This is a genomic window from Marinobacter sp. EN3, assembly GCF_000475315.1.
Taxonomy (GTDB): Bacteria; Pseudomonadota; Gammaproteobacteria; order Pseudomonadales; family Oleiphilaceae; genus Marinobacter; species Marinobacter nauticus.
The window spans coordinates 57,672-113,657 of sequence record NZ_AXCC01000011.1; the positions used below are offsets into that span (position 1 = coordinate 57,672).

54 protein-coding genes (2 of these 54 running past the window's edge) are annotated in these 55,986 nt (G+C 58.5%); 31 read left to right on the forward strand and 23 right to left on the reverse strand.

Translation table 11 applies throughout. From position 1 onward, the window contains the following. Positions 1 to 612: the 3' portion of a cytochrome b/b6 domain-containing protein gene (locus Q675_RS23665; RefSeq protein ID WP_022993361.1), read on the forward strand. Its footprint begins 72 nt before the window's first position; the window shows 612 of its 684 coding nt (coding positions 73-684); its start codon lies beyond the left edge, outside the window; its stop codon occupies positions 610 to 612. Between the two features lie 10 nt (positions 613 to 622). Here the strand turns inward: Q675_RS23665 and Q675_RS23670 are convergent, their stop codons facing one another. Further along, complete coding sequence (locus tag Q675_RS23670) at positions 623 to 1,084, reverse strand: c-type cytochrome (protein ID WP_022993360.1); 462 nt, start codon at positions 1,082 to 1,084, stop codon at positions 623 to 625. A gap of 134 nt (positions 1,085 to 1,218) precedes the next feature. On the opposite strand from Q675_RS23670, the gene Q675_RS23675 reads away from it, so the two are divergent. Next, the gene (locus Q675_RS23675) at positions 1,219 to 1,644 is read left to right on the forward strand and encodes a hotdog fold thioesterase (protein ID WP_014420257.1); all 426 of its coding nucleotides are present in this window, start codon (positions 1,219 to 1,221) and stop codon (positions 1,642 to 1,644) included. Positions 1,645 to 1,927: 283 nt separating this feature from the next. Beyond that, positions 1,928 to 2,656 carry a substrate-binding periplasmic protein gene (locus Q675_RS23680; RefSeq protein ID WP_223268748.1) on the forward strand — a complete coding sequence of 243 codons (729 nt, stop codon included), beginning with the start codon at positions 1,928 to 1,930 and terminating at the stop codon, positions 2,654 to 2,656. Between the two features lie 16 nt (positions 2,657 to 2,672). Here Q675_RS23680 and Q675_RS23685 read toward each other — a convergent pair whose 3' ends face one another. Beyond that, positions 2,673 to 3,629 carry a GGDEF domain-containing protein gene (locus tag Q675_RS23685; RefSeq protein ID WP_022993358.1) on the reverse strand — a complete coding sequence of 319 codons (957 nt, stop codon included), beginning with the start codon at positions 3,627 to 3,629 and terminating at the stop codon, positions 2,673 to 2,675. Between the two features lie 139 nt (positions 3,630 to 3,768). Here Q675_RS23685 and Q675_RS23690 point away from each other — a divergent pair, with 139 nt between their 5' ends. Beyond that, positions 3,769 to 4,239 carry a YchJ family protein gene (locus Q675_RS23690; protein ID WP_223268749.1) on the forward strand — a complete coding sequence of 157 codons (471 nt, stop codon included), beginning with the start codon at positions 3,769 to 3,771 and terminating at the stop codon, positions 4,237 to 4,239. Positions 4,240 to 4,244: 5 nt separating this feature from the next. Here the strand turns inward: Q675_RS23690 and Q675_RS23695 are convergent, their stop codons facing one another. Then, positions 4,245 to 4,625, reverse strand: a complete 381-nt coding sequence (locus Q675_RS23695; protein ID WP_014420261.1) for a rhodanese-like domain-containing protein — start codon at positions 4,623 to 4,625, stop codon at positions 4,245 to 4,247. Between the two features lie 144 nt (positions 4,626 to 4,769). Here Q675_RS23695 and rarD point away from each other — a divergent pair, with 144 nt between their 5' ends. Then, positions 4,770 to 5,666 (forward strand): EamA family transporter RarD, encoded by an 897-nt coding sequence (gene rarD / locus Q675_RS23700; protein ID WP_011783887.1) that lies wholly within the window; start codon positions 4,770 to 4,772, stop codon positions 5,664 to 5,666. Beyond that, positions 5,663 to 5,905 carry a DUF3565 domain-containing protein gene (locus tag Q675_RS0119060; RefSeq protein WP_031211085.1) on the forward strand — a complete coding sequence of 81 codons (243 nt, stop codon included), beginning with the start codon at positions 5,663 to 5,665 and terminating at the stop codon, positions 5,903 to 5,905. Before rarD ends, Q675_RS0119060 begins: the two co-directional genes overlap by 4 nt. Here the strand turns inward: Q675_RS0119060 and Q675_RS23705 are convergent. Continuing rightward, positions 5,884 to 6,765, reverse strand: coding sequence for a LysR family transcriptional regulator (locus Q675_RS23705; protein ID WP_022993354.1), 882 nt, complete (start codon positions 6,763 to 6,765; stop codon positions 5,884 to 5,886). The two genes, Q675_RS0119060 and Q675_RS23705, sit on opposite strands and share 22 nt — an antisense overlap. Positions 6,766 to 6,857: 92 nt before the next feature. Here Q675_RS23705 and Q675_RS23710 point away from each other — a divergent pair, with 92 nt between their 5' ends. Then, positions 6,858 to 7,691, forward strand: coding sequence for a cation diffusion facilitator family transporter (locus Q675_RS23710; RefSeq protein WP_022993353.1), 834 nt, complete (start codon positions 6,858 to 6,860; stop codon positions 7,689 to 7,691). Here the strand turns inward: Q675_RS23710 and Q675_RS23715 are convergent. Next, complete coding sequence (locus Q675_RS23715) at positions 7,614 to 8,951, reverse strand: CHAD domain-containing protein (protein WP_022993352.1); 1,338 nt, start codon at positions 8,949 to 8,951, stop codon at positions 7,614 to 7,616. The genes Q675_RS23710 and Q675_RS23715 overlap by 78 nt on opposite strands. A gap of 232 nt (positions 8,952 to 9,183) precedes the next feature. Between Q675_RS23715 and Q675_RS23720 the strand changes: the two genes are divergently transcribed. From Q675_RS23720 to Q675_RS23770, 11 genes are all read left to right on the forward strand, one after another. Continuing rightward, positions 9,184 to 10,860 (forward strand): methyl-accepting chemotaxis protein, encoded by a 1,677-nt coding sequence (locus tag Q675_RS23720; RefSeq protein ID WP_022993351.1) that lies wholly within the window; start codon positions 9,184 to 9,186, stop codon positions 10,858 to 10,860. A gap of 112 nt (positions 10,861 to 10,972) precedes the next feature. After that, on the forward strand, positions 10,973 to 12,043 hold the full coding sequence (locus tag Q675_RS23725) for a TRAP transporter substrate-binding protein (protein WP_189383320.1): 1,071 nt from the start codon (positions 10,973 to 10,975) through the stop codon (positions 12,041 to 12,043). A gap of 131 nt (positions 12,044 to 12,174) precedes the next feature. Then, positions 12,175 to 13,296 carry a spermidine/putrescine ABC transporter ATP-binding protein PotA gene (gene potA, locus Q675_RS23730; RefSeq protein ID WP_011783894.1) on the forward strand — a complete coding sequence of 374 codons (1,122 nt, stop codon included), beginning with the start codon at positions 12,175 to 12,177 and terminating at the stop codon, positions 13,294 to 13,296. Continuing rightward, entirely contained in the window at positions 13,289 to 14,146 is an 858-nt protein-coding gene (gene potB, locus Q675_RS23735; protein WP_011783895.1) for a spermidine/putrescine ABC transporter permease PotB, read from the forward strand. Before potA ends, potB begins: the two co-directional genes overlap by 8 nt. Further along, positions 14,143 to 14,913, forward strand: coding sequence for a spermidine/putrescine ABC transporter permease PotC (gene potC / locus Q675_RS23740; RefSeq protein WP_011783896.1), 771 nt, complete (start codon positions 14,143 to 14,145; stop codon positions 14,911 to 14,913). The genes potB and potC overlap by 4 nt, the downstream gene beginning before the upstream one ends. Continuing rightward, the gene (locus tag Q675_RS23745) at positions 14,910 to 15,950 is read left to right on the forward strand and encodes an extracellular solute-binding protein (RefSeq protein ID WP_011783897.1); all 1,041 of its coding nucleotides are present in this window, start codon (positions 14,910 to 14,912) and stop codon (positions 15,948 to 15,950) included. The genes potC and Q675_RS23745 overlap by 4 nt, the downstream gene beginning before the upstream one ends. Positions 15,951 to 16,101: 151 nt before the next feature. Further along, the gene (locus Q675_RS23750; protein ID WP_023010712.1) at positions 16,102 to 17,175 is read left to right on the forward strand and encodes an extracellular solute-binding protein; all 1,074 of its coding nucleotides are present in this window, start codon (positions 16,102 to 16,104) and stop codon (positions 17,173 to 17,175) included. A gap of 5 nt (positions 17,176 to 17,180) precedes the next feature. Beyond that, complete coding sequence (locus Q675_RS23755; RefSeq protein ID WP_011783899.1) at positions 17,181 to 18,275, forward strand: ABC transporter ATP-binding protein; 1,095 nt, start codon at positions 17,181 to 17,183, stop codon at positions 18,273 to 18,275. Beyond that, the gene (locus tag Q675_RS23760) at positions 18,272 to 19,132 is read left to right on the forward strand and encodes an ABC transporter permease (RefSeq protein ID WP_011783900.1); all 861 of its coding nucleotides are present in this window, start codon (positions 18,272 to 18,274) and stop codon (positions 19,130 to 19,132) included. The genes Q675_RS23755 and Q675_RS23760 overlap by 4 nt, the downstream gene beginning before the upstream one ends. Before the next feature lie 4 nt (positions 19,133 to 19,136). After that, positions 19,137 to 19,985: an ABC transporter permease gene (locus tag Q675_RS23765; RefSeq protein ID WP_011783901.1), complete on the forward strand. Its 849-nt coding sequence runs from the start codon at positions 19,137 to 19,139 to the stop codon at positions 19,983 to 19,985. A gap of 101 nt (positions 19,986 to 20,086) precedes the next feature. Continuing rightward, the gene (locus Q675_RS23770) at positions 20,087 to 22,288 is read left to right on the forward strand and encodes a sensor domain-containing diguanylate cyclase (protein ID WP_227499503.1); all 2,202 of its coding nucleotides are present in this window, start codon (positions 20,087 to 20,089) and stop codon (positions 22,286 to 22,288) included. Positions 22,289 to 22,290: 2 nt separating this feature from the next. On the opposite strand, the gene Q675_RS23775 is transcribed toward Q675_RS23770, so the two are convergent. From Q675_RS23775 to Q675_RS23815, 9 genes are all read right to left on the reverse strand, one after another. Next, the gene (locus Q675_RS23775) at positions 22,291 to 23,703 is read right to left on the reverse strand and encodes an alanine/glycine:cation symporter family protein (protein WP_011783903.1); all 1,413 of its coding nucleotides are present in this window, start codon (positions 23,701 to 23,703) and stop codon (positions 22,291 to 22,293) included. Positions 23,704 to 23,852: 149 nt separating this feature from the next. Then, the gene (locus Q675_RS23780) at positions 23,853 to 24,296 is read right to left on the reverse strand and encodes a universal stress protein (protein WP_011783904.1); all 444 of its coding nucleotides are present in this window, start codon (positions 24,294 to 24,296) and stop codon (positions 23,853 to 23,855) included. A gap of 30 nt (positions 24,297 to 24,326) precedes the next feature. Then, entirely contained in the window at positions 24,327 to 25,613 is a 1,287-nt protein-coding gene (locus Q675_RS23785) for a TRAP transporter large permease (protein ID WP_011783905.1), read from the reverse strand. A 36-nt stretch (positions 25,614 to 25,649) separates the two neighbouring features. After that, entirely contained in the window at positions 25,650 to 26,243 is a 594-nt protein-coding gene (locus Q675_RS23790) for a TRAP transporter small permease (protein WP_011783906.1), read from the reverse strand. A 106-nt stretch (positions 26,244 to 26,349) separates the two neighbouring features. After that, positions 26,350 to 27,378: a TRAP transporter substrate-binding protein DctP gene (gene dctP / locus Q675_RS23795; RefSeq protein ID WP_011783907.1), complete on the reverse strand. Its 1,029-nt coding sequence runs from the start codon at positions 27,376 to 27,378 to the stop codon at positions 26,350 to 26,352. 141 nt (positions 27,379 to 27,519) lie between these two features. Next, entirely contained in the window at positions 27,520 to 28,059 is a 540-nt protein-coding gene (locus Q675_RS23800) for a YqiA/YcfP family alpha/beta fold hydrolase (RefSeq protein WP_011783908.1), read from the reverse strand. A gap of 13 nt (positions 28,060 to 28,072) precedes the next feature. Beyond that, the gene (locus Q675_RS23805) at positions 28,073 to 29,092 is read right to left on the reverse strand and encodes an LLM class flavin-dependent oxidoreductase (protein WP_022993348.1); all 1,020 of its coding nucleotides are present in this window, start codon (positions 29,090 to 29,092) and stop codon (positions 28,073 to 28,075) included. 131 nt (positions 29,093 to 29,223) lie between these two features. Then, complete coding sequence (nadN, locus tag Q675_RS23810) at positions 29,224 to 31,047, reverse strand: NAD nucleotidase (protein WP_022993347.1); 1,824 nt, start codon at positions 31,045 to 31,047, stop codon at positions 29,224 to 29,226. Positions 31,048 to 31,069: 22 nt separating this feature from the next. After that, positions 31,070 to 33,544, reverse strand: coding sequence for an ExeM/NucH family extracellular endonuclease (locus Q675_RS23815; protein ID WP_264673081.1), 2,475 nt, complete (start codon positions 33,542 to 33,544; stop codon positions 31,070 to 31,072). A 185-nt stretch (positions 33,545 to 33,729) separates the two neighbouring features. Here Q675_RS23815 and Q675_RS23820 point away from each other — a divergent pair, with 185 nt between their 5' ends. From Q675_RS23820 to Q675_RS23830, 3 genes are all read left to right on the forward strand, one after another. Further along, positions 33,730 to 34,278, forward strand: coding sequence for a glutathione peroxidase (locus Q675_RS23820; protein ID WP_023010715.1), 549 nt, complete (start codon positions 33,730 to 33,732; stop codon positions 34,276 to 34,278). A gap of 93 nt (positions 34,279 to 34,371) precedes the next feature. Next, the gene (locus Q675_RS23825; protein ID WP_023010716.1) at positions 34,372 to 35,553 is read left to right on the forward strand and encodes a mechanosensitive ion channel family protein; all 1,182 of its coding nucleotides are present in this window, start codon (positions 34,372 to 34,374) and stop codon (positions 35,551 to 35,553) included. Then, a complete protein-coding gene (locus Q675_RS23830) occupies positions 35,546 to 36,304 on the forward strand; it encodes a putative 4-mercaptohistidine N1-methyltransferase (RefSeq protein WP_022993343.1) in 759 nt (252 codons plus the stop codon). Before Q675_RS23825 ends, Q675_RS23830 begins: the two co-directional genes overlap by 8 nt. A 115-nt stretch (positions 36,305 to 36,419) precedes the next feature. Here Q675_RS23830 and Q675_RS23835 read toward each other — a convergent pair whose 3' ends face one another. Further along, a complete protein-coding gene (locus Q675_RS23835; protein WP_022993342.1) occupies positions 36,420 to 37,205 on the reverse strand; it encodes an FCD domain-containing protein in 786 nt (261 codons plus the stop codon). 220 nt (positions 37,206 to 37,425) lie between these two features. Here Q675_RS23835 and Q675_RS23840 point away from each other — a divergent pair, with 220 nt between their 5' ends. The 4 genes from Q675_RS23840 (at position 37,426) to Q675_RS23855 (ending at position 42,118) form a co-directional block, all read left to right on the forward strand. After that, positions 37,426 to 39,117 carry an L-lactate permease gene (locus Q675_RS23840; RefSeq protein ID WP_022993341.1) on the forward strand — a complete coding sequence of 564 codons (1,692 nt, stop codon included), beginning with the start codon at positions 37,426 to 37,428 and terminating at the stop codon, positions 39,115 to 39,117. 63 nt (positions 39,118 to 39,180) lie between these two features. Then, on the forward strand, positions 39,181 to 40,008 hold the full coding sequence (locus Q675_RS23845; protein ID WP_023010717.1) for a (Fe-S)-binding protein: 828 nt from the start codon (positions 39,181 to 39,183) through the stop codon (positions 40,006 to 40,008). Then, the gene (locus tag Q675_RS23850; RefSeq protein WP_023010718.1) at positions 40,005 to 41,447 is read left to right on the forward strand and encodes a LutB/LldF family L-lactate oxidation iron-sulfur protein; all 1,443 of its coding nucleotides are present in this window, start codon (positions 40,005 to 40,007) and stop codon (positions 41,445 to 41,447) included. The genes Q675_RS23845 and Q675_RS23850 overlap by 4 nt, the downstream gene beginning before the upstream one ends. After that, complete coding sequence (locus tag Q675_RS23855) at positions 41,447 to 42,118, forward strand: LutC/YkgG family protein (RefSeq protein ID WP_023010719.1); 672 nt, start codon at positions 41,447 to 41,449, stop codon at positions 42,116 to 42,118. The genes Q675_RS23850 and Q675_RS23855 overlap by 1 nt, the downstream gene beginning before the upstream one ends. On the opposite strand, the gene Q675_RS23860 is transcribed toward Q675_RS23855, so the two are convergent. The 6 genes from Q675_RS23860 to Q675_RS23885 form a co-directional block, all read right to left on the reverse strand. After that, positions 42,119 to 43,516: an NAD(P)(+) transhydrogenase (Re/Si-specific) subunit beta gene (locus tag Q675_RS23860; RefSeq protein WP_023010720.1), complete on the reverse strand. Its 1,398-nt coding sequence runs from the start codon at positions 43,514 to 43,516 to the stop codon at positions 42,119 to 42,121. It abuts the gene before it with no gap. Between the two features lie 2 nt (positions 43,517 to 43,518). After that, on the reverse strand, positions 43,519 to 43,806 hold the full coding sequence (locus Q675_RS23865; RefSeq protein WP_011783921.1) for an NAD(P) transhydrogenase subunit alpha: 288 nt from the start codon (positions 43,804 to 43,806) through the stop codon (positions 43,519 to 43,521). Beyond that, a complete protein-coding gene (locus Q675_RS23870; RefSeq protein ID WP_023010721.1) occupies positions 43,806 to 44,963 on the reverse strand; it encodes a Re/Si-specific NAD(P)(+) transhydrogenase subunit alpha in 1,158 nt (385 codons plus the stop codon). The genes Q675_RS23865 and Q675_RS23870 overlap by 1 nt, the downstream gene beginning before the upstream one ends. After that, positions 44,960 to 46,477 carry a malate dehydrogenase (quinone) gene (gene mqo / locus Q675_RS23875; RefSeq protein WP_023010722.1) on the reverse strand — a complete coding sequence of 506 codons (1,518 nt, stop codon included), beginning with the start codon at positions 46,475 to 46,477 and terminating at the stop codon, positions 44,960 to 44,962. Before mqo ends, Q675_RS23870 begins: the two co-directional genes overlap by 4 nt. A 106-nt stretch (positions 46,478 to 46,583) precedes the next feature. Further along, the gene (nfsA, locus tag Q675_RS23880) at positions 46,584 to 47,321 is read right to left on the reverse strand and encodes an oxygen-insensitive NADPH nitroreductase (protein WP_022993334.1); all 738 of its coding nucleotides are present in this window, start codon (positions 47,319 to 47,321) and stop codon (positions 46,584 to 46,586) included. A 162-nt stretch (positions 47,322 to 47,483) separates the two neighbouring features. Beyond that, positions 47,484 to 48,533, reverse strand: a complete 1,050-nt coding sequence (locus Q675_RS23885) for a cytochrome-c peroxidase (RefSeq protein ID WP_023010723.1) — start codon at positions 48,531 to 48,533, stop codon at positions 47,484 to 47,486. A 252-nt stretch (positions 48,534 to 48,785) separates the two neighbouring features. Between Q675_RS23885 and Q675_RS23890 the strand changes: the two genes are divergently transcribed. Then, the gene (locus tag Q675_RS23890; RefSeq protein WP_023010724.1) at positions 48,786 to 49,331 is read left to right on the forward strand and encodes a rhodanese-like domain-containing protein; all 546 of its coding nucleotides are present in this window, start codon (positions 48,786 to 48,788) and stop codon (positions 49,329 to 49,331) included. Between the two features lie 45 nt (positions 49,332 to 49,376). Here Q675_RS23890 and Q675_RS23895 read toward each other — a convergent pair whose 3' ends face one another. Both Q675_RS23895 and Q675_RS23900 read right to left on the reverse strand, forming a co-directional pair. After that, positions 49,377 to 50,342 carry an SLAC1 anion channel family protein gene (locus tag Q675_RS23895; protein ID WP_011783927.1) on the reverse strand — a complete coding sequence of 322 codons (966 nt, stop codon included), beginning with the start codon at positions 50,340 to 50,342 and terminating at the stop codon, positions 49,377 to 49,379. A gap of 84 nt (positions 50,343 to 50,426) precedes the next feature. Further along, a complete protein-coding gene (locus Q675_RS23900) occupies positions 50,427 to 50,888 on the reverse strand; it encodes a DsrE family protein (RefSeq protein WP_011783928.1) in 462 nt (153 codons plus the stop codon). A gap of 197 nt (positions 50,889 to 51,085) precedes the next feature. On the opposite strand from Q675_RS23900, the gene Q675_RS23905 reads away from it, so the two are divergent. The 5 genes from Q675_RS23905 to Q675_RS23925 all read left to right on the forward strand — a co-directional run. Beyond that, positions 51,086 to 52,705 (forward strand): tetrathionate reductase family octaheme c-type cytochrome, encoded by a 1,620-nt coding sequence (locus tag Q675_RS23905; RefSeq protein WP_031211093.1) that lies wholly within the window; start codon positions 51,086 to 51,088, stop codon positions 52,703 to 52,705. Then, positions 52,702 to 53,301, forward strand: a complete 600-nt coding sequence (locus tag Q675_RS23910) for a cytochrome b/b6 domain-containing protein (protein ID WP_011783930.1) — start codon at positions 52,702 to 52,704, stop codon at positions 53,299 to 53,301. Before Q675_RS23905 ends, Q675_RS23910 begins: the two co-directional genes overlap by 4 nt. Positions 53,302 to 53,536: 235 nt before the next feature. After that, positions 53,537 to 54,802, forward strand: coding sequence for an FAD/NAD(P)-binding oxidoreductase (locus Q675_RS23915; protein WP_023010726.1), 1,266 nt, complete (start codon positions 53,537 to 53,539; stop codon positions 54,800 to 54,802). Between the two features lie 222 nt (positions 54,803 to 55,024). Then, on the forward strand, positions 55,025 to 55,891 hold the full coding sequence (locus tag Q675_RS23920) for an MBL fold metallo-hydrolase (protein ID WP_011783932.1): 867 nt from the start codon (positions 55,025 to 55,027) through the stop codon (positions 55,889 to 55,891). 14 nt (positions 55,892 to 55,905) lie between these two features. After that, on the forward strand, positions 55,906 to 55,986 hold the start of the coding sequence (locus tag Q675_RS23925; protein ID WP_022993326.1) for a TIGR01244 family sulfur transferase. Its footprint extends 372 nt past the window's final position; the window shows 81 of its 453 coding nt (coding positions 1-81); the start codon lies at positions 55,906 to 55,908; the stop codon falls past the right edge of the window.

Consider the following 55,986-nt stretch of genomic DNA (forward strand, 5'->3'; position numbering starts at 1 on the left):
GCAGTGGCGACGGTCAAACTGGGCGCTGGCTGGATGGCCTGGCATGAGCGTTTTGGACTGGCGGTTGTAGGCTTGCTGGCGTTCCGGGTGGTCTGGGGGCTGGTGGGCTCCACATACGCGCGCTTTAGTCAGTTTATATCGGGGCCAGGGGCGATGATCCGTTATCTTAGGGGTCAGTGGCAGGGCGCAGGCCACAATCCCCTTGGTGCCTGGTCGGTGCTGTTGTTACTGGGACTGTTCGGTTTTCAGGCGGTTACCGGTTTATTTGCCAATGATGAAATTGCCTTTAACGGCCCACTCTATCGGCTGGTGTCGTCGGGCTGGAGCGATACCCTGAGCAGCTGGCACCGTCTCATGGAATGGGGGCTGTACGCCGTGGTTGCCCTTCATGTCCTGGCGGTGCTGTTTTACACCCACGTGCGTAAGGATAATCTGATAAAGCCGATGGTGACTGGCCGAAAGCAGGTTAAGAGCTCAGAGCTGAAAGACGCCAGCGGCGGTGGCTGGCTGGCAATGATCATTGCACTGGCGATTGCCGTTGCTGTGGTCTGGGCGGCGAGTGGCGGACTGATTCCGCCACCGCCGCCACCGCCCCAGAATCTGGGTTGGTAAGCCCCTTGGCCTACTTGGCGCGGAAGTTGTCGTGGCAAGCCTTGCAGGTTTCACCGACTTTGGCGAACTGGCGTGCAATCGCGGCCTGGTCGCCGGCTGAAGCCAGTTCCTGCAGTGCGTTGGCTTCACGGACGAAGCTGACCGCAATTTCCTGAACCTTCATCGGCTCCTCAAAGAAGTTGGGCTTGAGGCGGGTGTTCTCGGCCCGGTCATTGGCGCTGTCACGGCTGTAAAGCACGCTCATGCCGGAGTTGGCCACGGCTGCAATGGCTTTGGCGGCTGCGGCAACCTGGTTCTGGTCAAACGCTACGGAGCCATCCACGGTCTGGGCCTTGATTTTGCCCATGTTCCAGGACGCAAACTGGTAGGCGGCCTGGCGGGTTTCGATCTGGTCTTCCACGCTCATCTGGGCCACGGTCGGGGTTGAGATCGCGGCCGCAAGCACCGCAACGGAAACAAAACGTTTATTCATTCCAGGTCCCTCTCTTGGTGTGATTGGTGATAATGCAAAAATGCTCTATAAAGGCGTGGTTATAAGCATGCTACCTGTATAGACTCATTCCTGACAGCTATAAGAAACGAAAGTTCAATCTGAGGAGTTGCACGATGTCGATCTGGACGGTTACCCCTAATCTTGAGCAAATGACAGAGGCCAGCAAAAACACCGCGGTCAGTCATATGGGCATTGAATACCTCGAAATCGGTGACGATTATGTGAAAGGCCGGATGCCGGTGGATGAGCGCACCGTCCAGCCATTCGGGATCCTGCATGGTGGTTCCTCCGTTGTGTTGGCGGAAACGCTGGGCAGCATGGCTGCCAACTGTTGCCTGAAAGATAAAAATACGGTCGCTGTGGGGCTGGATATTAATGCCAATCATATTCGGCCTGTTACCGGGGGATGGGTCTATGGCACGGCGAAGGCCATACACATCGGCAGTGCAACGCAAGTATGGGAAATCCGCCTGGAAAACGATCAAGGCAAGGTGACCTGCATTTCCAGGTTGACCATGGCGGTAACCCGCCGCTCGTAAGAAAACAGGGAGCGATGGCTCCCTGATTCCGACCTTGCGCGTCGATTTGCGAAATAAGCTCGCCATCCTTGATTAATATCAAAAGAAAATCGTTTGCCGGGACTGTCGCCCTGCTATACTTAAAATAGTTGAGGATGTTAACTAAATGCCATGAGGTTATTCCTCACGGGAAGGTTTCACTGTGCTGAAAATTCGTTGTAACAGGGTGTCTTCGAAAGCGCACAAGTCCTGGTATGCGTTGCTCTTTTTGCTATGCGCATCCTTTGGTCTGCGAGCTGCCCCTTTGTCTGAGTGCTCAACGCTGAGAGTGAGTGGTAATCCGGAGTATCCGCCTCTCCTATGGCCGAGCGTGGCGTCGCCGGATCTTTTAGATGGCGCGGTTCCTCAGTTCCTGCGGGAATTGGCTGAGCCCCTGGGTATCAAGGTCAGTGTCCGCAACATTGGGTCCTGGGCGCGGGTGCAGCGGTTGGCAGAGTTGGGGGAGATCGATCTGGTGGCCGGGGCCTTTATCACGGCAGAAAGATTGGGCTACCTGGATTATATTCTGCCGCCCATGATGCACCTCGATACCAATGTCTGGGTGCCGCGGCGAAGGATGTTTGAGTATCGGCACTGGCCGGACCTGGAGGGGAAACAAGGCAGCACCCTGATCGACAACAGTTTCGGTGAGCGGTTCGACAGCTTTGCCGCCGATCACCTGGATATCCTCGGCGTCCGCTCCATTCACCAGTCCTACCTGATGGCCGATATCGGTCGTATCGATTATGTACTGTACGAGTTGTTGCAGGGGCGGGCGAAGCTGGCCCGGTATGGCATGTCGAATGACTTTGTGGCGCTGGAGCCCCCTGTGAGTAGAGAAGGCCTGTTCTTCGCGTTTCCGAAACTTTCCCGCTGCAATAGCAAAGCCTTGCGAGAGGCTTTTGCAGCCAGGTTGCTGGAGTTGACGGAGCAGGGCAGGCTGGAAGAGTTGATTGAAGAGTATCTCATCCGGTATACCGAGGAGGGCCGTTAGCGAGGCCTTCTTGGGTTTAGGTGGCCAGTGTCACTCTGCTTCTTCCTTTGGCCTTGGACTGGTACATGGCCTCGTCTGCGCGACACATCAGATCTTCCAGTCTGCGGTCGCCGTTTCCCAGGCTACTGATTCCGATACTTGCCGACGGCGAGATTCTGCTTTTCTCGTACGACACCACCAGATTACAAAGCAAGGCCAGCAAGCGGCTCGCCAACACGTGTGCCATCGTCATGTCGGTGTCCGGTAGCAGAATGGCGAATTCCTCTCCGCCCATTCTGGCCACAATATCGCAATCCCGAATCCGGGCTTTCAGTAGCCCGCTGACCTGCTTCAACACTTCATCGCCCGCCTGGTGACCGTAGGTATCGTTGATGATCTTGAAGTGATCCAGATCCATCATGACCAGAGTCAGTGGTGTCTGATGCCTGGCAGACTGGTTCAGCAGTTGCTCTCCGAACTCGAAGAACGCGCGTCGGTTATGCAGCCCGGTAAGTTCATCCTCCAGCGCTGCTGCCCTGGCTTTTTCGTGGGCTGCCCGCAGCTCCAGCTCCATCTGTTTACGTTCGGTAATATCAGTGGCAATCTCCAACCTTACCAGGCGGCCATCGGTCCAGCGGATCGCCTGGTCACGGCACTGGTACCATCGTTGGTCCAGTTGATTCTGGAACTCCCAGACATGGGGTTTGTTGGGCTCGCCCTGATCATTGATCAGCAGGTGATTGGTGCAGAAGCTGCATGGGCCGTCACCGTTCTGAAGCACCTGCCAGCATTTTCGGTTGCCAACGTCACCCCAGATCTGCCGGCCGTAAGCGTTCATGTACAGCAGATCGTGTGTTGTAAAATCGGAGACGTACACCAGGGCATCCAGATTATCGAGTACGGCCTGAAGACCTTCCGGGGGTGTTTCCTCGGTGGCTGGCGGTGTCTGATCCCGGTGAACGGGCAGATTCAGTGACGGAATGCCGGATTTCATGGGGTGTGCGCTGTCTGTTTTTTATTCAGTTTAATTTCCAGTATGGCTTTTGTCATACGACGCTGTCTGCAAAAGCGTGTAAGGTTTGCGGACATTACCTACGTTGGCCGGACAGCCGGGCCAACGAAATTCTGGCTTCATGAGGGTTTGGAAAGGGATGAAGGTGTCCGGGGAAAACTGCCCCTGCGGTAGCGGGAAAGCCTACCTGCTGTGTTGTCAGCCCTGCCATGCAGGCGCGCCTGCCACCACACCGGAGGCGTTGATGCGTTCCCGGTTCAGTGCCTTTGTGGTGAAGGATGCCGATTATCTGCTCGAGACCTGGCATCCGGAGACCCGGCCGGCGGAACTGGACCTTTCCGGCTCACCGGAATGGGTTTCGCTGCAGATACTCTCCTCCAGTGCCGGTGTCGACACGGGCCGGGTTCACTTCCGGGCGGTCTATCGTGCCGGTGGTGGTTGGGGTTATCTGGAAGAGCGATCAGACTTCAGCAAAGAGAATGGCCGCTGGTTCTACCGGGAGGGCGAAACCCGCGAGGGAATGCTGAAGCCCGGTCGAAACGACCCCTGCCCCTGTGGCAGTGGTCGCAAGTTCAAGGCCTGTTGTCTTTAAACGTTCTATTCGAATTTCGGCAGATCCGGCTGAGCGACCTCTTTACCCGCTTCCAGCCAGGCGTCAAAGCCGCCTTCAATGGATTGTACGTTCATATAGCCCATCTCTTTCAGCGCTTTGGCGCTGAGTGCTGCACGGCCGGAGGTTTTGCAGTAGAGCACAATTTTCATCTGCCGGTTCTCCAGCGCGGGGTCGTTGGTGAACTTGAATTCGAGCATGCCCCGGGAAATATTCACGGCGCCCGGAATATGGCTGGAGCGGTATTCATCGGCGTCCCGCACATCCAGCAGCAAATCGGCATTTTTAATGGCCGCCTCGGCGTTGGCCAGCGGCACCTCCTGAATCTCTTTTTTGGCTTCGGCAACAAGGTCGTGGGCAGTCTTCATGGCAGTTCCCTTTGAGCGTGGGTGTGTCTTTTCAGGTTACGGCATTTACCACGGGCGAGTCACCTATAGGTTGTCTGTGACTAAGGCATGAGCCTTTGCCCAGCGGGTTTGTGCTAGATTGACGGGCCTGACAATGAGGAAGCTATGAAACCGCTGAATGACACCACCAAAGGCGTGGTTTACGGGTTAGGCGCCTACACCCTTTGGGGAAGCTTTCCCCTGTATTTTGCCCTGTTCAAGGGGATCCCTTCCTGGGAGGTGCTGATCCATCGGGTGATCTGGTCCTGCCTGTTTCTGGCCGTGGTCATCTCGATACTCAAGCGCTGGCCGCCGGTGGTGGCGGCACTGCGACAGCCGCGCCGGCTGGGGTATGTGCTGGGTTGTGCCGTGTTTATTGCCCTGAACTGGGGTATCTATATTTATGCCGTGGAAACACGCCATGTGTTGCAGGCCAGTCTGGGCTATTTCCTGACGCCGTTGGTAAATGTGGCCATGGGGCTGCTGATCCTGGGTGAGCGTATTTCCCGGCTGCAGGCCGCGGCGGTGGGGCTGGCGGCGGTTGCGATTCTCTATCAGCTGTTGCTGCTGGGCGAGTTGCCGTGGATTACGCTGGTACTGGCGTTCAGCTTCGGCACCTATGGCCTGATGCGCAAGAAAGTCGAACTTGATGGCCTTTCCGGTCTGTTTGTTGAAACGCTGTTATTGCTGCCGTTGGGCTTGCTGACCCTGGCCTGGCTGTCGTCGCAGGGGCTGTCGCACTTTTCGGACAGCACCTACAGCGCATTGTTACTGGCCTCCAGTGGCGCGGTGACCGCCATCCCGCTGCTGGCTTTTGCCGGGGCTGCGCGCCGTTTGAAGCTGTCTACCGTGGGCTTTCTTATGTACATCAACCCCACGATCCAGTTTCTGATCGCGCTGTATATCTTCCATGAGCCGCTTAGCACCGCCAAACTGGTGAGCTTTGTGATGATCTGGGTGGCGTTGGCAATATACTCGTGGTCGGCCTGGGTGGGCCGATCGAACAGAGAGGCTTCGGCATGAAACAACCCATCAGCGGCTATCACAAAGACGGGGAAAACCACTGGGTAGCGCAGCTGGCGTGTGGCCATAACCAGCACGTGCGCCATGATCCGCCCTGGGTTGTCACGGTGGAAGGCCGGCAATCCATGTTGGGGGTTAAGCTGGATTGCCGGAAATGTGATGACCATGCGCCTGCGGATGTCCGTCCGGAGAGTCCGGAAGGACCTCAGTCTCCCGGTCAGGCCAGGGTTTCCAGATAGGCTTCCAGTTCGTTGGCGAGCCAGCCCACCACGGCGCCTCCTTGCGCCTGCTCTGACTCCAGCGCACTGAACACTTTCCACCAGCGGGCGCTGCGGTGGTGGATGGTTTTCAGCTGTTCCTTGCGCAATGCCTCAGCAATCAGGGGTAAGGGTAAATCCGCCCAGCCAGCGCCATCGATCACCGCATCCCGCATCAGTTCGTATTGGGTAAAGGCGAGGTAGTTGGCGGTTTCCGGGGATTCGGCCACCAGTTGGGCGTCGAGCATGTAGGCCAGGGTGATTTCCGTGTGGCTGACCAGGTCGTCCTGAGTGACCCGTTTCAGCTGACTCAGGGGGTGATCCGGCGCTGCCACGGTGAGCATGCGCACATCAGCCAGTTCCCGAAACCATTGATAACCTTCGTTCAGCAATTCCGGCATCAGGCCATAGGCCACATCCACGGACTGGTTGCGAACCAGCGGCGCCAGTTCCCGGGGCGAGGCAAGGTAAACCGACAGGCTGGTCTGGGGGAAGCGTTGTTTCAGCCGGCGCAGAATGTCCCGCCAGATATCTTCCGGAATGGCATCGTCCCGGGCAATGCGCAGGACCGATTCGGCACCACTCAGGTGGTGCTGGCAGCGAGCCCTGATCTGGCTGGCAACCTGGTCGAATCGCCGGCAGTCGGTCAGGATGGACTGGCCGATGGCCGTCAGGTGCAGTTGATTGCCGCTGCGTTCAAACAGCTCCACCCCCAGTTCATCCTCCAGGGACGCCAGCACGGTACTGACGGTGGTGCGGCTGCGGTTCAGTTCCCGGGCCGCCGCGGCCACGCTGCCGTTGCGCACAACCGAGAGGAAGGTCTTGATCTGTGACGTTTTCATGGTTTGCTCTTTGCGACGGATTTTCCGTCGCTCAGCGACTCACACCTGTTGAATGATGCCGCTAATATGGCAGCAATTCTCAGGAGGTCAAAATGTTTACTTCTCTGGCGCGGGAAAACCTGGCGCTGACATTATCAGCGGTGGGCGCGGGCCTGTTTGCGCTCGCCGGTATTACCTGGGGTCTTTGGGTCGATTCCCTGGTTATTATCTTCGATGGTGCCTATTCCCTGATCAGCCTCGGGTTGTCGCTCCTGTCACTCTATGCCGCCCGCCTGGTTCGCCGGCCGGCCAATGACGATTACCCATTCGGGATGGGGGCCGTGGAGCCGCTAGTGATCGCCGTGAAAGGTCTGGTGATTGCAGTGGTGTGTATCTTGTCGCTGGTATCGGCGGTGGTGTCGCTGCTTCAGGGCGGCCGTGCCGTGGCGGCGGACATGGCAATGATCTTTGGTGCGGTGAACGTGGTGGGGTGTCTGGCGGTCTGGGCGTATCTACGGTGGTCAAGTCTGCGCAATGGTTCGGGGCTGGTGCAGGCGGAACAGCGCCAGTGGCTGATGGACAGTGCCCTAAGCGCTGCCGTAATGATTGGTTTTGGCGCGGCCTGGCTGCTGGAACGCAGTCATTGGGCGGAGCTGGCCGTGTATGCCGACCCGGTAATGATGCTGGTGATTTCGGTCTACTTTATGACGGTGCCGGTGAAGATGGTTCTGGAGTCAGTTCGGGAGCTGTTGCTGGCGGCACCGAAAGACGATGCACTGGACGACATCCATGAGACCCTGGAAGACCTGGGCCTGAATCCGGAACAGGTCCGGGTGGCCAAGCTCGGCCCGAACCTTCTTCTTGAGGCCTCAGACGTTCAGTCCACCCATAGCCAGTATTTGCCTGCGGGTATTGGCTTTCTCTTGCTCAAGTTTGCCAGTCAGTGACACCCCGTCGCACTCCGGATGGTCGGCGAGGAATCGTCGGGTCAGCTCGATCTGGACATGCAGATCCTGGAAACGGCCGTACAGATCCTGTCGCTGGCGTAGCTCTTTCCGGAATGGCTTGCTGTACCGGGCATCCAGTTCCAGAAGATAGCGGATACGCTTGAGGTTCTTGCGCAGCTGGTGCAGGGCTTCATCCGGAGCGGTGTGCAGCAGTTCTGCGGTTTTTCGGTTGAACTGCTTCAGGCGGCGGTTTGTCGCGGCCTGGATGTCTTTTTTCCGCAGGTTTGCAGCCAGCTTATGAAAAGATTTGGACTCAATATAGTCTTGCCAGCGCGACAGGCTTTGCTGGTAGCGTTTCTGGCCAAGGCGTTTGGCCAGTTTGCGCTGTGCTTTAGATGCCCTGAGCCGCGCCCAGTCGGTCAGCGTGGTGCAGAGTTGTGGGTTGTCGTGGCACAGCTCGGGGATATCCTGAAGAAATACGTGCAGATCCCGCAGGGCGCTGGTGGCCCGGGCATGTCGCTTCAGTTCTCGGATATGCTCCTGTAGTTGGCGATCGCCGGTAATCTCGGCCAGGGGTTCGGCAATGGCCCGACTGCGGCGAAGGGCAATGCGGTATTGGTGCAGGAATTCGTCATCCAGCCCCAGCATCACCCCAGGGGTCAGAAGTTCCAACTGGTTGTTCAGCTGCTGTAAAACCTCCGGGAGCGTGTTCTGGTCCAGATCAGTGGCGTCGGGACTGGCTTTTCGGTTCTTGCGCCGGAATTCGTTGTAACTGAAATCACGAGGCGTCAGGAAGGTTTCCAGTGCACCCTTGTTTTTGTCCACTTTCTTCCAGTGCCTTACCGGCAGCCGGATCTCCAGGATACTGGCGGTTGGCAATTCGAACGGAGCCTGGGGTACCAGAAAGGCGGCCAGTTCGAGTAATGCCGGGTTGTGGCCGATGAGGGTGATGCGGTTCTGAGCGTTATCCAGATTCTGCAGCCAGCGTAATAGACGCCGGAAGTCGAAGGTGTAAAGCTCGTTTTCGGTGCGGACATGGGCCGGCTGGTCGTTGACGCTGAGTGCACCTGCCAGCGTTTGCTGGGCTCGCACAGCGGGGCTTGCATAAATGGCACCGGACAGCGCGCCCAGGCATTTCATTGCCCGCGCGAGCGGCGCAAGCTGGCTTTGGCCTCTGTCATTCAGTGGGCGTTCCTGGTCGCAGAGGCTGTCGTCGTTCCAGCTCGATTTGGCGTGGCGGATAAGAAAAAGCCGTTTCATGCATGCTTGCTCATGAGCTGAATGTTCAGACCTTAGTCTGACACAGCCTCAAGTCGTTTACATGACGGCCGATACGTATTTAGACGTATGACACTGATATGACGGGCTTGTTTACATAAAAACCTGTTCCTGACCTGCGTTTGGTATACAGCTTTTAACAAACTGCAACGGAGTGCGGGTTGCGTTTGTGCATAATCAAAGGATTACAAGAAATGACCCCGGAGCGAAGACCATGACCTTCATGAGCAACCTGACCATCAGAACACGGCTTCTGATTGGTGTATTGGTGCCTGTACTGATTACGGCTGGAACAGTTGCATGGATTACGGCGAACCAGATCCGGGCCAATGGAGAGGCAGAGTTGCAACGCCTCGAGCAGGAACTGTTGGAAGCGCGCAAGGAAGGTTTGAAAAATCTGGTTGAAACCGCGAAATCCGTGGTGCTTGAGGCCAAGTCCACTCCCGGTTTTTCGGAGCAGGAGGCGCAGGAAGAGGCGCGAGAGCGGTTGCGGTCAATCAAGTTCGGTCAGAACAACTATGTCTTCGCCTACGATCGCAGTCTGTTCAATCTCGCCTATGCACCGGACCCCTCCAAGGAAGGCCCGACTACCAATCCGAACACCCAAAAGCTGGTTCGCGGGTTGTTTGACGCGACAGGTGACGATGGCTTCATGCCTTATGAGTGGACCAACCCTGCTACCGGCCAGGTGGAACCGAAAGTCTCCTACTCCACTATCATTCCGGGCTGGGACTGGATGATAGGTTCCGGCGTGTATGTAACCGATGTTCAGAGAGCGGTGGCCGCTGCCCGGCAAGAAATCGATGCAACCATGACGTCTGCTATGGGCTTCATTTTACTGCTGACCATTGTGGTGGTGGTGATTTCGTTGGTAATCGGGTTGGTCATTGGCCGCACCGTGACTGCGCCGCTGAACAAGGTCAGCGACATGATGCGGGAGATTGCCGACGGTGAGGGCGACCTGCGCCAGCGCCTGCCGGAAGATGGTAAAGATGAGCTGGCCGTTCTGGGCCGCCGCTTCAACCACTTCGTCATCAAGATTCAGGACACCATCCGTGAGGTCGGCTCTACCACCGACCAGGTGGCTTCGGCGGCTGAAGAACTCAGCCGGGTGGCGAATGAAACCCGCCAGTCGGTTCAGGAGCAGGGTTCGGAAACCGACCAGATTGCTTCGGCCATCAACGAAATGGCGGCAACGATTCAGCAAATCTCCGGCAATGCCAATGAGGTGGAAGGCGCAGCTTCCGATGCGGACCGCATGGCCAAAGAGGGTGGCGAGACCATTAATAGCGCTCAGGGGGCGGTCAATCAGCTGTCCCAGGAAATGGAAGACACCGCTCGCAGCATCAATGCCCTGGCCGAGAAGTCGAACGATATTCAGCAGGTGCTGGATGTGATTCACGCGGTTACTGAGCAGACCAACCTGCTGGCCCTGAACGCTGCCATTGAGGCAGCCCGGGCCGGCGAGCACGGTCGCGGTTTCTCGGTGGTTGCCGACGAAGTGCGCCAGCTGGCCAAGCGGTCAGCGGAATCGGCTGATCAGATCCGGGAAATGATTGATGGCTTTGTGGCGGAGTCCAAGGCTTCGGTGGAACGTATGAACAACTCCCGCAAGAGCTCGGAGGCGACGGTTGAACGCATCAATCATGCCACCAGTGCACTGAACACCATCGTGACGTCAGTGACCCAGATCCACGATCAGGTGACTCAGATTGCGACCGCCGCTGAACAGCAGAGCCAGGTGGCGGAAGAGATCAACCAGAACGTGGTGCGGATTGTCGACGCGGCCCAGCGCAGCGACACCGGCGTGACCCAGACCAATGAGGCCAGCCACGAACTGGCCCGGTTGGGAGAGAATCTGCGCGAGCTGGTTGGCCAGTTCAAGGTCTGATTACCCTCATAAGAAAGCCGGCCCGCCACATTGGCGCGGTCGGCTTTCGTCGTTATGATGGATCATTCAGGCATATTTGAATCAAAAACTGATAACAATGGAAGCCAACACTATGTCCCTGCGTAAAACCCTGCTGGCGGCGGTCAGCACTCTTGGCCTGCTGGCCAGCCCTTTCGCGGTCTCTGAAGAAACCTTTACCCTGCGTCTCGCGGAAACCTGGGGGCCAAATTCCGGCCTGCTGGGGGATGCGCCCCGAAACATGGCGGCCATGGCTGAGGAAATGTCCGGCGGTCGGCTGAAGATCCGGATTGATTCCTCCAACAAGCACAAGGCCCCTTTCGGTATTTTCGATCTGGTCCGTAACGGCCAGTACGACATGGGCCACACCGCCTCTTATTACTACAAGGGCACCATTCCCAACGCCATGTACTTCACCACCATACCCTTCGGCATGATTGCGCCGGAGATGTATGCCTGGTTCTACCACGACGACGGCATGGAGTTGATGCAGAAGGTATATGAACCCTTCGGGCTGCTGTCCTTCCCGGGTGGCAACACGGCCAATCAGATGGGTGGCTGGTTCCGGAAAGAGATCAAGTCTCTGGAGGACCTGAAAGGCCTGAAAATGCGCACCCCCGGCTTTGCCGGCGAGGTTATGTCGGAAGTGGGCGTGGCGGTCACCAACCTGCCGCCGGGCGAGCTGTATACCGCGCTTGAGCGCAACACCATCGATGCCGTTGAATGGGTTGGCCCGGCGCTGGATCTGCAGATGGGCTTTCACCAGATTGCCAAGTATTACTACTCCGGCTGGCAGGAGCCCAATGCCGAAGTGCAGTTCCTGATCAACAAGAAAACCTGGGACAAGCTGCCGGCTGATCTGCAGGCTATCCTGCGGGTCTCCATGCGTACTGCAGCGTATGACATGTATATCCAGAGCACCCACGAAAGCGGTGTGGCCTGGGAGAAGATGAAGCAGGAATACCCGGATGTGACTCACAAGGTGTTTCCACCGGAGGTTATTACCGCCCTTCGAGAAACCACCAATCGCCTGTTGGATGAATTTGCCGAGAAAGACGAACTGGCGAACGAAATCATCACCTCACAGCGTGAATACCTCAAGCAGGTGCGCCCCTGGACTAACATTTCGGACAAGGCGTATCTGAACAGTGTCGCGGAGCAGTAAAACCGCTGCGTGACAATCGGGCCTGACAGGGCTGGAAAACAGGAGGGGCGTGGTCAGGGAATATCCGCACGCCCCTTTTTGTTTGCGTCTGTTTCTGGAAAAATACGCCGCTCAAACTTTGGGCAGGGCCGATGAAACAGACACTGCTATCTCTGAGCAATCTCACCAAACAGTTCGACGGCAAAAAAGTGCTGGATTCACTGGATCTGGACATTTTTGACGGCGAGTTCATTACCCTCCTGGGGCCCTCCGGTTGCGGCAAGACCACCTTGTTGCGGATGATGGCGGGTTTCGAGCATCCGGATGACGGCACCATCGCGCTGGGCGATCAGGACCTGACTCACACCCCGCCGGAGCACCGCCCGCTGAACACGGTATTCCAGAACTACGCGCTGTTTCCTCATATGTCGGTCTTCGACAACGTGGCCTATGGCCTGAAAATGGAAAAGCGGCCGAAGCAGGAAATCCGGGAGCGGGTCGAGGATGCCCTGGCCATGGTCCAGCTCGAGGACTTCGCCCGGCGCAAGCCGCATCAGTTGTCCGGCGGCCAGCAGCAACGGGTGGCCATTGCCCGTGCAGTGGTCAAGCGCCCGAAGGTGCTGTTGCTGGATGAGCCGTTGTCCGCCCTGGATTACAAACTGCGGCGCACCATGCAGGTGGAACTGAAACGCCTGCAGCGGGAGCTGGGTATCACCTTTGTGTTTGTCACCCATGATCAGGAAGAAGCCCTGTCCATGTCCGACCGGGTGGTGGTGTTGAAAGACGGCCTGATCCAGCAACTGGGGACGCCGCGGGAAGTCTACGAGCGCCCGGCTAACCTGTTTACCGCCCGCTTTGTCGGTGAAACCAATTTCTTCCCGGGCCGGGTGGACAAAGCCAACGGCGACGACACTATCACCGTGGATGTGTTCGGCCTGAAGCGTACCTTCCGCAAGCCGGATTTCCCGGTCTCCGGTGGCCAGTCCCTGCATGTGCTGTTGCGCCCCGAGGATATCCGTGTACTGGCGCCGGACGATGAGGATGGTGTGGCTGGCAAGATCGTTGAACGTAACTACAAGGGCAGTACCCTGGATTCGGTGATTCATCTTGAGGATGGCACCGAGGTGCTGGCGTCGGAATTCTTCGACGAAGACGACCCTACCTTCGACTATCGCCTTGGCGAGCCGGTCAAAGTGAGCTGGGTTGATGGCTGGGAATGGCTGTTACCCACTGAGCCGGAAGCTCTGCCAGAGGAAGAAGGCACCGATGCGTAGCCTGACACAGCAGCCGTTCCGTGCGGCGGTGCTGGTGCTGGTCTGGGGCTGGTTGCTGTTTCTGGTGCTGACCCCCAACCTGTTGGTGGTCGGTGCCAGTGTAATGACCCGGGACCCGGGCTCCTTTATTTCGCTGCCGCTGACCCTGGATGCCTATCGGCAACTGCTCGATCCGCTGTACCTGGAAGTGTTCCTGCACTCCCTGTACATGGCGGCCATGACGACGCTGGTGTGTCTGTTGATCGGCTACCCGTTTGCGTGGGCGTTGTCCAAGGTCGGCAAACGCAATCAGGTGCTGCTGATCTTCCTGCTTATCGTGCCGTTCTGGACCAATTCCCTGGTTCGAACCTACGCCCTGAAGTTGATCCTGGCCACCAACGGCCTGCTCAACAATGGTTTGATGTCGCTTGGTGTGATCGATGAGCCCATGCAACTGCTGTATACCGAGGGGGCGGTGATTATCGGGCTGGTGTATCTGTTGTTGCCGTTCATGATCCTGCCGCTCTACTCCGTGTTTGAAGACCTGCGGGAAGACTACCTGAGGGCGTCGCACGATCTGGGCGCGGGGCGCCTGTCCACGTTTATCCATGTGATCGTGCCGCTGACCCTGCCGGGGGTGCTGGCGGGCATCATGCTGGTGCTGTTGCCGGCCATGGGGTTGTTTTTTGTGCCTGATATTCTGGGCGGTTCCCGCAACCTGCTGGTGGGTAACGTCATCAAGAACCAGTTTCTGGATGCCCGCAACTGGCCCTTTGGTGCCGCTGCCAGCATCCTGCTGACCCTGGCCATGGCGTTCCTGATGTTCGCCCACCGCCTGAGTAAACGGCGGATCGGGGAGGACGGTGTATGAATCGCTGGCTGCCCCGCACCTACCTGACGCTGGTGTATCTGCTGCTGTACGTGCCTATCGTGGTACTCGTGGTGTTCTCCTTCAACGATTCCCGCACCGGTTACGAATGGGGTGGCCTGAGCCTGCGCTGGTACGAAGCCCTGTTGAACAACCGGGCCATGGTGCAGGCCATGTGGAATTCCCTCTGGCTGGCGCTCTCCGCGGCCACTGTGTCGACGTTGATCGGCGCGCTCACCGCACTGGCACTGCACCGATACCGGTTCCGGGGCAAGAAAGTACTCAATGGCATGCTGTTTGTGGTGATGATGTCGCCGGAAATTGTCCTGGCGATTTCGCTGCTGGCGCTGTTTCTGCTGGTGGGGCTGCAGCTGGGTTATGTATCCCTGTTGCTGGCCCACGTTACCTTCTGCCTGCCGTTTGTGGTCATCACCGTGATGGCCCGGCTCAGCGGGTTTGACGAACGCCTGCCGGAGGCGGCCCGGGATCTGGGCGCCAACGATTTCACCATGACCCGCACGGTACTGATTCCGGTGATCATGCCGGCCCTGCTGGCGGGCTGGCTGCTGGGGTTTACACTGTCACTGGACGACGTGGTGGTCAGTACGTTTGTCAGTGGCCCGAGTTATGAAATTCTGCCATTGCGCATCTATTCGATGGTGCGGGTGGGCCTGAAGCCCGAAGTGAATGCCCTTGGCACCCTGCTACTGGTATTCTCACTGGTCATGTTGATCTTGTCTCAATGGATACTGTTAAGGAGCAAACGATGAAGAAACTGGCACTGGCCGGCCTGCTGGCGGTGGGCCTGACTGGCTGCAGTGGTTCTGAGGAGCCCAAGGTTCTGAACCTGTACAACTGGTCTGAGTACATGCCCCAGGAAGTTCTGGATCGCTTTACTGAGGAAACCGGTATCCAGGTGGTCTACACCACCTACGACAGCAACGAAGCCATGTATGCCCGGCTGAAACTGCTGGATGAGAGCGCCGCCTACGACCTGGCCGTGCCCTCCACCTACTACGTGAGCAAGATGCGGCAGGAAGACCTGCTAATGCCCATCGATCGCAGCAAGATTGAAGGTTTCGACAACCTGGATCCGGAACTGGTGAACCTGGATATCGATCCGGAAAACCAGTACAGCGTGCCCTACCTGTGGGGCACCACCGGCCTGGCCGTGGATACCGCGGATGTGGAAGGCGAGGTTACCGCCTGGGCCGATCTGTGGGATGAGCGTTTCGAAGGCCGGGTCATGCTGACCAACGACATGCGTGAAGTCTTCCATGTGGGCCTGCGGGTACTGGGTTATTCCGGTAACAGTACTGACCCTCAGGAAATCGAGGAAGCCTACGAGAAGCTGACCGAGCTGATGCCGTCGGTGCGTACCTTTAACTCGGATGCCCCTCGCATGCCGTACCTGGAAGGTGAAACCGACGTGGGTATGATCTGGAACGGCGAAGCCGTCATGGGCCGCGATACTCTGGATTCCCTGGAATACGTGTATCCGGAAGAAGGCATCATCGCCTGGCTGGACAGCTTCGTGATTCCCAAGAACGCCAAGAACCCGGAAGCCGCTCACCAGTTCATCAGCTTTGTGCTGCAGCCGGAAATCTCGGCCCTGATCAGCGAAGAGATCGGCTACGCCACGCCCAACCTGGCGGCCCGGGATCTGCTGGATGACGCCGTTGCGAACGACCGGGCCAGCTACCCCAACGCCACCGACATGATCAATGCCGAGTTCCAGACCGACATTGGCGACGAGGCGCTGCAGGTGTATGCCAAATACTGGGAAATGTTGAAGTCCGGTCAGTAACCGGAAGAGCATCATGAACCTGAAAAACGGAGGCTTCGGCCTCCGTTTTTTATTGTCCAGGTTTCACAAAACTGAAATACATGGTCTATAACTTCCTGATAACAAAACCTTAGCGAGTTCGCATAACACCGTTTCAGGGGAATGAACGACCATGGCACTGCGCAAGACACGGATATCAGCACTGGCCACCCTGCTGGCCGCAACCACAGCTTCCGGCAACCTGCTGGCGGAAGAACTTCGCCTGATTACCTGGGGTGGCTACGCCCCGGATGAGGTGGTCGCCCAGTTCGAGGAAGAAACCGGAATTGATGTAAAGATCACCTTGTCCAACAACGAGGACATGATCTCCAAGCTTCGGGCCACCGGTGGCGCCGGTTTTGATCTGGCCCAGCCGAGCCAGGATCGCATCGTGGGTGTACAGCGCCAGTTCAACATCTACAAGCCCATTGATTACAGCCGCATCAATACCGGCCAGTTGCAGGCGTCGATGGTGAAGGCGACTCAGGAGTCGACGGCTCTGGATGGTCAATCTTACGGTGTGCCCTCGGTCTGGGGTACCAGTGGCCTGATTGTGCACAGTTCCGTCGCGGACACCGTTACCGATTACACCGACCTGTGTGACCCGGCAGTGGCTGGCAAAGTGAGTTACCGCCTGAAGCGGCCGACGCTGATCGGCTTTGCCTTCGCCATGGGCATGGATCCATTTGCGGCCTATGAAGACCGGGACGAGTACCAGTCCATCCTGGCGAAAGTGGAAGACAAACTGATCGACTGCAAAGACAACGTGAAAACCTACTGGACCGGTGGCGACCAACTGCTGTCGCTGCTTCGTACCGGAGAAGTGACCGCTGCCATGGCCTGGGATGCCGGCGGCTGGAAGCTGAATGCGGAGAACCCGGACATCCGCTTTGTGGCGCCGGAATCCGGAGCCCTGGGCTGGATTGATACCTTTGCTATCCCGCGCCGCAGCGAGAACGAAGAGGCCGCCTACAAGTGGATCAACTTTGTGATGCAGCCGGAAATTGCGGCCAAAATCACCAATGCCTCCGGCAACTTCACGGCCTCCAAAGGGGCCGATGAGTTTGTGAACGCTGAGCTGCGGGACGCCTATCGCCTGAGCTTCGATGAAGAAGCCATCAACAACATCAAATGGTATCCGCCGGTACCACCGGGGCTGGAAGCCATGGAAGGGCAGGTGCTGGATCGCGTCCAGGCGGCGAACTGATCCTTATGGCAACAGAGTCTGACCTGTCCTGCAGCGGACTGGTCCGCCGCTTTGGTAATAACGCGGCGGTGGACCATGTGTCGCTGGATGTTCCTGCGGGCACCTTTTTTTCCATTCTGGGGCCGTCGGGGTGTGGCAAGACCACCCTGCTGCGGCTGCTGGCAGGCTTCGACAAGCCGGATGAAGGAGATATCTTCATTCGCGGCCAGCGCATGAATGAGGTGCCGCCTAACAAGCGCCCGGTGAACATGGTGTTCCAGCACCTGGCGCTGTTCCCCACCATGTCCGTCGGTGACAACATTGGCTATGGCCTGAAACGCAAGAAGGTGCCCGCGGCCGAGCGCCGCAAGCGGATTGCACGGGTGCTGGAACAGGTGGGGCTGCCGGAACTGGAGAATCGCAATCCCCAGGAATTGTCGGGTGGCCAGCGCCAGCGCGTGGCCCTGGCCCGCTGCCTGGTGCTCGAACCCACCTTGTTGTTGCTGGATGAGCCTCTCGGTGCCCTGGATCTGAAACTTCGGGAGCAGATGAAGGTCGAGCTCAAACACCTGCAAAAGCAATTTGGCACCACCTTTGTGTACATCACCCATGACCAGTCCGAAGCCATGGTGATGTCGGATCAGGTGGCGGTGATGAAAAATGGCCGCTTCGAGCAGGTGGCGCCGCCGGAGGAGCTTTACCGGCATCCGGCAACGCCGTTTGTCGCGGGGTTTGTCGGCGACAACAATCGCCTGGCGGGGACGGTGGTGTCCGTGGCCGATGATGTGGCGGCTGTTCGTCTGAGCGATGGTGCGGTGGTACGCGGTCGGTCTGCATCGGCGGGCCTGGCACCTGGTGCCCAGGCAGAATTGTACATTCGGCCGGAATCATTGTCGTTTTCGCAAACGGCTGCGGTCGCGGGTTCCTCCTCACTGCAGACCCGAGTCCGGACCACGCTGTTTGATGGCGCCAACAGCCGGGTTGAAGTCGAAAGCAATGGCCAGGCACTATTTGCACGACTCCCCCAGGACGGCTCGGCGCCGGCGCTGACGCAGGACGGCCACCTTGAGCTGTCGTGGGATCCGGACCTGGCCCGGGTATTTGGAGCTGCGCACCAGTGAATAGCTCGGTTAGCCGTTTCTCGCTGTGGCTGTTATTGGCGCCTTTCCTGCTCTGGATAGTGCTATTGGTGCTGGTGCCCCATCTACAGATGTTGCGGGTGTCGTTCCAGGTACGGGAAAGCTGGGATACCCTGGCCTGGGGGCTGGAGCAGTACCAGAATTTCTTCAGTGAATCCTACTACTGGCGTACCTTCGTGCGTACCGGGCTCATGTCCCTGTTCACCACCTTCCTCACCCTGCTGATTGCCTTTCCCATTGCCTGGTACATTGCCCGCCTGGCCCGTGGGAGGAGCAAGGGTATTCTGTTCCTGGCTTGCCTGATCCCGTTCTGGGCCAGCGAGTTGGTGCGTACCTACGGCTGGATGATCCTGTTGCGGGAGAGCGGCCTGTTCAGTTCCTGGCTGCAGGCGCTGGGCTGGGTGGATGGCCCGGTGGAGATGCTCTACAACGATGTCGCGGTGATCATCGGCCTGGTCTACAACGGCCTGCTGTTTATGGTGGTGCCGCTGGTGACCACGCTCGACGGCATGGACGAGAACCTGGTCGAGGCCGGCTACGATCTGGGTGGCGGCCACGGTACCGTGCTGCGGGAGGTAGTGATTCCCTGGGCCATGCCGGGCATTGTCTCCGGCTGTATTGTGGTGTTCATGCTCACCCTGGGCAGTTACCTCACGCCGATTCTGATGGGGGGCAAAGACAGTGCCTGGTTTACTCAGCAGATTTTCACCCAGTTCATCACCCGGTTTAACTGGGAGCAGGGGGCGGCTTTGGGGGTCTTGCTACTGGTATTGTCGTCGCTGCTGGTCTGGCTGGGCCTGAAGCTGACCGGGCAATCCCTGCGCAAGGTTATGGGGTGATGTCATGATCCGTTCTGTACCTCGGTCCCGGTTGTTTGATGCCCTTTACCTGAGCTATCTGTTGGCCTTTTTCCTGTATCTTGCGTTGCCTTTGCTGGTGACGGCCGTGTTCGCATTCAACGACTCGCCGTTCCCGTCATTACCGTGGCAGGGTTTTACCCTGGACTGGTATCTGGCCGACGGCACCGACGGGCGTACCGGGCTGTTTCACGACGACGGATTGCTCAGTGCACTCTGGGTCAGTACCAAAATTGCGTTCTGGGTGACGCTGGTCAGTGTGGGGCTTGGCTGCGTGAATGCAGTATTGTTCGAGCGGGTGGAGTTTCGCGGCAAGGAGCTGCTGTATCTGTTGATGCTGCTGCCGCTGGTGATTCCGGGCGTGATTCTCGGGGTATCCATTCTGGTGTTCTACAGTGGCATGGCCAACGATGTCTCCCGCTTGTGGGGTATCGAGCTGGACCTGTTCCGGCCGGGGCTGACACTGGTGGTGATGGGGCAGGTTACCTTCATTACCACTCTGGCTACTCTGGTGATTGCCGCACGGCTGCGCAAATTCGACCGACAGCTGGAAGAGGCTGCCCTGAATCTGGGTGCCACGCCGCTTGTGGCCTGGTTCACGGTTACTCTGCCGTGGCTGCTTCCCTCCATCCTCGGGGCCGCGGCGATGGCGTTTTTGATGTCCTTCGAGAACTTCAATACCACGGTCATGCTCACCGGTAGTGATACCCCGCTCACCGTGGCCCTGTTCAATCGTCTGCGGGAAGGCTCAACGCCGGTGTTGAACGCGGTGGCGCTGTTTCTGATGCTGGTGTCTGCGTTGCTTGCGCTGTTTACCCTCCGACAAAAAAGTTGAGAAAGTTCTGTATCTGGCGTTTACGGATTATACTGGAACGATCACTCCTGAAAGCGGGTTCTGCTTTGCACGCGTCCACTTGTCGCATCAGATTTCTGCTGGTGATCATCGCCCTCGGGGTCTTTCTGTCCCAGCCGGGATTGGCTGCGATGCAGCCGGTGGACGAGGGATGGCAGTATCGCTGGGGAGATTCCCCGTTTCAGTCAGATGGCACGCCATTGTGGATCCTGGAAGACTCCCCGGAACACTGGCATGACATTGGTTTTCCTTCGAACCCTCCTGGCCGCGACGGTCGTGAGCATGCCTGGTTCAGAGTGCAATTGCCTGAAGGTAGCTGGTACCAGCCCGTCCTTTATATCTACAGCGTCGACATCATTGTACAGGCCTGGTTTCGGGGTGAATTGCTCTATCAATATGGCACCTTTGACCAGGAGGGAAGGGGCCGTTTTGAGGGATGGCCCTGGCATGAAATACGGCTACCCGAGGATTATCAGGGAGAGACGCTCTATTTCCGGATATTCTCGAATTACACCGACATAGGGTTATGGGGGGAGGTCGGGATTACCGATCATGCCGATCTGACGGTATACCTCCTCGGGGGAGCTGCTGAGGAACTGGTAGTCTCGGCATTGTCGGCTCTGATAGCTTTTCTGGCTCTGGTGTTCGCCGTAATCCAAAGGGGCCAGCGCAGTTTCGCCAGCATTGCTCTGTTTTCATTCCTGACCTCGGTGATGCTGTTGGCTGAGAGCCAGGCGAGCTTGTTGATTGCTTACAAACCTTTGTTGTGGGACTACCTCGCGGCCGGCTCTTACTACCTGATTCCTATGGCGTTGGCCTTGTTGTTGCGGCAATGGCTAGGCGCTGCACGTCCGGTGCTGATCAGCTGGCTGGTGTGGATTCATCTTGGATTGGCGGTGAGCGCCCTGGCCCTGGCGTTGGTCGGCGCGGTCGACCTTTCTTCGACCTTCCCGGTGTTTGATGTGTTGCTTCTGGTCTCGCTGGTGGTGATGGCTGGCGCTGTGTTGCCACGCTTTCGTGTGCTGTTCGGGGAGCAGCAGGTGCTGGTGGTGGCTTGTGGTGGGCTGGCGGTGCTGCTGATTGTTGATATGGCCGTTGCTCACGGGTTCCTGCCCTGGGGCCGGGTGCCGGTGAGCTGGGGAGCGCTGGGTTTCTCGCTGGCGGTGGTCAGTATTTCGGTCTGGCACTACGGCAAGACCCAGAAAGAGCTCCAGCAACTGAACGTCCGGCTGGAACAGAAGGTTCGGGAGCGCACCGCCCGCGCTGAGTCGCTGGCAGAAAGAGAAGTCGCCAGGGCCCGCTTGTTGGCACTGGAAAGCAAGAAAAGCCAGAAACTGGCGGATGTGATTGCGGCTCTGCAGGATTGCGCCGGCATTGAGGAAGCGTTCGAGCCCCTGTTAAGAGCCATGCCGGAGCTCTACCTGCCCATGACCGGTTGTTTCTATCGAAGAGGCATCGATGGGCAGTACGACCGAGTGGTTCACTGGGGCGGTACCCCGGAGGATGTGTTCCCGGCGTCACTGGGGGCGAACCTGTCCGTCCTGACCGAAACCGTACTCCCGGTACGCAGTTACGATTTACCGGCTCAGATGTGCTTTTTCCTGCGGATAGAGTCTGCCCGCTCCGGCAATCGGCCTGAAGGGGTGTTGATGCTGGAGCGCCCGGACCTGCCGCCAGTGGTGAAAGACTATGGCATCGCAAGGGTGATTTCCTGGGTATACCAGTCGGTTGAGAAAATTGGCATTACCCTGTCTGGGCTGGCCTTGAGGGCTGAATTGCAACGATTCTCCTATGAGGACAGCCTGACCGGACTGAAAAATCGTCGCTACTTTGATGAGCTCTTTCGCCATGAGCGGGAAGTCTCGGCTCGTTCTGATCGGCCGCTATGCCTGCTGATTTTCGATATTGATCACTTCAAACTTTTCAACGACTGTCATGGCCACGAGGCCGGTGATCAGGCGCTGAGAATGGTCGGTGACGTGCTCGCTACCTGTTTTCGCGGCAGTGATACCGTTTGCCGTTATGGTGGTGAGGAGTTTTCGGTGCTGATGCCCGGGGCGTCCCTTGATGAGGCCCGGCAAAGGGCCGAGCAACTGCGGGCGGCCATCTCAGCCGAGCCAGTGGAACATCGGGGTGAAAACCTGGGGAGCCTGACCATTTCAGCAGGCATTGCTTGCTGGCGGGAGAATTGTCCGGAGTTCGACGAGCTGTTCCGGGCCGCCGACCAGGCTCTGTACCAGGCCAAGGAAACGGGCCGCAACCGAGTAGTTGCGGCCTCGCTCTGACATCAATGCCAGATATTGCTGTCGATTTTTTCGTGCAGCTCAGGATAGTCCTTGGACTTGAAGTGCGGCACCAGGCCTTCCTTGCGCTGAGCCAGGTAATCTTTGGTCAGCTTCACAACCGTGCCGGACAACAGAACGATAGCAATCAGGTTGATGGTGGCCATCAGCCCCATGGATGCGTCCGCCGCATTGAATACCGTGACCACCGCTTCGTAGCCACCCCAGATCACCATGCCCAGCGCAGCGAGCCGCAACAGGGTCAAGCCCAGAGTGTTGCCGCCGCGCAGGTAGATCAAAGCGTTCTCGGCGTAGGTGTAATTGGCGACAATGGAGGTGAAGGCGAAGAACAGAATCGCGATGGCGATAAAGTAGCCCCCGAACTCACCCAGGTGTACTTCCATGGCCTGTTGGGTCAACTGGGTGCCGGTCACGCCGGAACCCGGCTCCAGAACGCCAGCCAACAGGATCATCACGGCCGTCGCCGTACAGACAATGATGGTATCGATAAAGACACCGAATGCCTGAACCAGACCCTGTGAAGAGGGATGATGCGGAGCCGGGGTTGCGGTCGCGGCAATGTTGGGTGCCGAGCCCATACCGGCTTCGTTGGAGAACAGGCCGCGTTTGATGCCATTCAGCATGGCAGCGGTAATGGAGCCTGCCGCGCCGCCGGCGGCCTCTTCCAGGCCAAAGGCACTTTTTACGATCAGCGCCAGAATGCCCGGGACTTCGGTAATGTTCATGGCCATCACGCCCAGCGCCAGGAGTACGTAGGCGCCGGCCATGAACGGCACGACAAACTCAGCGAAGCGAACGATCTTGCGCAGACCGCCAAAGATGACAATGCCGGCAAAAGCCGCGATGACGACGCCGACACCCAGCTTGGGCACACCAAAGGCGCCCTGCATGGCATCGGCAATGGAGTTGGCCTGTACGGCGTTGAAAACCAGGCCGAAGGAGATAATCAGGCAGACCGCGAAAATGGCCGCAGCCCAGGGCGCTTTCAGGCCTTTGGCAATGTACACCGCCGGGCCTCCCCGGTACTGGCCCTTGCCGTCGCGAACCTTGTACAGCTGGGCCAGAGTGCTTTCAGCGTAACCGGTGGCCATACCGACGAGGGCTACCATCCACATCCAGAAAATGGCACCGGCACCGCCCAGGTACAGGGCAACCGCAACCCCGGCAAGGTTACCGGTACCCACCCGGGAAGCCAGGCTGGTGCACAGGGCCTGGAACGGAGAAATCCCGTGTACGTCGCTTTCCCGGGAACCACGGATGGCGCGGACCATTTCGCCGAAATTGACGAACTGAAGGAAGCCCAGACGGATGGTAAAGAAGACACCTACGGCAAGCAGGCCATAGACGAGGACATAGCCCCAGAGGATCGAGTTGAGAAAATCAACAATTGCAGTCATGGCTAGACGCCTTGTGATTTGTGAATGAGAAGTAATCCGAGGCGAGGCAGTCTAGCACGGTGAAAAATCAAGCAGACTGCGGAAATCCGTGATTGCCGGACAGCAAGGAATATGCTGTCCGGCGGCACTGCGTGGAGGGGTTCGCCGGTTCAGACCACCAGCACCGGGCACTTGGCCTGGGAGGCAACCCGGTGCGAGACGCTGCCCAGAAAGGTGCCGTCCTTGTCGCTGTTGGTGCCCTTGGTGCCCACTACAATCAGGTCGGCTTCCTTGTCCTGGGCAAATTTCACAATCACCTTCGAGGGCCGGCCGGCCTTGACGAAACCGCGTACCTTGGTGGCGCCATGCTCCTTGGCCAGCTCCTTGGCGTGATTCACTACGCCTTTGGCATACTCAGACAGCACCTTGTCCGGGATGTCCATGTCGTCGGGCCGTCCGATAGACAACGACGCCTCAAACAGGCTGTGATGCTTGTAAACACAGAGGATGTAGATCTCGGCGTCCGGGATCAGTTTCTGCAGTTCAATGGCTTTATCCAGAGCCTTGAGTGAGGTTTTGGAACCATCCACAGCGGCCAGAATCCGTTTAAACATGTTGTTCTCCTTTCATCAGTGGCTGTGGATCTAGTCCCTGAACGCGATGTCACGCAGGAACAGGGCAATATCCGGGAAGGCGATGATCAGGCCGGCAGCCGCCACCAGCATGAAAATGAACGGAGGCGTACCCCGGATAACTTCCATGTAGGGCCGTTTGAAGATGGCAATGGCGGTGAAAATGTCGCAGCCAAAGGGTGGCGTGGCAGAACCGATGGCCACCTGCAGGGTAATCAGCACACCGACAAGCACCGGATCCAGCCCGGTGGCCTGAATGGCCGGCGCAAAGATCGGTGTCAGCACCAGGATAACCACGATGGGATCGACGAACATACAGGCGATGAAGAAAGCCACACAGATGGCAATCAGCACGCCCACAGGCCCGGCCTCGTTGACGCCCACCGCTTCCAGGATGGCCTGGGGAATCTGGGCAAAGGAAATGATCCAGGAGAAGCCATTACCCACGGCCACCAGAATGAACACCACAGCCGTGATCAGCCCGGTGGATTTGGCAATCTTGTAAATGTCGTTCAGTTTCAGTGACCGGAAGACCACAAACTCCAGCAGGAAGGCGTAGAGCACGCAGACTGCTGCTGCTTCTGTGGGGCTGAAAATGCCGCCGTAGATACCGCCGACAATGATCACCGGGAACATCAGGGGCCAGGAGGCATCCCTGACTGACATCGCCCGTTCTTTCCAGCTGGCCTTGGCTTCCGTCGGAACATCGTTCTTGTAGGCGTAGATCAGGCAGTAGATCGAGAACATGAACAAAATCAGGATGCCCGGGCCGATACCCGCAATGAACAGCTCGGCAATGGAGGTTTCCGAGATGACCCCGTAGATGATCATGCCGATGCTGGGAGGGATCAGGAAGGCGATATCACTGGCGTTGATAATCAGAGCCAGCGTGAACGGATCGGAGTAGCCAGCTTTGAGCATTTTCGGGCGCAGCGGTGAGCCTACGGCAACCACGGTGGCCTGGGTTGAGCCAGACACCGCCCCGAACAGGGTGCACGAGGTGGCGGTACTGATGGCGAGGCCACCTTTGATGTGGCCGATAAAGGCCATGACCATATTGATCAGGCGGTCCGCAGACTGGCCCCGGGTCATGATATCGGCCGCCAGAATGAACATGGGTACCGCAATCAACGACGCTGGCCGGATGCCACCCATCATCTGCTGGATGAATGTGCCCATCTGCCCGAAGCCATCGAACATCATAACGAAGCCGATGACGGCAGCAGTGGTTAGCGGAATCATCATCGGGAAGCCCAGAAGCAGCAGCCCGATCATGACGATCATCATAATAGTTGCCATGGTGTGTCTTTCCTTAACCTATGGGTTCACGCTGCTTCAGACTTCGGTTTCAGTATCGGCGTAGCCATCCACCACACCCGTCGACAGGTACACGTCTTTGGTGGTGAAGTTCTTGATGGCGGTCAGCAGGTACTGGATGCCGGTAATGGCGAAACCGACAGGGGCCCAGATGTAAATCCACCAGATCTCAAAACCAAGCGCTGGCAAAATCCGACCTCGGCTGTACAGGGTCTGGATATACTCGAAGGAGTGATAGCACAGGAAAAACATGACCACGGAGGTAAACAGGGCGATGATGATCATCAGTACCTTGCGGCCCTTGGTCGGGAAGGCATCGTACATGGCGGACATGCGGATGTGGCGGCCGTGCCGGGCGGCGTAGCCAATGCCCGCAAAGGTAATCAGAATGATCAGAATCCGGTTGATTTCACCGGAGAAAAACAGGCCCTCGCTGAACACGAAACGGGCAATAACATTGGCGCAGGTGTTTACCGCCATCAGAATCACGCCAGCGGCGAGCATGACGGCTTCAATTTTTGAAATCCAGACGTCAATCGTGCCCAGAAAGCCGGGCAAGCCGGACTCATAGTGACCGGTATCGTCTTCGATCTCCGGGGAATTCTCGGACATGGATTCTGCTCCAGAACATGTCGCTCCCGGCGGGAAGAATCCCCGGCGGGGCGGGGTTAAAGCTGGGTTGCCACCCGCCGGAGCGGGGGCAACCGTTTGGCGAGGTTCAGTCGCTCTGAACTTCTTTCAGATCTTCCTTGAACTGCTCCAGCAGCTCTTTACCACGCTCACCGGTCATTTCGATGAACTTCTCTTCCACCTGTGGTGCGCGGGCCTTGAAGGCTTCGATCTGTTCGTCAGTCAGACGGGTCACGGTAACTTCGTCGCTGTTGGACTGGATCTTTTCCAGGGCCTCGTCCGCCAGACCATCAATGTGCACGATGATTTCCTCGAAGGCGTAATCGGCGGCATCCTGAACCAGCTTCTTGTCCTCATCAGACAGGCCTTCGTAGAAGTTCTGGTTCGCCATCATGGCGGTGGTGAACCAGCCGTGGCCGGTGAATACCAGGTTCGGGGAAACCTCATACAGACCACCTGACTCAATCCAGAAAATCGGGTTCTCCTGACCCTGGATCATGTTGGTCTGCAACGCACCGTATACTTCACCCCATGGCAGCGGGGTTGGGGTAGCACCAAACGCAGAGTAGGTCTCGGACAGAAGCGGGTTGGTCATTACCCGGATCTTCTTGTTGTTGAAGTCTTCCGGAGAGGTCACCGGCTCATCAACGGTCACTACCATTTCCCCTTCCGGGTACATCTTCAGCAGCTCAAGACCTTTTTCAGAATACAGCTCCGGGAAGTCCTCATTGATGGCCTCACTCTCGCGGAAGAACTCGATCACGGTATCCATTTCGGTGGGCATGAGGTACGGGATAAAGAAGATCTGCGCTTCCGGGATCAGAGAGCCGGTAAAGCCAGGAGACTGGTTTACAAAGTTCAGGATACCGGCCTGGGTTTGTTCCATGATGTCGTCAGACTCACCCAGCTCACCGAAACGGTAAATCTGCAGGGTGTGGTCGGAATTCTCTTCAATGTATTCCTTGAACTTGTACGCGAATACGTCCTGAACGTCGCCTTCGTATTCTTCATGGGCGTAGCGCCAATTGGCGGCATTCACGGCATTTGCCGCGGTCAGGCCGGCAAATGCCAGCGCTGAAATACCAGCCAGTTTCCTGAATTTACTTGTGCTGCTCATCGGGTTGTCTCCGCTCGTTATTTTACGTTAATCCATTGTTACATTATTAAAGACTGGCAAATCAAAGCGGTTTTCGCAAGGAAACGGGGGAAATAAGCTGCACGCAAATAGCCGATTAAGCCAAATTGCAAGTGCATGAATTCAGGATGGATTCGGGTTTTCAACACACAGGAACAGGAACCTTCTGAACTCCTCTGCCACCCGCTGGACACTGTTTTCGAGCCGATGTCCGTCGGGTAGGACCAGGGCTTCAATCTGCTGCCTCCGGGCCAGCTCCAGAACCGGCATTACCGGTACCACATCGTCGTTCCAGCCGTGGATAATGCGAGCGTGGCGGGCGCCGATCACCGGGTTGGACTCCGGATAATCCGGTAGCGCCAGTGCCGGTGCCAGCATAAAACAGCCCCTGACCGGAGCCTGTTCGCTGGTCCGGGCGCAGACCCAGCCGCCCATGCTCGAGCCTGCCAGGATGGTCTGTTCGGGCCTTGCACCGGCAGCTGCCATGGCGTGGCGCATCTGCTCCAGGCGTTCGGCAGGGTCTTTAGTGCTGCGATGATCCACCGCCTCGGCATAAACGCCTGAAAACGTTTCAGCCACCGTTTTCAGGGCCTGGATCTTGGTACTGCCGGGGCCACTTTCCAGACCGTGGGAGAGAAAAACATGGAATGCCGGTTGAGCCATGATCAGGTTCTGCCTAGTTGATGGTTGCGTCGGAGTCGGTTTGCGGGGAACGGGTTTCGGCCAGGATATCCAGGGCCTGCCGGCGTTTGTCCGGGTCGTGGATATCAATGGTGAACATCAGTTCGTCCACCTGAATGTCGGTCAGCAGGTCGTCGAGTTGCCGGCGCAGGTCTTCACTGTTACCCATGATCTGCAGTTTCAGGAAGTCCCGCACGCCGGCCTCCTCGGCCGGATTCCAGAGTCCGTCCATGGATTCGACCGGCGGTCGCATCCACAGCGGCTGTCCGCGGAACAGGGCCAGAATGCGCTGGTAGCTGGTGGTGGCCAGATGCCGCGCTTCGTCCTTTGAGGTCGCGGGGATAGCGGGAATCGCCAGCATGGCGTAGGGCTGTCGCAGCTGCTCTGAGGGCTCGAAGTTCTCTCGATAGACCTTCAGGGCTTCCCGGTAGAGCCGCGGTGCGAAGTGGCCGGCGAAGGCATAAGGGAGGCCCCGCATCGCCGCCAGTTGTGCGCTGTACAGGCTTGAGCCCAGCAGCCAGATAGGAACATTGGTGCCAGCACCGGGAATGGCTTTCACCGGCTGACCCGGTTGCAGCGGCCCCAGCAGGTTCTGCAGACGGGCTACGTCTTCCGGGAATTGCTCGGCGCCCAGGCCATCCCGTCGCAGTGCCCGGGCAGTGACCGGATCGGTACCCGGCGCGCGGCCAAGGCCGAGATCGATTCGGCCCGGATAGAGACATTCCAGGGTACCGAATTGCTCGGCAATCACCAGCGGTGGATGGTTCGGCAACATGACACCGCCGGAGCCCACCCGGATCCTCCCGGTTTTACCAGCGATGTGCCCCACCAATACCGAGGTGGCGGAACTGGAAATCCCTTCCATGTTGTGGTGCTCGGCCAGCCAGAAACGTTTGAAGCCAAGAGACTCCGCATGCTGGGCGTAGCGCACGCTGTTAGCCAGTGTGGTCGCCACGGAGTCGCCCTCGCGCACGGAGGCCAGTTCGAGCAGGGAGTAATCGGGTGTTCTGGACATGGGGTTCCCGTACCTGTGAAGAAACAACGGTATTCAGCGTTTCACAATGACGCCAGCGGACGGTTTCTTCAAGGGTTATGACGGGAGGGGCAGGAGCATCCGCTGGTGCCGGATGCTCCTGCCACCGCTCATTACGGCGCGGGCGTGTACATCTGAGTGGAGTACTCGCCTTGGGCAGGTTTGCTGAGGGTGACCTCTTCCTTGACGTAATCGACGAAGGATTGAGCATAGTCCAGGAAGGTATCCCTGGCACGGCCATCCTCGCTGACGGTTCCGAAGGTGAGGTACCCGTCACGGCCAGCCGCGGTGAAGCTGTTGGTGACGACGTTGAGGGTTTCGGCGTCGGTCAGAGCGCGCCAGGTGGTTTCACCCCGCGGGCGAACTTCGATGTCGTAGAGGCGTTCGCCAGCAGGCCTGGCCATGTCGACGGTCCAGCGCAGACCGGCCGCATAAGGATAGGCACCCGTGGAACCGCCTTCAACATGGGCATAGTCTACGGCTTCGTTCAGCACCTGTCGGATTTCCTCACCAGTCATGGTCAGATCGGTGAGGGTATTGGCAAACGGCAGCAGGTTGTAGGCATCACCAATGGTGATATCGCCGGCCAGAATGTCAGTGCGAACGCCGCCGGCGTTCTGGATCGACACATCCGCATTCTTGCTCTGGAACAGGAAGGCCTGAGCCACCAGGTTCGGAATGTCACCACCCCGGTTCGGGTCTTCATTGGCGCAGGTGTTATCACCGTAAGGCCGGCCGGGGATACGCGCCAGGCACAGGTCTTCGGATGCGGTACCGATGACCTGATTGCGGAAGCTGTCCAGCTGGTTGGTGTACGTGGCCAGGGTTTGAGCGCCGGTTGGGTCGTCCACGACAAGGCTGAGCTGAGGGTCCTCCTCGATGGCTGCCTGAATGGCTGCCAGTTCCTCGCCTTCCGGTTGGTAGCCATCCTCGGTACCGTCATCACGAATGATGGGGGTACCCAGCAGCAGGTGCGGGGTGCCGGAGCAGGATGAAACCGTGCCATTTTCGTCCCAGGTCACGCTCAGTTCACCCAACACACGTGAGTACTGCCAGGCCTGGGCCACGCACACTTTGTCACCGTCGGCATTGGTCACTTCGGTGGGGTAGGGGCCGGAGGCACTCAGGCCGTAGGCGTCAAAGTCACCCAGCAGGGTGTGGGAATCTCCGCCGATAATGACATCCACTCCGGACAGGCGCTCGGCCAGTGCCAGATCGTTGGCATACTGGTAGTGGGTCAGCAGGATGATCTTGTCGATGCCTTGGTCGTTCAACTCATCAATCATGGCCTGGGCGGTTTCGGTTTCGTCCAGAAACTCAGTGCTTGCCAGCGGGCTTGAGCTGTTGCGGGTTTTGGTGGCGATGTCGATGCCGATGATGGCCACCTGCTGGCCATCAATGTTCTTGATGGTGTATGGCTGGATGTAATCGTCCTGGGCCACCGGGGCCAATGGGGTGCCGATGGCCGGTTTGACGTTGGCCGCGAGAACCGCCGTGTTACAGCTGCCTGCCGCCAGGTAGTCGAGGAACTTCACCAGCCCTTCGTCACCGCGATCAAACTCGTGATTGCCCAGGGCAAAGGCATCAAAACACACCAGGTTCATCAGCTCGGCATCGGCCTCACCCTCGAAGGAGGTGAAGTACAGGGTGCCGGTCATGGCATCTCCGGCATGCAGTTTCAGCACGTTGTCCAGTTCGGCGGTTCGTTCGTTGATCTTGGCGATCACCCGGGGGAAGCCGCCAGCGCTGAATTCGGTTTCTTCACCGGCAACGTCCAGCGATTGTGAGCCCGCCTCAAGGTGGGAGTGGTGGTCGTTGATATGCAGAATGTTAACGGTAAGGCGCTCGGTTTCCGGTGCGGGCGCGTCGTCGTTATCACTGTTACAGCCGGTCAGGGCAATCAGCGGGATTGCCAGCCAGAGTCCTTGTCGAATCATTACTCTATCTCCGTTGTGGGGGTTAGCGGCTGGTCAGCACGCGAATCAGGGCGATCAGGTCGCGATGGCTAATGCGCCCGTCACCGTCAATGTCGTAAGCCGGAGCCGTGGCTTTGCCGAACAGTATCGCCAGCACCAGGCGCGACAGGTCCCGGCCGTTAACGCGGCCATCGCCGTTCAGGTCGGCGCGGTTTACCGGGGTTCTGGTATCGAGATTCAGGGCAACGATCACAGGGTCATGGTCAGAGGCCCGGTAAGCGTCCGGTGCGTAGAAGCTGGCCTGCTGCTCCGGGGTCTTGAACTCGGTGTTGTAGTCCAGGGCTCTGGGCTCGTCGGCATTGATCGGCCAGACGGTGGTGTCGGCAATTTTGCCGGCCAGGGCGGTATTGGCCAGAGCGTGGTCCAGATAGCCGGCCTGGCCATAGAACACGTAGGAATACGCCTGCTCGCCAACGTAGGTCGCCAGCAGATCGGTATAGCCGGCACTGGCCAGGGCGCGAATGGGGTCTTCTTTCGCGTAGGCGTTGAGGTCGCCGATGATTAACACATCCGGTTCGCCGGTTCCGGTGGCATCGTCTGCCAGCCAGGATGCCAGCGCCTGGGCGGCCTGGGTCCGTACTGGATTCCAGCAGCCCTGACCATCGTTCTGGTCAGCGTTGCTGCCTTCGGCACTGCCGCAGCCTTTGGACTTGAAGTGGTTGACGGCAATGGTGACGCCATCGTCTGAATCCTTCAGCCGAAAGGTTTGTGCCAGGGGCTGGCGGTTCAACTGGTCAAAAGGAGCCGCGCTCAGAGTGGCGGCGGTGCCAACGATCTCGACACGGTCGGAGCGGTACAGCAGGCCAACGGCAATGTCATCATTGCCCAGTTGTGCCAGGCCGGGATCGACCCACTGCCATTCGGAACCCAGGGCCCTGGCAAGTTCGGCAATGGCACTGGTCTGGCCGTAGCCGTCATTCTCGATTTCCATCAGGCCGATGATGTCGGCATCAAGGGCGACCAGGGCACTGACCAGCTTCTCGGTCTGGCGGGCCAGTTCTTCCGGGTTGTCTGCGCCCCGCGCCGTCGGGAATCCGCCGCCCATGCCGTCACCGTTGAAGAAGTTCAGCACGTTGAAAGAAGCCACCACCAGGTTACCGCGATCCTCAAGGCCGGGCTCGGTTACACGTGCATTTGCCTGGCTGAAGGACGGGCTCGCGGTCGGCTGCAGACGCCATTCCGAAAAACGGTAGTCGAGAACGCCGGCAAGATCCTGAACGGTGTCGCCAGCGCGCACGGTCTGGCTGGCGCTCAGTTGCGGTGTCGGGTAGGGCACGATGGCCGGGTTCTGGCGGTTACTGGCGTCGTCCAGGATAATCCGGTCCAGCGCATTCAGATCAGCCACCAGTGCGGCATCCGCTCCGGGCTCAGCGATACTGGTGGGGATAAAGTGGCGACCGCTCCCGAGGGTCAGGCTGCCGTAACGGCCCAGGTCGTAGTTGTCGTTCACCATAAGAGGCGCGCTGAATTTTACTCGCATGGCTTCAAAGGCTTCCGGAGCTGTTGCATCGGCCCAGGGCAGTGAAATATTCGTCGGTGGTGGAAGCTCCGAGGTGCCACAGTTTTCGGTACCGCCCAGATTGGTCAATTCGGTCAGGCCGTCGTATTCGGTCACTTCACCGGCAAGCCGCAGGCGCTGGCCGGGCTCGGCGTTCAGAGTTGGCGCATAGACAAACAGGCCTTCGGAGGTGGCGAGGTTGTCGTCGCGGTCTGAGGCTTCTTCCTCCACAAAGATGCCGCCAAGGCCATCGTTGGTGTTGAAGGTGGCTGTAACCACGGCCTCGATCACCACGTGCTGGCCGGCAACCGGGCTGATATCGCCTTCGCCCTGAATGTCCGAAATGCGGGTGGCGGGAGCGCCACAGGTCAGATCCGGCGCAGTCGGTGGCTGGTCCGGGTTATCGTCATCGTTGCCGGCGACGCCGAGATCGTCGAAGCTGTTCAGGGGAAAGCCGTCAAAGACCGTGGCCGGGTCGTAATCATCGTAGGCATCGGTATCGGCCAGGGTGCCTGCACGGCGGCGCAGAGTGCGATCCTGAGTGCGGGTATCCCCGGAGCCCCAGTAGCTGCCGGGGTCTGTGCCGACCTGGCCGATACTGTCAGCAACCGTGCCGCCATTCAGGAGCAGGACAGCGTCATCACCGTTGAACAGCCCGGCTCCGGTGGTTTGATCCGCCACAGCGAGAATGGCCGGGTCAGCAGCGCTATGCGCGAAAACGAAGTTGCTGCCCGGAGCAATCGAACCCTCCAGGTTGAAGGTTTGCCCGGGGGTGGCGCTGCCGTTGAAGAAAACCTGCAGCTCCCAGGGGGCAAGATCCACCACCGCGTTGCCGGTGTTGAGCAGTTCAATGGCTTTGTTGTTGCTGGAGCCTTCGACATACTCGCTGATGACCAGCGATGCCTGTGTTGTCGATGCCAGAAGGCCGCCGATGGCGGCTGCCAGCAGCGTCGGTTTCATCGTCATGGTACTGTCCTTGTTTCGGTTATGTTGTGTGTTTTGACACCACAATCTGACCGTGCTGTGTGACGATGACATGAGAGTTTTGTGAAGGATGCTTTGCCGGTTTGTGTCAATGTGGACAACGCGCCTGAGCAGTTTGGTAATCCAGTGCGTATACAGGGGATGTGTCGACAGGAGGGCCGATGATGCGTTGGACAGTCTTGAAGTGTGTGAGTGTGCTTTTACTGTTAGGGTTGACGGTGCCTGCCGTTGCCCGGGATTGCCCGGATTTCCTGGACCACGAGCAGCGCAAGCTGCACTCCCGGGATTCGGTGAATCTGTGCGAAGTGGCTGCTGGCAAGCCGATGCTGGTGGTGAACACAGCCAGCCGTTGTGGTTATACCGGTCAGTTTGAAGGCCTGGAGGCCTTGCACCAGCGGTACAAGGATCGGGGGCTGACGGTCGTGGGATTTGCCAGTGATGACTTCCGGCAAGAGGCGGATTCCGAAGAAGAAGCCGCGAAGGTCTGTTTTGTGAACTTTGGTGTGAGTTTTACCATGATCGCGCCGAGCGCAGTGACCGGTGAGCAGGCCAATCCGGTGTTTCAGGAAATCAATCGCCAGAGCCAGCCGCCACGCTGGAACTTCACCAAGTATGTGATCGATCGTGAGGGTAAGGTGGCAGCCCGTTTCCCGAGCCAGGTGCGTCCCGAAGATGCCCGGTTGATTCAGGCCCTGGAATCGGTTCTGTAATCCCCGGCCGGTTTGCGGATAGCAGTCTATTCTGAAGGCAAAGGTTGTTCACCGCTCCGGGTGTAGTATGCAGTGTTTGGAAAAGGATGCCCTATGGCAGAAGCCCTGTTTGAATCCGTACGAAGCCAGATAGCACAGAATCTCTCGGCTACCCTGGACGCTCTCGCGGGCGGACAGACCGATTGGGTGGCCCTGGCCGGGCATGTTCTCAGTCAACTGCTGATTTCGGTGATCTACCTCGGCATTCTGTTGCTGGTCTATGCCATTCTGATCAGCCTGATACGCCTTGTCGTCGGCAGCCGACGCAGCTCGAAGCCCTGGTTTAGTCAGTTGCGCACTGGCATCCGTTATCTGTTCGGGCTGGGCGGATTGCTGGTGATTATGGCGCAATTCGAGGCCTCGCCGGAGCTGTTGAAGGGCATGGCCAGGGCGGGCCTGATGGCGTTGGGCTTTTTTGTGGGCTGGCTGGCGATTGGTCGTCTGCTGCGGGAGACGATGAATCGCTACCGTCTGGAACCCTCTATCCGCCAATTGGTCGAGAATCTGTTCTCGGTGCTCACCGTTACCTTCGCGGCCGTTACGGTGCTGTCCCAGTTCGGTTTCGATGTGGTCTCCATCGTCGCGGGTCTGGGGATCGTAGGGATTGCCGTCGGGTTTGCGGCCCAGTCCACGCTGTCGAACTTTATTGCGGGTATTACGTTGCTGATTGAGCGCCCCTTCCGGATTGGCGATTGGGTCACCATCAACGGCCAGGATGGTAAGGTGGTGAAGATCGCCCTGCGGACCACCTGGCTGCGTACCCGGGACAATATCTTTACCATGATCCCGAACGATAACGTGGCGTCCTCGGAGATCATCAATTACAGCGCCGAAGGGGCGACGCGCCTGAACATTCCAGTTGGCATTGCCTACAAGGAGTCTGCCAAGGCAGCCCGGGACGTGATTATGCCGGTTCTGCTGGCGCACTCTGAAGTCTTGCAGGGGCCGGGTATGGAGCCGCGAGTGGTGGTCAAGACTCTGGGCAACTCTTCAGTCGATCTGGAGGTCAAGATCTGGATTACGCCGGACAATCTGGAGGTTCAGCCCAGAATTATGGCTGATGTGCTTGAGAAGATTAAGGAAGCCCTGGACGACGCGGGCATTGAAATACCTTTCCCGCACCTGCAACTGTTCATAGATGATGCCAAAGGGCTTGCCCCGTTGGTGCAACCGTTTTACCCAAGGCCGACGGAACAAGGGAAAGGCCTGTCGTCGCCAGGAGACAATCATGAATGAGCCGTCCGGCTACTACGAGAGCAACACCACCCTGGCCCAGTATCTGGAGTTTCACTTCGGTGAAAGCTGGCATGGTGAAGCCAATTTTCCGAAAGAACTGGCCGATGCCGCGCTTGGAGCGCTGGATGGCCGCGCCAGCTGCCGGGCGTTGGATATCGGTTGTGCGGTAGGACGTACCTCGCTGGAGCTGGCCCGCCAGTTTGATCATGTCGATGGGGTCGATTATTCGGAAACCTTTATCGGCAAATGCCGTGAGGTGGTGCGGGAGGGGGTTGCGCGGTATGCGCGGCCCGAAGAGGGCGAGCTGGTCAGCTACCAGGAGCGGTCACTGGCAGCCCTGGGTCTGACCGAGGCTGCCCGCCGCGTGGCGTTCCATCAGGGCGATGCCTGCAAGCTCGGCGCTGATTACCGGGACTACGATCTGGTGCTGGCCGGCAACCTGATTGACCGTCTCTACAACCCATCCCTGTTTCTGGAACAGATCCATGAGCGTATCAATGCGCTGGGGCTGCTGGTGATTGCTTCACCCTATACCTGGCTGGAGGAGTACACACCCAGGCAGGACTGGCTCGGTGGTTTCCTGAAAGACGGTGAGCCATTCACCACCCTGGATGGTCTCAAGGCGGCGTTGTCCCCCCGTTTCCGCTTGCTGGCAGAGCCCCGGAGCCTGCCCTTCGTGATCCGGGAGACCCGCAACAAGTTTCAGCACAGTTTTTCGGAGCTCACAATCTGGGAGAAGTTGCCGGATTAGCGTGCCCTGTCACACAAGCGTCATCTCTTCCGGTTAGTGTGAAGGCTCATCAGGACGACATGCATTGTGTTGATGCATCGTGTGATTGCTTATGCCGGGGCTTGCCCCGGCTTTTTTATGGAGCCCGGTGTTCGCCGCTCCCTTCCCTTCTCAACGCCCGTTCACGCCGTCGCGCGGTTTCGCTGCGTTCCGATATGGTTTGCTGCACAAACTGTATGTGCTCCCCTGCGATGGCCCTGGCGTCTTCTTCCCGGCCTTCAACGATGGCGTTATACAGCTTCTGGTGCTGGTCCATCAGGCCCTGGCGGGTCTGAACTTCGCGGGAGTACATGCCACCGATGTTGGTGACAATGTTGTTCTTGAGCATGCTGAACAGGTTGCGCATGGTGTGCAGCAGCACCACGTTGTGGCTGGCTTCAGCAATAGCCATGTGGAAGCGGGCATCGGCAGCCCCTTCTTCTTCCAGATTGTGGGCAGTGGAATTCTGGTAGCAGGCGTGGAGCTCTTCCCAGGCTTTGCCCAGCCGTGTCAGATCCACTTCCGTGGCGCGCAGGGCCGCGTAATAGGCACAGTCGCCCTCCAGTGTGCGACGGAACTCGAGCAAATCCCGGTGTGCTTCCGGGTGCTTTTCCAGCAGCGGGATGAGTGGGTCGCTGAAGCTGCTTCCCAGATTCTCCGCCACATAATTGCCGCCGCCCTGGCGGCTTTTCAGCAGGCCTTTGGCCGCCAGGCGTTGCACCGCCTCTCTGAGGGACGGGCGGGATACGCCGAATTGCTCCGCCAGCACCCGTTCCGGCGGCAGGCGCTGCCCCGGTTCCAGGGTTCCTTCCAGAATCATGGTCTCCAGTTGCTCGACAATGGTGTCGGCCAGCCGCCTGGGAGCAATCTGATTGATGGGCATGGTGTCTCGCTTGTATGTCTAAAAATTGGTCTTACCAATAAATCTTACCCCTGTCCATGCTTGTTTTTACAACAAAACTTCAACGCAATACGACCAATGTATGAGTGGGCGGTTTTGACACCATAAGGCCAGCTCAAATAACGTACTCGGCACAGGTTTGTAAATTGGTAATACCAATTATCCAAGAATAGAATCCAACAACAAGACCCTGGAGAACATGATGTCGTCCGGATTGCTCGCCCTGTTGGCGTTTACGCCCATTCTTCTTGCCGGAGTGCTGCTGATTGGCATGCGTTGGCCCGCCCGCCGTGCCATGCCCGTGGTATTTCTGGTTACCGCGCTGATTGGCTATAGCGCCTGGGATATGACCCTGAACCGTATCCTCGCCTCAACCTTGCAAGGGCTGGTAATCACCATCGGCCTGCTGTGGATTATCTTTGGCGCGATATTGCTGCTGAACACGCTGAAGCACTCCGGAGCCATCACCACGATTCGGGCCGGCTTTACCAACATCACCCCGGATCGCCGCATTCAGGCCATCATCATTGTCTGGCTGTTCGGCAGCTTTATCGAAGGTGCCTCTGGCTTTGGTACACCGGCCGCCATCGCCGCGCCCCTGCTGGTTGCGGTCGGTTTTCCGGCCATGGCTGCCGTCATGCTGGGCATGATGGTACAGAGCACGCCGGTATCCTTTGGTGCTGTAGGTACACCGATTGTGGTGGGAGTGACAACGGGTCTGGATCGGGCCAGCATTACCGAGCGACTGGAAGCCCTGGGCTCCAACTGGGATACCTACCTGCAGCTGATCACCTCGGAAGTGGCCATCACCCACGGCATTGTCGGTGTCGTTATGCCGGTACTGATGGTGACGATGATGACCCGCTTCTTCGGCAAGAACAAAAGCTGGAAAGAGGGGCTGGAGGTCCTGCCGTTTGCGTTGTTTGCCGGCATCGCGTTTGTCGTGCCCTACGCCCTGACCGGGGTGATTCTGGGGCCCGAGTTCCCGTCTCTGCTGGGTGGCCTGATTGGTCTGGCGATTGTGACCACTGCCGCCAAAAAAGGCTTCCTGATTCCGAAGCGGACCTGGGATTTTGCCGACAGCAAAGACTGGCCCAGTGAGTGGCTGGGCAGCATTGAGATGAAACTGGAAGACATCGCCGCCAAACCGATGAGCGGTTTCCGGGCGTGGGTACCTTACGTGCTGGTCGGCGTGGTACTGGTGCTCAGCCGCACCGTTGAACCGATCAAGCAAGCTTTCACCAGCGTTGGCGTGTCGTTCTCCAACATCCTGGGAGAAGCAGGTATTAATGCCGGGATCCAGCCACTTTACCTGCCGGGCGGTATTCTGGTGATGGTAGTGCTGGCAACTTTCTTCATCCACCGGATGAACCTGAAAGCGCTGAATTCGGCGGTGAAAGAATCCGGTGGCGTGCTGCTGAGTGCCGGTTTCGTGCTGCTGTTCACCGTGCCTATGGTGCGGATACTGATCAACTCCGGCGTTAACCTGTCGGACCTGCCGAGCATGCCGCTGGCCATGGCCAGCTGGGCTGCCGATGCGGTTGGCGGCATTTACCCGTTGCTGGCCCCCACGGTGGGTGCGCTCGGTGCGTTCCTGGCCGGTTCCAACACGGTCTCCAACATGATGTTCAGCCAGTTCCAGTTTGGCGTTGCCGAGAGCCTTGGTTTGTCCACCGCACTGATGGTGGCGGTGCAGGCCGTGGGTGCTGCGGCAGGCAATATGGTGGCCATCCATAACGTGGTGGCAGCATCTGCTACGGTCGGGTTGCTGGGCCGTGAAGGTCAGACACTGCGCAAGACGGTGTGGCCGACCCTATACTACCTGGTGATGACCGGTTCGATTGCGCTGCTGGCCGCCTACGGCCTGGGGCTGACGGACCCGTTACTGAACTGAAAACACTGGGATAACCACAACGGGTGGCCGGCTGCTGGCCGGACCGCCCGGAGGCAATGACTGATGAGTGAGCTGTTTTACGACGCCGCCCCCAATGCCACCCGCGTGGCTCCAGAGCGCCCCAGGCCACGAACGTATCCGGCCAAGCCGGCCGAGGTCACTTTGTTCGGCACCTGCGTGGTGGATTTGTTCTTTCCCGAGGCCGGGCTGGATGCTATCCGCCTGCTGGAACGGGAAGGCATTCGCGTGCATTTTCCACACGAACAATCCTGCTGCGGTCAGCCGGCCTGGACCTCCGGCTACGTGAACGAGGCCCGGGAGGTGGCGCGGGCACAGCTCAATTTACTCGACAACGGCTTGCCGGTGGTGGTGCCGTCCGGATCCTGTGCCGGTATGTTCCGACAGCATTACCGGGAAGTCTTTGCAGAAGAACCCGATACCCTTAAACGTGTGGAAGATCTGGCTGAACGCACGTTTGAGCTGACCGAGTTTCTGCTGCATGTATGCAAGGTGGACTGGCAGGATCTCGGCCAGCCCACACAGATTGCCTTGCACACCTCCTGTTCCGCCCGCAGGGAAATGAACACCCACGTGCACGCGCGGGAGTTGTTGGGCAAGCTGGCGAATGTCGAGCGGCTGGACCACGATCATGAAAGCGAATGCTGCGGCTTTGGTGGCACCTTCTCCGTGCGCATGCCGGAAGTGTCCGGGGCTATGGTGCTGGACAAAACCCGTTCGTTGCGGGAATCCGGTGCAGCGGAAATGGTAACCGCTGATGGCGGCTGCCTGCTCAACATCAACGGCTCCCTGGAAAAACAGAAACAGACGTTCCGGGGCCGGCATCTGGCCAGCTTTCTTTGGGAGCGGGTGAGTGGAGAGGTGAAATCATGAGCCAGCGTATACCGGTAAAAGAACTCACCGACAGCTTCCGTGGCCGCGCGGTGGGCGCCCTGGCCGACGACCAGCTGCGCACCAACTTCCGCGTCGCCATGGATTCGCTGATGAAGAAGCGGGCCGATGCCTTTCCGGACGAGGAAGAGCGTGAGGGCCTGCGGGAACTCGGCAACCACATCAAGGCCCGGGCGCTGTCCCGGTTGCCGGATTTGCTTGAACAACTGGAAACCAGGCTGACCGCCAACGGTGTCAAGGTCCACTGGGCGGAGACTACCGAAGAGGCCAACCGGATTGTGCACTCCATCATTGAGGCGAAGCAGGGTTCTCAGGTGGTGAAGGGTAAATCCATGGTCAGCGAAGAAATGGAAATGAACGACTACCTGGCCGAACGCCACATCGAGTGCCTGGAGTCGGACATGGGCGAGTATATCGTCCAACTGGATGGTGAAAAGCCCTCCCACATCATCATGCCGGCGATTCACAAGAACCGCTTTCAGGTCTCCAGACTGTTCCACGACAAACTGGGCGTGGATGAGACCGAGGATGTGAACGAACTGATCCAGATTGGTCGCCGCACCCTGCGCCAGAAATTCCTTGAAGCGGATGTCGGGGTCTCCGGCGTCAACTTCGCCATTGCCGAAACCGGTACCTTGCTGCTGGTGGAAAACGAAGGCAATGGCCGCATGAGCACCACGGCGCCGCCAGTGCACATTGCCGTCACCGGCATCGAAAAAGTGGTAGAGCACCTGCGGGACGTGGTGCCCCTGTTGTCGCTGCTGACCCGTTCCGCGTTGGGTCAGCCGATCACTACTTACGTGAACATGATTTCCGGCCCGCGCAAGGCGGATGAGCTGGATGGTCCGGAAGAAGTACATCTGGTTCTGCTGGACAATGGCCGCAGTGGTGCTTTCGCCGATGCCCAGCTGCGCCAGACATTAAACTGTATCCGCTGCGGTGCGTGCATGAACCACTGCCCGGTCTATACCCGTGTGGGTGGCCACACCTACGGTGAGGTTTATCCGGGGCCGATCGGCAAGATTATTACGCCGCACATGGTCGGGTTGCACAAGGTACCGGACCACCCCAGCGCGTCTTCATTGTGTGGCGCCTGTGGTGAGGTGTGTCCGGTGAAGATTCCGATCCCGGAAATGCTGCAGCGCTTGCGTCAGGAAAATGTGAAAAGCCCCGCGGAGCAGCCGAAAGTGAAAGATGGCGGCGCCAAGTATTCCCGCAAGGAGCGGGCAATCTGGCGCTTCTGGGCCAGGCTGAATACGTCGCCGGTGTTTTACCGCCTGTTCCTGTGGGGCGCGACCCGTTTTGGCAAACTTGCACCGAAAAACGTCGGCCCCTGGACCGAGAACCACTCGGCGCCGGTACCGGCCCGGCGGTCTTTGCATGATCTGGCCAAAGCCCATTTGAATCAGGGAGACCGGTGATGAGTGCCCGCAGCAATATTCTCAACAAGCTCCGTGCCGGTCTGGCCGGCACCACGCCCCGGCCGGACGATTTCGATGAGGGTCTGGTAACCCGCCCCTGGCAGTATGCGCCGGAGGACCGGATTACTCGCCTGCGTTCTCTGATGGAAGGGGTGCACACCGAAATCCACCAGCTGACGACCGAGGAGTGGCCCTCAAAGGTTCAGGAATTGCTGGAGAGCCGCGGCCTGAAGAATGTGCTTTATGCCCCGGGTACCGAGCACGGCAAGCAGCTGGCGGAGCACTGGCAGCGTGCGGAGCCCAGACCGGAGCTGTTGGTCTATGACCGTCCCATTGAGGAATGGAAGGAGGAGCTGTTCTGGCAGGTGGATGCCAGCGTGACGGGCACGGTGGGCGGGATTGCTGCCACCGGTTCACTGGTACTGTGGCCGGATCGTCACGAGCCGCGGCTGATGAGTCTTCTGCCACCGTTGCATATCGCGTTGCTCAAGGCCAGTGAGGTGGAAGACAACCTGTATGGGATGATGCAGAAGCACAACTGGTCCGCGGGTCTGCCCACGAACCTGTTGCTGGTATCTGGTCCGTCCAAGACGGCGGACATCGAGCAGGTGCTTGCTTATGGGGCCCATGGCCCCAAGGAGCTGGTGGTCCTCATCCTTGAGGACGGCTGATCAGAGTTCCTTGATCGCGCTGGTGGTGGCTTGCAGGACTTCCTTGGCGTCGCCCTTCACCATCAGGCTGTTGTCGCGAATGAACAGACCGTTGGGAATGCCGGCGAAGCCAGCGGACAGGCTGCGCTTGACCACCACCACGGTTTTCGCCTTGTGCACATCGAGGATCGGCATGCCAAAAATGGGCGAGTTCGGGTCTTCGGCGGCGGCCGGGTTTACCACGTCGTTGGCGCCGAGCACGATGGCCACATCCGCTTGCGGCAGTTCCGGGTTAATGGCGTCCATGTCTTTCAACTGGTCATAAGGGATTTCAGCTTCGGCCAGCAGCACGTTCATGTGCCCTGGCATCCGGCCTGCCACCGGATGAATCGCGTAACTGACCTTGGCACCACGGCCTTCAAGCTGGTTGGCGAGTTCTTTCACCGCATGCTGGGCCTGAGCCACCGCCAGGCCGTATCCGGGCACCATGACCACCTTGCGGGCACCATCCAGCAACAGGGCCAGGTCGTCAGGGGTGGCGTATTTCACCTTGCCATCGTAGAACTCCCCTTCATCCTGCTGGCTCGCCGTACTGTCTGATCCGCCCAGTACACCGCCAAACAGAACGTTGGGCAGGGACCGGTTCATGGCCTTGCACATGATGGCGGTCAGAATCAGCCCGGAAGCACCCACCAGGGAACCGGTAATGATCAACCCCTGGTTGCCCAGCACGAATCCGGTGGCCGCGCCCGCCAGGCCGGAATAGGCGTTAAGCAGGGCGACGACGACCGGCATGTCGGCACCACCGATAGGCTGGACCAGACCAATGCCAAGCAGCAGGCAGAGCCCTACGAGGGCCGCGAGGGCCAGCGGGCTGGTGCTGCCGCTGGTGGCAAACAGCACCGCTCCGGCCACGGCGGCAATCAGCGTAACCAGCGTGACACTGTGCCACAGGCGATTGTTCCGGCTGTCGCCAATATTCCCCTTGAGTTTCAGAACGGCTACCACCGACCCGGTCAGAGTGACCGAGCCGATGACGATGGAGGCCAGAATCGCGGCGGTCCAGCCGCCACTGCCGGCACCGGTGGCATTAACCGCGTGCATCCAGGTACTGGCGGCCACTGCAACGGAGGCGCCCCCGCCGATACCGTTCAGGCTCGCCACCAGTTCCGGCATTTCCGTGGTTGCGGTCCGTTTTGCGAGCCAGACGCCGATCGCGCCGCCCAGCAGCATGCCGGCGATGATGGCCGCGTAGCTGATGATTTCCTGGTGCAACAGGGCGGCGACGACCGCAATCAGCATCCCGATGGCGGCCAGCTGGTTGCCACGTACGGCCGTTTTCGGGCGGGTCATGCCCTTGATGCCGAGAATGAAGCAGACGGCAGCTGCAAGGTAAGACAGATTGATCAATGCAAACATGGTTATCCCTTCCGCTTGAACATATTCAGCATGCGATCCGTCACCAGAAAACCGGCCACGATATTGATGCTGGCCAGGGTGACAGCGATAAAGCCCAGCACGCCGGCGACATTAGGCGACAGCTCTGTGCTACCCGCGCTGATGATGGCGCCGACAATCACGATGCCGGAGATGGCATTGGTGCCGCTCATCAACGGGGTATGAAGCGTGGGCGGAACCTTGTTGATCAGTTCCACCCCGACGAACAGCGCCAGAATGAAAATGGTGAAGCTGAGTGCAAACAGTTCCATCAGTCCGTGTCCTTCTGGGTTGAGGTTTCCGGGTTTTCTCGTGTCTCGGTGTTGTGCCGGACACTGCCGTGCTGGACCACCAGGGTTGCTGCAACAATCTCGTCGTCCAGCTTGGGTACCACACGACCGTCTTCGGTCATGTTGAGCAGAAAGGCGGTAATGTTGCGAGTGAGCAGCTGGGAGGCATGCACCGGTACGCGGGAGGGGTGGTTGGCATGGCCCACCAGGGTAACGCCGTCTACGTCCACCTTCTGGTTCAGAACGGTGCCGTCCACGTTGCCGCCTTTGTCCGCCGCCAGATCCACGATCACCGAGCCGCTCTTCATGCGGTGGATCATTTCCTGGTCAATCAGTTTGGGAGCCGGTTTTCCGGGCACCGCCGCCGTGGTGATCACCAGGTCGGCGCGGGCGACGCAGTCTGCCAGTTGCTGTCGTTGGGCGGTGTAGAACGCCTCGCTCTGCGCCTTGGCATAACCGCTGTCTCCGGTGGTATCGGATTCAGGCACTTCGATTTCAATGAAATCGGCGCCCAGGCTCTCCACCTGCTCTTTCACCTCAGGGCGAAGATCGTAGGCCTCGACCACTGCGCCCAGACGGCGGGCGGTGGCAATGGCCATCAGACCTGCAACACCGGCGCCAATGACCAGTACCCGGGCCGGATGAATGGTGCCGGCGGCGGTCATCAGCATGGGGAAGTAACGGGGCAGGGCCATGGCGCCGCTGAGGACGGCGCGGTACCCGCTGATGCCCGCCATGGCACTCAACACGTCCATGGACTGGGCGCGGGTGGTTCTGGGCACCAGGTCCAGGGCAAATGCCTGCACGTTTTGCCCGGCCAGCTGTTCCAGCAGCGGCTGGTTGAACCAGGGATCGAGCAGGCAGATCAGGGTGGCGTCTTGCTGAATCAGTCGCGCTTCCTCTGATGAGGGCGCCCGAACTTTGAGGATGACTGTTGCCTGACGATACAGGGCGTCGGCATCGTCGGCGATGATGGCCCCGGCGTGGCGATAGTCGTCATCGGTGAAATGGGCGGCACTGCCAGCGCCACTCTCGACCACCACCTCGTAGCCGGCCTCCAGCAGGGTGGAAACTCCGGATGGGATAATGGCCACACGGTTTTCACCGTCTTGTCGTTCTCTGGGAATCCCTATCATCATGCGTACAGGCTCCGTTCAGTTTGAGTTTGTTCTGCCCCGGTGTTCAGTCCCAGGGTGTGAAGGGTGTAGCGGCGGACATCGGCCAGCAGTTGGCGGTTGGCCTGAAGCGATTGACCGTAGCTCGGGATCAGCGATTGCAGGGTTTGCAGCGGTTGGCCCTGAATCAGCTCCGGGAAACAACGTTCTATAACCTCCAGCATTGCGGAGACGCAGGTGGAGGCGCCCGGTGAAGCGCCCAGCAGGGCTGCCAGGGATCGGTCCTCAGTGCTCAAAACCTCGGTGCCGAATTCCAGACTGCCCCGGCCCGAGGCCGTTGGCTTGATAACCTGCACACGCTGCCCGGCCCGCACCAGTTGCCACTGAGCCGGGTCCGGGTCCTCAATAAAGCGCGCCAGTTCGCCGAGGCGGGCCGATTTGGGGCTGAGGGCTTCTTTGATCAGATATCGGGTCAGCGGCCAGTTGTGCATACCAACGTCGATCAGCGGCCGCAGGTTGTGGCTGCGAACTGAGCGGATCAGGTCCGAGCGATCGCCGCTTTTGAGGAAGCGGGTGGTAAAGCCGGCGAAGGGACCAAAGAGCAGGGCCGCCTTGCCATTGATAAAGCGGGTGTCCAGGTGCGGTACCGACATGGGTGGCGCGCCAACCGGTGCCTGGCTGTAAACCTTGGCGTTGTGTGACAGGGCCATGTCTTCGTTATCGCAGGCCAGCCACAGGCCGGATACCGGGAACCCCCCGTAGCCGCGAATCTCCGGAATACCGGTCTTCTGCAGCAGAGACAGGGCGGCCCCGCCCGCGCCAATGAACAGAAAACGGCTGGTAATGCTGCGTTTCTCGCCGCTGCCCAGGTGATGCAGGCCCACGCGCCAGCCGCCGGCTTCGCGCTTGATATCGGTTACCTGGCACTGGAGCTGAATATCACAGGCGTTGTGCTGGGCCAGGGAGCGCCCCAGCAGGCGCGTCAGTGCGCCAAAATTGACGTCACTGCCGTGGGCGACGCGGGTAGCTGCGACCGGTTCAAAGGCTTGCCGGGTACCGTGGATCAGCGGGAGCCAGCGAGCGAGGGTGTCTGGCTGATCGCTGAACTCAATCTCCTGAAACAGCGGTTGGCCCTCGAGGGCTCTGTGGCGGGTTTTCAGAAAATCACAGGCCTTGGCGCCCTGAACCCAGCTCAGATGTGGCACCCGGCGAATGAAGTTGGCCGGTGCAGGCAAGAGCCTCTTCTCAACCAGGCTGCTCCAGTACTGAAGTGAGAGCTCGAAGCGCTCGTTGATGGCGAGCGCCCGCTCTACGGAAACGCTGCCATCGGGGTTGGCGGGGGTGTAGTTGAGTTCGCAATAACCGGCGTGACCGGTGCCGGCGTTGTTCCAGGCGTCCGAGCTTTCGCCGGCCAGCTGTTGTCCCTGTTCGACCAGGGTGATCGACCGGGAGCTGTCCAGTTGCTGAATCAGAGAGGCCAGCGTGACGCTCATAACGCCGCCGCCAATCAGAAGAATATCGGTATTAAAGCCCGCCATGAGTATGCCCCTTTCAGTAGCAAACGAACAAAGGGGGCATACTTTAGTCTAAGGTGGTTGCCGCAAGAATCGTATTTACTGAGGCAAATGCATCGAAAAAATCGATCTATTTGGTGCCGAAGCCGCGACCGTTGAGGAAAGCTTTTATGTGCGGGCGCAGTTTTGAGGTAAACAGCGGCTTCAGCTGTTCGGACCAGGTGGTGTCCTTGTTGCTGCTGCTTCTGGCCTGGTAATACTGATTCATGGTCTGGTCGAAACGGGTCACCAGTGCGGTGTCATCGGCATCGGTGTAGGCGTCTTCTTTCAGAATCGCGGAAAGTGGCAGCCGGGGCTTAACTTCCGGGTTCTGATCGGGGTAGCCGAGGCACATGCCAAATACCGGGTAGACATGTTCCGGCAGTTTCAGAATCTCGCTCACGTCCTGCGGGTTGTTACGAATACCGCCGATGTAACACAGTCCCAGACCCTCGGATTCCGAGGCAATGGCGACATTCTGTGCCATCAGGGCGGTGTCGATGGTGGCAACCAGCAGTTGCTCGGTCATACCTCGTGTCACCTCGGCACCGGCCCGCTCTGCGGCTTCCATCGCCCGTTTCATATCGGCACAGAACACCAGGAAGTCGGAACTGTTGGCGACATAGGGTTGGCCGCCGGCCAGTTCGGCGATCTTACGGCGGTTCTCCGGGTTGACCACATGGATGATGGAGTAGGCCTGAACGTGATTGGAGGTGGCGGCACTCTGGCCGGCACGAATCAGCTCTTCGAACAACTCCCGTGGGATCTGCTGGTCCTTGAACTTGCGGATAGAGCGGTGGGATTTCAGAAGTTCAATGGTCGGATTCATAGCCTCTAGCCTGTCTTTAAGAAAGAAAACAGACGATAGCTTGCTCATCAGCAACCGCACAAGCGGACAAAGGTGGGTAGTTGTCCGGATAGTATGACCAACCTCAACAAAAAAGGCGCGCCGGGAAAGCGCGCCTTCGAGGGTGAATGCAGAGCCCGTGACTTACGGGATCATGTCCACCGGCTTGGGCGTATTGGCGGTGCTTGGTGGCAGTACCGGATAAGTTACTTCCGGAACATTGCCGGTCAGCGTCTTGAGGAACGCGACGATGGATTTCACTTCATCGTCGTTCAACTCGGTACCCAGCTGGGCCGTACCCATCACCGCAACGGCTTCTTCCAGGCTCCAGACGGCGCCAGAGTGGAAATAGGGCGCGGTCAGCTCGATGTTACGCAGCGGAGAGGCGCGGAACACATACTCGTCAGACGCGGTTTCGGTGACAGAGAAGCGGCCTTTATCGCCCTCTGGCAGGATCTCGGCACCCGGCTTGGCAACCAGCCCGAATGGATGGTAGCTCTGACCGCCGAGGTTCACACCACTGTGGCAGGCGGTACAGCCGCGGTCCATGAACAGCGCCAGACCTTCTTTCTCACTCTCGTTCAGCGCTGAGGTGTCTCCGCGCAGATATTTGTCGAAAGGTGCTTCCGGGGTGATCAGTGTTGCTTCATAGGCTTCAATGGCAACAGCCATATTGTCGAAGGTGACCGGATTTTCCTGGCCCGGGAATGCGTCCTCAAAGCGCTCGATATACTCCGGCATACTCTTCAGGGTAGCCACCACCCGGTCCGGCGTACTGCTCATCTCGACACCCGCCTGTACCGGCCCTTTGGCCTGTTCGGCCAGGTCGGCGGCACGGCCATCCCAGAACTGGGCTGCGTTAAACACGGCGTTGAACACCGTCGGCGAGTTCCGGGGACCCTTCTGCCAGCCATGGCCGATAGAGGTAGGCAGCTCGTCATCACCGCCCAGCCCGACGTTGTGGCAGGTGTTGCAGCTGATCAGGTGGCTGGAAGACAGGCGCGGTTCAAAGAACAACATCTTGCCCAGATCCACCTTGGCCTGGGTGAGTTCATTGCCATCAATCACCGGTGGGTATTTTGGAATGGGCTCGAACATGCTGTTGGCCCGTTCCATCAGGTTGTCCGCCATGGCGGAACCTGCTGCCACGCCCAGGCTCAGGGTGAGTGCTTTTGCCAGTGGATGCTTGATCATGTCGCTTTCTCCTTATGAGAACGGCTTGGTCTCTCTCTGATTCAAACTTAACAAAACGTTCAGAATTCGCACGGGGAATCGGAAAGAGTCGGGCTGATAATTGATGTCTATCAATTTTGGGTTTGCGACGACGGCCAGCACTGCCGCTGCGGCAATTGGCCGCGTGAACTCGACGGGCAAGTTCCTGTCAATTGACTGGTTATATCGTTATTCTAAAATGACATTCTAGTCAGAAAAGCAGGAGTGCAAGGCATGAAATCGATACTTGTGTCTGTGTTGTTGGTGTTGGGCCTTGCGGCTACAGCACAAGCGGAGGAGGCTCTGTCCGTTACCCCGGAAGAGACCTGGGAAATGGTTCAGGAGCAAGGTGACAATCTGCTGTTCATTGATGTCCGGGATCCGGTGGAAATCATGTTCATCGGCTTTACCGATGCTGTGGACCGAAACATTCCGTTCCAGCTGGTGGATCGTTCGCGCTGGAACGATGAGAAAGGTGTCTTCGCCATGGACATCAACGAGGATTTTGTTGCCCAGGTTGATGCCGCGCTGAAGGAAAAGGGACTGACGCGGGATTCCCTGATCATCACCATGTGCCGCTCCGGTTCCGCCCGCGGCAAGCCCAGTGCTGATTACCTCCTGGAACGTGGCTTTACCAACGTGAAGTACATCGACAACGGCTTCCAGGGCAGTACTGTGAAGGAAGGCGAAAAGAAAGGATTCCGTGTGCAAAACGGCTGGCAGAATTCCGGCCTGCCCTGGTCGACCAAGGCCAACCCCGAGAAAATCTATCGTCCGTGATGACAACGACGCCCGCCTGTGTCGGGCGGGCGTCACTGCCCGGTTTCACTCCTCCACGCAGATTTCCCGCCGCCGCACCGCAACTGCGGTTCTGATCACCAGCCCGGTAATCAGCAGGCAAAGCACTATCAGCAAGATCAGCCCCAACCATTTCAGGAAGACCAGCCCCAGGCTTTGATGCATCAACAGTGTGGCAATGGTGATTGCTGCCATGGGGAATGAATAGGCCCACCAAGACAGGGCGAACGGGACTTTGATGAATCGGGATGTCTGGGTAAACAGCATCAGGGTAAGGAACAGTGCGCTGTAGTAGAGAATCCGGGCGAAGGCGTCCACTTCTTCTCCGTTCAGCTGTAACCAGGACACCATTCCGACGCCGGGTGGTGCTATCAGGATAAACAGTGTAGGCAGCAGCTTTCCCGGTAGCGGTTGATGGAAGAACATTCGATTAAAAATAATGGTCAGCAGCACCAGCCAGAACAGCAGCCCGATGCTGAAAAAGAACCAGGAAATTTCCACCGACGCGTGATGCACTCCGGCGACGGGTACCAGGATGTTGCCCACAATCGGGATGAACCAGGCCGGGTTCATATGGTTAATCTCGAAATGGGTGTGATGGATCCAGATCGACAGCACATACAGCGTGAAGCCGAAATGCAGCACAGTGCCGGCGGTCCAGACAATCTGTGATAAGCCCGGATAATGAGGCAGAAGGGCAATGCTGATCAGTATCAGGCCAATCGAAATGGTCGGAAAAAAGTTGAGTTTGACCGGATGGCTCAGTTCAGCTTTGACACTGGCGGGGTGTCTGGCCAGTTTTAACAGGTAGAGGCCGGCCAGCGTGGCGAACACGGCCACGGTCAATGCCAGAAGTGCAGGGCTTGGGTGAATGCTCCACCCGAGTATCGCCTCTGCCCGGTGCAGGGCAATGGTCAAACCGGCAAGCCCCATGACTGTGGCAAACCAGGAAACCGGGAAGTTCTGTAGCCGTGAAACGTCGCTATGCGCCATCGGATACCTCGTTGTTTGCTTGTAACCAAAAGCGCCAGCCCGATAGAGGCTGGCGCATGAAAAACACCGGAACTATGTCCGGCCTCAGAAAGTGAAGGTGCGCATCTTGCGATCCAGCATCTGGCCGGCCATGGCCGGCGGGGTCGCAACGCCGACACCGTCAAGCAGATCGTCTTTGCTGTACTCGCTGTTGGGTAGATACAGCGCACAAACATTCACCGCACCACCGGCTTTCATAAGCCCGCGCAACATCTGCCCCGGAGTGACGTTTTTCGGCGCCAGGGGCTCGGCTTTATAGGCTTTCAGAGCCAGGTCGCCGGCTTCGTCGCAAAGCAGCACATTCACCTTGGCACCCTTCTGGGCCATAGTGTTGGACAGCACCATCGCCATACCCTGGGTTTGCAGGGAGTCGCTGGAGAGAATCACCAGAACCTCTTCCACGGTGTTTCCTCTATTGCCGTCTTTCGCTTTTTGATTCTCCGCCGTTGCAGTCAGTGGGGCCGCGAACAACAGCGCCAGTGCAAAGGTCTTGATGGCATTCGTCATGGGGTAACTCCTGAGTTTTGATGGTTTACATGCCAATCGTAGAACCAGGGCTATTGAGGCTTCAGTGACAATGTCACTGTTCTGCACGCCACAGAGCGATAGATTGATTTTGCTCAATGCTTTTACACGTCGCCGGGAAATCCCGCTCTGTGTAACTAGACTCAATTCAGATGCTCATCTGAGTGGATGGTGCCGATATGAACAACAAGAGAGCCCTGCGAATGCTTTTTTCGCTCAAATGGTTGGTGCTCGTTGCCAGCCTGGTATTTGCCGCGAATGGGTCCGCCTCGATAGCGCCTGTAAACGGGAAATCGACCACCACGGCAGATCACAGCAAGTTCAAGGCATTACAGGGCCCCTTTGAACGGGCGGAAGAGGTGACGGCGGCCTGCCTGACCTGCCATACCCAGGCCGGTGAACAGATTCGCCGGACCACTCACTGGACCTGGCTCTACGAGCATGACGAAACCGGGCAGACCCTGGGCAAAAGCAAGGTCATCAACAGCTTTTGCGGGATGACCATTACCAACGAGCCCCGGTGTACGTCGTGCCATGTGGGTTACGGCTGGAACGATATGCGTGAGCCACCGCCGCAGGCCGAGAATGCGGTGGATTGCCTGGTTTGCCACGACACCACGGGGGAATATTGGAAATTCCCGACGCTGGCGGGCCACCCCACCTATATTCCCCGGGAATGGCCCAAGGGCAGCGGCAAAATGGTTCAGCCGCCGGACCTGGAGCGCATTGCCCGGAATGTGGGCGCCAGTGGCCGGGCGAATTGCGGTAGCTGCCACTTCCATGGAGGCGGTGCCGACGGCGTGAAACATGGCGATCTGGATACGTCCCTGATCAACCCACCGAAATCGCTGGATGTGCATATGTCGCCGGACGGCCTGAATTTCGGCTGTTCCGACTGCCACACCACCATGGGCCATGCGGTATCCGGCAGCCGGTACCAGGCCAATGCCCGGGATACTCTGGGCATCGATGTGCCGGGCCATACGGATTTCTCCCGGGCCAGTTGCGAGTCCTGCCATGGCCTTGCGCCCCACGACAAGCCAAAACTGAACGACCACGTAGACAAACTCGCCTGCCAGACCTGCCACATCCCGGCTTTTGCCCGGGGCGGGGTGCCCACCAAGACCTGGTGGGACTGGTCCACCGCCGGTCGGCTGGATGAAAACGGACAGCCAATAAAACAGCTGGACGACCATGGCCACCCGAGCTACCTCAGTGAAAAAGGGGATTTCCGCCATGGCGAGAATGTGGTGCCGGAGTACGCCTGGTTTGATGGCACAGTGAAATATACCCTGGCCGGGGATCCGCTGGATATCGAGAATCCGCCGGTGGCCATTAACCGGGTGGAAGGCAGCCCTGATAATGGTGAATCCCGCATCTGGCCGTTCAAGGTGATGCGTGGAAAGCAGCCGTTTGATACCGAGAGACAGACCTTGCTGGCCACCCATGTGTTCGGTGCCGATGATACCTCTTTGTGGAGCAATTTCAGTTGGGAGAAAGCCCTGCAAGCCGCCAGTGATCTGTCTGGCATGCCCTACAGTGGTGAGTTCAGCTTTATCGAAACCACCATGCACTGGCCGATCACCCACATGGTGGCACCCGCTGAACAGGCGGTGAAGTGCGGCAGTTGCCACAAGGCTGAAAGCCGGCTGGCGGGGCTGGGTGGTATTTATATGCCAGGCCACAACGGTAGTGTCTGGCTGGACCGGATTGGCTGGTTGCTGGTGGCAGCCACCCTGTTTGGTGTTCTGGTGCACGCCATGGCAAGGGTCGTGTTCAGTGGGAGGAAAGACCAATGAGCCGGGTACTGATGTTCAAACGTTTTGAGCGCTTCTGGCACTGGACTCAGGCGCTGCTGATTTTTGTCTTGCTGTTCACCGGCTTTGCCATTCATGGCAGCTACGACGTCATGCGCTTCAGTACCGCCGTGCAGGTGCATACGCTGGCCGCCTGGGCACTGATTGTGCTGTGGATATTTGCCATTTTCTGGCATTTCACCACCGGCGAGTGGCGCCAGTATATTCCTACCCGGGATGGCCTGTTTGCGGTTATGCATTATTATCTGGTGGGTACTTTTACCGGCGCCGCCCATCCCTACAAAAAGACCTCAAGGGCCAAGCACAACCCGCTGCAGCGTCTGGCCTACCTGTTCTTCAAACTGATAATTTCACCGATTATCTGGGCTTCTGGTCTGTTGTATCTGTTCTATAATGACTGGCCCGCAACGCTGGCCGGCGCGCTGCAGCTGGAAACGGTCGCGCTGGTTCACACCGGTGCCGCGTTCGCCATGCTGGTGTTTGTGATTGCCCACGTTTATATGGCCACCATGGGTAAAACCCTGACCAGTTATATCAAACCGATGATTACCGGTTATGAGGATCTGGACAGTCACTGAGCCGCAGTCAGGTAAACGCCTCTCGTTTGCCTGACCGCCCCCGGCCCGACAGCCATCCCGGCCGTGTAAAGGCCACTCCCACCGCTCTATATTCCCGCCTTGAGCGCTATGAACCGCGAAGGACCTTGTGCATCGCTATATTTCATATCGATATAACGATATATCTTAAATGGTGTTAGGATTTGATATACATCAAGATGAAATGCCGTGCGAACAAACACAAGAGGGTAGAGGCATGAACAGCAGAACAGAACCGGCGGGGGCAGACAGGCACCACACCATTGTTATCGTCGGTGGCGGCGCTGCCGGTATCTCGGTGGCGTCCAGCCTGCACAAACGGGACCGCCGTCTGGATATCGCGATCCTGGAACCATCCACGACCCATCACTATCAACCAGGCTGGACCATGGTCGGTGGCGGTGTTTTTCAGCCGGAGGTTACCTCCCGGCCCATGTCACAGGTGATGCCGAGCTTTGTCTCCTGGTATCGGCAAGCGGTTTCGGGCGTGATGCCGGAGCAGAATCAGGTAAGGCTGGCGGACGGTTCGAGTATTTCCTATCAGGCACTGGTGCTTGCGCCGGGGCTGGAGCTGAACTGGTCTGCCATTGATGGCCTGGAATCGGCGCTCGGATGCAATGGTGTGACCTCCAACTACCGTCAGGGCATGGCGCAATACACCTGGCAAACGGTACAGGCCCTGAAAAAGGGAAGGGCCCTGTTCAGCCAGCCGCCCATGCCCATCAAATGTGCCGGCGCGCCGCAGAAAGCCATGTATCTGTCTTCCGATCACTGGCGCAGAAACGGGATTCTCGGCCAGCTCGATATTCAGTTTCATAATGCCGGAGCGGTTCTGTTCGGTGTGCCGGCTTATGTCCCGGCACTTCAGGAATACATCGATAAATACGGTATTCAGGTCAACTTTCAGAGCAATCTGGTAGCTGTTAACGGCCCCGCCCGGAAAGCCACGTTCCGGCTTACGGACGCTGAAGGTAACAGCCAGGATCGGGAACTGGGTTTCGATATGTTGCACGTGGTGCCGCCCCAGCGGGCGCCCGGTTTCATCCGCGAGTCCGTTCTGGCCAATGACGGTGGCTGGTTGAATCTGGCGGACGATACGCTCCAACACAAAACCTTTGCCAATATATTCGGACTTGGTGACGTGAGCGGCACCGGTAATGCCAAAACCGCCGCAGCCGTTCGAAAGCAGGCGCCGGTCGTGGCGGAAAACCTCATTGCAAGTTTACGGAATCAGCCCCTGCCTGCGGCTTACCTCGGGTACGGTTCTTGCCCGTTGACGGTAGAGAACGGCCGCATCGTGCTGGCCGAATTTGGCTATAACGGTGTGCTTCAGCCCAGTTTCCCGCAGTGGGTGAACGATGGCACCAAAGCCACCCGCGCTGCCTGGTGGCTCAAGGCCAAGCAGCTGCCCACCTTATACTGGCACGGTATGCTCAAAGGTCGGGAGTGGCTGGCCAGCCCTGCCGTCCGCGAGCATCACTGAAACAACGTTCAGAAAAACGGCGCCCGGACAGGGCGCCCCCTCCTGTGATTCAGTCCTCCGCCCTTCATCCATAGCGAATTAATTAAAGCTTTTGATATGTGATTTACAGGAGCTATCGCCCATATCAAATTTAATATGCGTTATGAGTATATGGTTATATCTAAAAGTATGGTCTACTGACGGTGTGAGTTAACGATACCCATGCCCGAGGAGGACACGACGATGCAAACGCCATCAGTCACTCACTTCTTCGACGAAGCGACCAACACCTTCAGCTACGTCGTTCAGGATCCTGACAGCCAGGCCTGTGCCATCATCGACTCGGTACTGGATTTTGATTACGCCGCCGGCAGGATCGACGTGCGTTCAGCCGATCAGATCATCTCGTTTATTCGGGACAACAATCTTCAGGTGGAGTGGATTCTCGAAACCCATGTGCATGCCGACCACCTCTCCGCTGCGCCCTACCTGCACGAACACCTGGGTGGCAAGACCGGCATAGGCGCGAAGATTGTGGATGTTCAGGAAATCTTCGGAAAAGCCTTCAACGCCGGCACCGAATTTGCCCGGGACGGTAGCCAGTTTGACCAGTTGTTTGAGGAGGGCGACACCTTCCGGGTTGGCAACCTGGAGGGGCAGGTCCTTCACACGCCTGGTCACACGCCGGCATGCCTGACCTACGTTATCGGTGATGCGGCCTTTGTTGGCGACACCCTGTTCGCGCCGGATTCCGGTACCGCCCGCTGCGATTTCCCCGGCGGTGACGCCCAGACCCTGTACCAGTCTGTGCAGAAGGTACTGGCTCTGCCCGGCGAGACGCGGATCTTCCTGTGCCATGACTACAAGGCGCCGGGGCGGGATGAATACCAGCATGAAACCACGGTAGCCGAACAGCGCGAACGTAACATCCATGTTCGCGAGGGCATGAACGAATCCGAATTTGTGCGGATGCGAACCGAGCGCGATGCCACGCTCGCCATGCCGAGGCTGATCGTACCGTCGGTGCAGGTGAACATGCGTGCCGGGGCCATGCCGCCGGCGGAAGACAACGGGCAGGTTTACCTGAAAGTCCCGGTAAACGGCTTCTGAGCTGGAGATTAACGATGAAGATTCATTTTCTGGAACCAGGATTCGCCGTGGCAGATGCGGTCGCTCCTGAGGACTTTGAGGACATTCGCCGCCAG

What these genes read in the sequence shown, in the direction of transcription:
- Q675_RS23870 (WP_023010721.1), bottom strand. Translation starts at nt 44,963, where the DNA reads ATGATGATAGGGATTCCCAGAGAACGACAAGACGGTGAAAACCGTGTG.
- Q675_RS23750 (WP_023010712.1), top strand. Translation starts at nt 16,102, where the DNA reads ATGGCACTGCGCAAGACACGGATATCAGCACTGGCCACCCTGCTGGCC.
- Q675_RS23695 (WP_014420261.1), bottom strand. Translation starts at nt 4,625, where the DNA reads ATGAAGACTGCCCACGACCTTGTTGCCGAAGCCAAAAAAGAGATTCAG.
- Q675_RS23745 (WP_011783897.1), top strand. Translation starts at nt 14,910, where the DNA reads ATGAAGAAACTGGCACTGGCCGGCCTGCTGGCGGTGGGCCTGACTGGC.
- nfsA (WP_022993334.1), bottom strand. Translation starts at nt 47,321, where the DNA reads ATGAATCCGACCATTGAACTTCTGAAATCCCACCGCTCTATCCGCAAG.
- dctP (WP_011783907.1), bottom strand. Translation starts at nt 27,378, where the DNA reads ATGAGCAGCACAAGTAAATTCAGGAAACTGGCTGGTATTTCAGCGCTG.
- Q675_RS23670 (WP_022993360.1), bottom strand. Translation starts at nt 1,084, where the DNA reads ATGAATAAACGTTTTGTTTCCGTTGCGGTGCTTGCGGCCGCGATCTCA.
- Q675_RS23840 (WP_022993341.1), top strand. Translation starts at nt 37,426, where the DNA reads ATGTCGTCCGGATTGCTCGCCCTGTTGGCGTTTACGCCCATTCTTCTT.
- Q675_RS23690 (WP_223268749.1), top strand. Translation starts at nt 3,769, where the DNA reads ATGAGGGTTTGGAAAGGGATGAAGGTGTCCGGGGAAAACTGCCCCTGC.
- potC (WP_011783896.1), top strand. Translation starts at nt 14,143, where the DNA reads ATGAATCGCTGGCTGCCCCGCACCTACCTGACGCTGGTGTATCTGCTG.
- Q675_RS23900 (WP_011783928.1), bottom strand. Translation starts at nt 50,888, where the DNA reads ATGACGAATGCCATCAAGACCTTTGCACTGGCGCTGTTGTTCGCGGCC.
- Q675_RS23835 (WP_022993342.1), bottom strand. Translation starts at nt 37,205, where the DNA reads ATGCCCATCAATCAGATTGCTCCCAGGCGGCTGGCCGACACCATTGTC.
- potA (WP_011783894.1), top strand. Translation starts at nt 12,175, where the DNA reads ATGAAACAGACACTGCTATCTCTGAGCAATCTCACCAAACAGTTCGAC.
- Q675_RS23790 (WP_011783906.1), bottom strand. Translation starts at nt 26,243, where the DNA reads ATGTCCGAGAATTCCCCGGAGATCGAAGACGATACCGGTCACTATGAG.
- Q675_RS23755 (WP_011783899.1), top strand. Translation starts at nt 17,181, where the DNA reads ATGGCAACAGAGTCTGACCTGTCCTGCAGCGGACTGGTCCGCCGCTTT.
- Q675_RS23855 (WP_023010719.1), top strand. Translation starts at nt 41,447, where the DNA reads ATGAGTGCCCGCAGCAATATTCTCAACAAGCTCCGTGCCGGTCTGGCC.
- Q675_RS23800 (WP_011783908.1), bottom strand. Translation starts at nt 28,059, where the DNA reads ATGGCTCAACCGGCATTCCATGTTTTTCTCTCCCACGGTCTGGAAAGT.
- Q675_RS23845 (WP_023010717.1), top strand. Translation starts at nt 39,181, where the DNA reads ATGAGTGAGCTGTTTTACGACGCCGCCCCCAATGCCACCCGCGTGGCT.
- mqo (WP_023010722.1), bottom strand. Translation starts at nt 46,477, where the DNA reads ATGGCGGGCTTTAATACCGATATTCTTCTGATTGGCGGCGGCGTTATG.
- Q675_RS23780 (WP_011783904.1), bottom strand. Translation starts at nt 24,296, where the DNA reads ATGTTTAAACGGATTCTGGCCGCTGTGGATGGTTCCAAAACCTCACTC.
- Q675_RS23860 (WP_023010720.1), bottom strand. Translation starts at nt 43,516, where the DNA reads ATGTTTGCATTGATCAATCTGTCTTACCTTGCAGCTGCCGTCTGCTTC.
- Q675_RS23920 (WP_011783932.1), top strand. Translation starts at nt 55,025, where the DNA reads ATGCAAACGCCATCAGTCACTCACTTCTTCGACGAAGCGACCAACACC.
- rarD (WP_011783887.1), top strand. Translation starts at nt 4,770, where the DNA reads ATGAAACCGCTGAATGACACCACCAAAGGCGTGGTTTACGGGTTAGGC.
- Q675_RS23890 (WP_023010724.1), top strand. Translation starts at nt 48,786, where the DNA reads ATGAAATCGATACTTGTGTCTGTGTTGTTGGTGTTGGGCCTTGCGGCT.
- Q675_RS23830 (WP_022993343.1), top strand. Translation starts at nt 35,546, where the DNA reads ATGAATGAGCCGTCCGGCTACTACGAGAGCAACACCACCCTGGCCCAG.
- Q675_RS23720 (WP_022993351.1), top strand. Translation starts at nt 9,184, where the DNA reads ATGACCTTCATGAGCAACCTGACCATCAGAACACGGCTTCTGATTGGT.
- Q675_RS23905 (WP_031211093.1), top strand. Translation starts at nt 51,086, where the DNA reads ATGAACAACAAGAGAGCCCTGCGAATGCTTTTTTCGCTCAAATGGTTG.
- Q675_RS23825 (WP_023010716.1), top strand. Translation starts at nt 34,372, where the DNA reads ATGGCAGAAGCCCTGTTTGAATCCGTACGAAGCCAGATAGCACAGAAT.
- nadN (WP_022993347.1), bottom strand. Translation starts at nt 31,047, where the DNA reads ATGATTCGACAAGGACTCTGGCTGGCAATCCCGCTGATTGCCCTGACC.
- Q675_RS23675 (WP_014420257.1), top strand. Translation starts at nt 1,219, where the DNA reads ATGTCGATCTGGACGGTTACCCCTAATCTTGAGCAAATGACAGAGGCC.
- Q675_RS23765 (WP_011783901.1), top strand. Translation starts at nt 19,137, where the DNA reads ATGATCCGTTCTGTACCTCGGTCCCGGTTGTTTGATGCCCTTTACCTG.
- Q675_RS23885 (WP_023010723.1), bottom strand. Translation starts at nt 48,533, where the DNA reads ATGATCAAGCATCCACTGGCAAAAGCACTCACCCTGAGCCTGGGCGTG.
- Q675_RS23915 (WP_023010726.1), top strand. Translation starts at nt 53,537, where the DNA reads ATGAACAGCAGAACAGAACCGGCGGGGGCAGACAGGCACCACACCATT.
- Q675_RS23710 (WP_022993353.1), top strand. Translation starts at nt 6,858, where the DNA reads ATGTTTACTTCTCTGGCGCGGGAAAACCTGGCGCTGACATTATCAGCG.
- Q675_RS23815 (WP_264673081.1), bottom strand. Translation starts at nt 33,544, where the DNA reads ATGAAACCGACGCTGCTGGCAGCCGCCATCGGCGGCCTTCTGGCATCG.
- Q675_RS23775 (WP_011783903.1), bottom strand. Translation starts at nt 23,703, where the DNA reads ATGACTGCAATTGTTGATTTTCTCAACTCGATCCTCTGGGGCTATGTC.
- Q675_RS23895 (WP_011783927.1), bottom strand. Translation starts at nt 50,342, where the DNA reads ATGGCGCATAGCGACGTTTCACGGCTACAGAACTTCCCGGTTTCCTGG.
- Q675_RS23850 (WP_023010718.1), top strand. Translation starts at nt 40,005, where the DNA reads ATGAGCCAGCGTATACCGGTAAAAGAACTCACCGACAGCTTCCGTGGC.
- Q675_RS23685 (WP_022993358.1), bottom strand. Translation starts at nt 3,629, where the DNA reads ATGAAATCCGGCATTCCGTCACTGAATCTGCCCGTTCACCGGGATCAG.
- Q675_RS23805 (WP_022993348.1), bottom strand. Translation starts at nt 29,092, where the DNA reads ATGTCCAGAACACCCGATTACTCCCTGCTCGAACTGGCCTCCGTGCGC.
- potB (WP_011783895.1), top strand. Translation starts at nt 13,289, where the DNA reads ATGCGTAGCCTGACACAGCAGCCGTTCCGTGCGGCGGTGCTGGTGCTG.
- Q675_RS23865 (WP_011783921.1), bottom strand. Translation starts at nt 43,806, where the DNA reads ATGGAACTGTTTGCACTCAGCTTCACCATTTTCATTCTGGCGCTGTTC.
- Q675_RS23820 (WP_023010715.1), top strand. Translation starts at nt 33,730, where the DNA reads ATGATGCGTTGGACAGTCTTGAAGTGTGTGAGTGTGCTTTTACTGTTA.
- Q675_RS23910 (WP_011783930.1), top strand. Translation starts at nt 52,702, where the DNA reads ATGAGCCGGGTACTGATGTTCAAACGTTTTGAGCGCTTCTGGCACTGG.
- Q675_RS23715 (WP_022993352.1), bottom strand. Translation starts at nt 8,951, where the DNA reads ATGAAACGGCTTTTTCTTATCCGCCACGCCAAATCGAGCTGGAACGAC.
- Q675_RS23785 (WP_011783905.1), bottom strand. Translation starts at nt 25,613, where the DNA reads ATGGCAACTATTATGATGATCGTCATGATCGGGCTGCTGCTTCTGGGC.
- Q675_RS23725 (WP_189383320.1), top strand. Translation starts at nt 10,973, where the DNA reads ATGTCCCTGCGTAAAACCCTGCTGGCGGCGGTCAGCACTCTTGGCCTG.
- Q675_RS23705 (WP_022993354.1), bottom strand. Translation starts at nt 6,765, where the DNA reads ATGAAAACGTCACAGATCAAGACCTTCCTCTCGGTTGTGCGCAACGGC.
- Q675_RS0119060 (WP_031211085.1), top strand. Translation starts at nt 5,663, where the DNA reads ATGAAACAACCCATCAGCGGCTATCACAAAGACGGGGAAAACCACTGG.